General features: G+C 58.7%; 54 protein-coding genes, 1 other RNA gene and 1 riboswitch (1 of these 56 running past the window's edge). Of the genes, 21 read left to right on the top strand and 34 right to left on the bottom strand.

Going from position 1 to position 57,671, the window contains the following annotated elements; translation table 11 throughout:
• The 6 genes from ACR1XY_RS19205 to rplJ all read right to left on the bottom strand — a co-directional run.
• On the bottom strand, positions 1–235 hold the 5' end (the start) of the coding sequence (locus ACR1XY_RS19205) for an NAD(P)-binding domain-containing protein (protein WP_480595527.1). The gene continues 1,565 nt to the left of window position 1, outside the view; only the first 235 of its 1,800 coding nucleotides appear in the window; the start codon lies at positions 233–235; its stop codon lies beyond the left edge, outside the window.
• A gap of 148 nt (positions 236–383) precedes the next feature.
• On the bottom strand, positions 384–2,123 hold the full coding sequence (locus ACR1XY_RS19200) for a sigma-54-dependent Fis family transcriptional regulator (protein ID WP_480595526.1): 1,740 nt from the start codon (positions 2,121–2,123) through the stop codon (positions 384–386).
• 222 nt (positions 2,124–2,345) lie between these two features.
• Entirely contained in the window at positions 2,346–6,587 is a 4,242-nt protein-coding gene (gene rpoC / locus ACR1XY_RS19195; RefSeq protein WP_480595525.1) for a DNA-directed RNA polymerase subunit beta', read from the bottom strand.
• A gap of 81 nt (positions 6,588–6,668) precedes the next feature.
• Positions 6,669–10,805, bottom strand: a complete 4,137-nt coding sequence (gene rpoB, locus ACR1XY_RS19190; protein ID WP_480595524.1) for a DNA-directed RNA polymerase subunit beta — start codon at positions 10,803–10,805, stop codon at positions 6,669–6,671.
• Between the two features lie 250 nt (positions 10,806–11,055).
• A complete protein-coding gene (rplL, locus tag ACR1XY_RS19185; RefSeq protein ID WP_037314964.1) occupies positions 11,056–11,430 on the bottom strand; it encodes a 50S ribosomal protein L7/L12 in 375 nt (124 codons plus the stop codon).
• 80 nt (positions 11,431–11,510) lie between these two features.
• The gene (rplJ, locus tag ACR1XY_RS19180) at positions 11,511–12,029 is read right to left on the bottom strand and encodes a 50S ribosomal protein L10 (protein ID WP_480595523.1); all 519 of its coding nucleotides are present in this window, start codon (positions 12,027–12,029) and stop codon (positions 11,511–11,513) included.
• 404 nt (positions 12,030–12,433) lie between these two features.
• Here rplJ and ACR1XY_RS19175 point away from each other — a divergent pair, with 404 nt between their 5' ends.
• Both ACR1XY_RS19175 and ACR1XY_RS19170 read left to right on the top strand, forming a co-directional pair.
• Positions 12,434–13,399: a phosphotransferase family protein gene (locus tag ACR1XY_RS19175; RefSeq protein WP_480595522.1), complete on the top strand. Its 966-nt coding sequence runs from the start codon at positions 12,434–12,436 to the stop codon at positions 13,397–13,399.
• Positions 13,400–13,630: 231 nt separating this feature from the next.
• Entirely contained in the window at positions 13,631–14,524 is an 894-nt protein-coding gene (locus ACR1XY_RS19170) for a phosphotransferase (protein WP_480595521.1), read from the top strand.
• A gap of 116 nt (positions 14,525–14,640) precedes the next feature.
• Here ACR1XY_RS19170 and rplA read toward each other — a convergent pair whose 3' ends face one another.
• Both rplA and rplK read right to left on the bottom strand, forming a co-directional pair.
• The gene (gene rplA / locus ACR1XY_RS19165; RefSeq protein WP_170407486.1) at positions 14,641–15,339 is read right to left on the bottom strand and encodes a 50S ribosomal protein L1; all 699 of its coding nucleotides are present in this window, start codon (positions 15,337–15,339) and stop codon (positions 14,641–14,643) included.
• A gap of 1 nt (position 15,340) precedes the next feature.
• Positions 15,341–15,790 (bottom strand): 50S ribosomal protein L11, encoded by a 450-nt coding sequence (gene rplK, locus ACR1XY_RS19160; RefSeq protein ID WP_010440985.1) that lies wholly within the window; start codon positions 15,788–15,790, stop codon positions 15,341–15,343.
• A gap of 311 nt (positions 15,791–16,101) precedes the next feature.
• Between rplK and ACR1XY_RS19155 the strand changes: the two genes are divergently transcribed.
• Together ACR1XY_RS19155 and ACR1XY_RS19150 are read left to right on the top strand one after the other, a co-directional pair.
• Positions 16,102–16,962, top strand: coding sequence for a hypothetical protein (locus ACR1XY_RS19155; RefSeq protein ID WP_480595520.1), 861 nt, complete (start codon positions 16,102–16,104; stop codon positions 16,960–16,962).
• The gene (locus ACR1XY_RS19150; protein ID WP_480595519.1) at positions 16,959–17,723 is read left to right on the top strand and encodes a hypothetical protein; all 765 of its coding nucleotides are present in this window, start codon (positions 16,959–16,961) and stop codon (positions 17,721–17,723) included. The genes ACR1XY_RS19155 and ACR1XY_RS19150 overlap by 4 nt, the downstream gene beginning before the upstream one ends.
• 121 nt (positions 17,724–17,844) lie before the next feature.
• On the opposite strand, the gene nusG is transcribed toward ACR1XY_RS19150, so the two are convergent.
• The 11 genes from nusG to ccoN all read right to left on the bottom strand — a co-directional run bounded on the left by nusG (position 17,845) and on the right by ccoN (position 27,837).
• Complete coding sequence (gene nusG / locus ACR1XY_RS19145) at positions 17,845–18,378, bottom strand: transcription termination/antitermination protein NusG (protein ID WP_170328796.1); 534 nt, start codon at positions 18,376–18,378, stop codon at positions 17,845–17,847.
• Between the two features lie 199 nt (positions 18,379–18,577).
• On the bottom strand, positions 18,578–18,775 hold the full coding sequence (secE, locus tag ACR1XY_RS19140) for a preprotein translocase subunit SecE (protein ID WP_170335602.1): 198 nt from the start codon (positions 18,773–18,775) through the stop codon (positions 18,578–18,580).
• Positions 18,776–18,843: 68 nt separating this feature from the next.
• A complete protein-coding gene (gene ccoS, locus ACR1XY_RS19135) occupies positions 18,844–19,002 on the bottom strand; it encodes a cbb3-type cytochrome oxidase assembly protein CcoS (protein ID WP_170335604.1) in 159 nt (52 codons plus the stop codon).
• 5 nt (positions 19,003–19,007) lie between these two features.
• Positions 19,008–21,185, bottom strand: coding sequence for a heavy metal translocating P-type ATPase (locus ACR1XY_RS19130; protein WP_480595518.1), 2,178 nt, complete (start codon positions 21,183–21,185; stop codon positions 19,008–19,010).
• A gap of 4 nt (positions 21,186–21,189) precedes the next feature.
• Positions 21,190–21,648, bottom strand: coding sequence for a FixH family protein (locus ACR1XY_RS19125; RefSeq protein WP_480595517.1), 459 nt, complete (start codon positions 21,646–21,648; stop codon positions 21,190–21,192).
• Position 21,649: 1 nt separating this feature from the next.
• Positions 21,650–23,077, bottom strand: coding sequence for a cytochrome c oxidase accessory protein CcoG (ccoG, locus tag ACR1XY_RS19120; RefSeq protein WP_480595516.1), 1,428 nt, complete (start codon positions 23,075–23,077; stop codon positions 21,650–21,652).
• A 101-nt stretch (positions 23,078–23,178) separates the two neighbouring features.
• Complete coding sequence (locus ACR1XY_RS19115) at positions 23,179–24,054, bottom strand: LysR family transcriptional regulator (RefSeq protein ID WP_480595515.1); 876 nt, start codon at positions 24,052–24,054, stop codon at positions 23,179–23,181.
• 375 nt (positions 24,055–24,429) lie between these two features.
• The gene (ccoP, locus tag ACR1XY_RS19110) at positions 24,430–25,293 is read right to left on the bottom strand and encodes a cytochrome-c oxidase, cbb3-type subunit III (RefSeq protein ID WP_480595514.1); all 864 of its coding nucleotides are present in this window, start codon (positions 25,291–25,293) and stop codon (positions 24,430–24,432) included.
• Positions 25,290–25,475 carry a cbb3-type cytochrome c oxidase subunit 3 gene (locus ACR1XY_RS19105; RefSeq protein WP_170328812.1) on the bottom strand — a complete coding sequence of 62 codons (186 nt, stop codon included), beginning with the start codon at positions 25,473–25,475 and terminating at the stop codon, positions 25,290–25,292. The genes ccoP and ACR1XY_RS19105 overlap by 4 nt, the downstream gene beginning before the upstream one ends.
• Positions 25,476–25,485: 10 nt before the next feature.
• Positions 25,486–26,214, bottom strand: coding sequence for a cytochrome-c oxidase, cbb3-type subunit II (gene ccoO / locus ACR1XY_RS19100; protein WP_480595513.1), 729 nt, complete (start codon positions 26,212–26,214; stop codon positions 25,486–25,488).
• Positions 26,215–26,229: 15 nt separating this feature from the next.
• Positions 26,230–27,837 carry a cytochrome-c oxidase, cbb3-type subunit I gene (gene ccoN, locus ACR1XY_RS19095; RefSeq protein ID WP_480595512.1) on the bottom strand — a complete coding sequence of 536 codons (1,608 nt, stop codon included), beginning with the start codon at positions 27,835–27,837 and terminating at the stop codon, positions 26,230–26,232.
• Positions 27,838–28,031: 194 nt separating this feature from the next.
• Here ccoN and ACR1XY_RS19090 point away from each other — a divergent pair, with 194 nt between their 5' ends.
• Positions 28,032–28,871 (top strand): universal stress protein, encoded by an 840-nt coding sequence (locus tag ACR1XY_RS19090; protein ID WP_480595511.1) that lies wholly within the window; start codon positions 28,032–28,034, stop codon positions 28,869–28,871.
• A gap of 42 nt (positions 28,872–28,913) precedes the next feature.
• Here the strand turns inward: ACR1XY_RS19090 and ACR1XY_RS19085 are convergent, their stop codons facing one another.
• Together ACR1XY_RS19085 and fnrL are read right to left on the bottom strand one after the other, a co-directional pair.
• Positions 28,914–29,165 (bottom strand): GlsB/YeaQ/YmgE family stress response membrane protein, encoded by a 252-nt coding sequence (locus tag ACR1XY_RS19085; protein WP_480595510.1) that lies wholly within the window; start codon positions 29,163–29,165, stop codon positions 28,914–28,916.
• A gap of 74 nt (positions 29,166–29,239) precedes the next feature.
• Positions 29,240–29,983 carry a transcriptional regulator FnrL gene (gene fnrL / locus ACR1XY_RS19080; RefSeq protein ID WP_480595509.1) on the bottom strand — a complete coding sequence of 248 codons (744 nt, stop codon included), beginning with the start codon at positions 29,981–29,983 and terminating at the stop codon, positions 29,240–29,242.
• A 61-nt stretch (positions 29,984–30,044) separates the two neighbouring features.
• On the opposite strand from fnrL, the gene hemN reads away from it, so the two are divergent.
• The 3 genes from hemN to ACR1XY_RS19065 all read left to right on the top strand — a co-directional run bounded on the left by hemN (position 30,045) and on the right by ACR1XY_RS19065 (position 34,048).
• Complete coding sequence (gene hemN / locus ACR1XY_RS19075; protein WP_480595508.1) at positions 30,045–31,400, top strand: oxygen-independent coproporphyrinogen III oxidase; 1,356 nt, start codon at positions 30,045–30,047, stop codon at positions 31,398–31,400.
• A gap of 175 nt (positions 31,401–31,575) precedes the next feature.
• On the top strand, positions 31,576–33,507 hold the full coding sequence (locus tag ACR1XY_RS19070; RefSeq protein WP_480595507.1) for an elongation factor G: 1,932 nt from the start codon (positions 31,576–31,578) through the stop codon (positions 33,505–33,507).
• Positions 33,508–33,661: 154 nt separating this feature from the next.
• The gene (locus ACR1XY_RS19065; RefSeq protein ID WP_480595506.1) at positions 33,662–34,048 is read left to right on the top strand and encodes a DUF995 domain-containing protein; all 387 of its coding nucleotides are present in this window, start codon (positions 33,662–33,664) and stop codon (positions 34,046–34,048) included.
• A 28-nt stretch (positions 34,049–34,076) separates the two neighbouring features.
• Here the strand turns inward: ACR1XY_RS19065 and ACR1XY_RS19060 are convergent, their stop codons facing one another.
• The 5 genes from ACR1XY_RS19060 to ACR1XY_RS19040 all read right to left on the bottom strand — a co-directional run bounded on the left by ACR1XY_RS19060 (position 34,077) and on the right by ACR1XY_RS19040 (position 40,473).
• Positions 34,077–35,654 (bottom strand): ABC transporter ATP-binding protein, encoded by a 1,578-nt coding sequence (locus ACR1XY_RS19060; RefSeq protein WP_480595505.1) that lies wholly within the window; start codon positions 35,652–35,654, stop codon positions 34,077–34,079.
• Complete coding sequence (locus ACR1XY_RS19055; RefSeq protein ID WP_480595504.1) at positions 35,651–36,757, bottom strand: ABC transporter permease; 1,107 nt, start codon at positions 36,755–36,757, stop codon at positions 35,651–35,653. The genes ACR1XY_RS19060 and ACR1XY_RS19055 overlap by 4 nt, the downstream gene beginning before the upstream one ends.
• Entirely contained in the window at positions 36,758–37,843 is a 1,086-nt protein-coding gene (locus ACR1XY_RS19050) for a microcin C ABC transporter permease YejB (protein WP_480595503.1), read from the bottom strand.
• 5 nt (positions 37,844–37,848) lie between these two features.
• On the bottom strand, positions 37,849–39,789 hold the full coding sequence (locus ACR1XY_RS19045; RefSeq protein WP_480595502.1) for an extracellular solute-binding protein: 1,941 nt from the start codon (positions 39,787–39,789) through the stop codon (positions 37,849–37,851).
• A gap of 174 nt (positions 39,790–39,963) precedes the next feature.
• A complete protein-coding gene (locus ACR1XY_RS19040) occupies positions 39,964–40,473 on the bottom strand; it encodes a c-type cytochrome (protein ID WP_480595531.1) in 510 nt (169 codons plus the stop codon).
• Between the two features lie 119 nt (positions 40,474–40,592).
• Here ACR1XY_RS19040 and ACR1XY_RS19035 point away from each other — a divergent pair, with 119 nt between their 5' ends.
• Positions 40,593–41,426 carry a prephenate dehydratase gene (locus ACR1XY_RS19035; RefSeq protein ID WP_480595501.1) on the top strand — a complete coding sequence of 278 codons (834 nt, stop codon included), beginning with the start codon at positions 40,593–40,595 and terminating at the stop codon, positions 41,424–41,426.
• An 11-nt stretch (positions 41,427–41,437) separates the two neighbouring features.
• Here the strand turns inward: ACR1XY_RS19035 and ACR1XY_RS19030 are convergent, their stop codons facing one another.
• The 3 genes from ACR1XY_RS19030 to nudC are packed head-to-tail and all read right to left on the bottom strand — an operon-like array spanning position 41,438 to position 43,405.
• Complete coding sequence (locus tag ACR1XY_RS19030) at positions 41,438–41,905, bottom strand: N-acetyltransferase family protein (protein WP_480595500.1); 468 nt, start codon at positions 41,903–41,905, stop codon at positions 41,438–41,440.
• Between the two features lie 12 nt (positions 41,906–41,917).
• Positions 41,918–42,385: an SRPBCC family protein gene (locus ACR1XY_RS19025; protein WP_480595499.1), complete on the bottom strand. Its 468-nt coding sequence runs from the start codon at positions 42,383–42,385 to the stop codon at positions 41,918–41,920.
• A gap of 39 nt (positions 42,386–42,424) precedes the next feature.
• Positions 42,425–43,405: an NAD(+) diphosphatase gene (gene nudC / locus ACR1XY_RS19020; protein WP_480595498.1), complete on the bottom strand. Its 981-nt coding sequence runs from the start codon at positions 43,403–43,405 to the stop codon at positions 42,425–42,427.
• Positions 43,406–43,580: 175 nt separating this feature from the next.
• Between nudC and ACR1XY_RS19015 the strand changes: the two genes are divergently transcribed.
• Positions 43,581–45,461: a bifunctional 2',3'-cyclic-nucleotide 2'-phosphodiesterase/3'-nucleotidase gene (locus tag ACR1XY_RS19015; protein WP_480595497.1), complete on the top strand. Its 1,881-nt coding sequence runs from the start codon at positions 43,581–43,583 to the stop codon at positions 45,459–45,461.
• A gap of 39 nt (positions 45,462–45,500) precedes the next feature.
• Positions 45,501–45,599, top strand: an RNA gene (ffs, locus tag ACR1XY_RS19010) — signal recognition particle sRNA small type.
• Positions 45,600–45,638: 39 nt separating this feature from the next.
• On the opposite strand, the gene ACR1XY_RS19005 is transcribed toward ffs, so the two are convergent.
• On the bottom strand, positions 45,639–46,496 hold the full coding sequence (locus tag ACR1XY_RS19005; protein ID WP_480595496.1) for an alpha/beta hydrolase family protein: 858 nt from the start codon (positions 46,494–46,496) through the stop codon (positions 45,639–45,641).
• 141 nt (positions 46,497–46,637) lie between these two features.
• Positions 46,638–46,859: riboswitch (cobalamin riboswitch) on the top strand.
• Between the two features lie 81 nt (positions 46,860–46,940).
• On the opposite strand from ACR1XY_RS19005, the gene ACR1XY_RS19000 reads away from it, so the two are divergent.
• Entirely contained in the window at positions 46,941–47,348 is a 408-nt protein-coding gene (locus ACR1XY_RS19000) for a hypothetical protein (protein WP_480595495.1), read from the top strand.
• Position 47,349: 1 nt separating this feature from the next.
• On the opposite strand, the gene ACR1XY_RS18995 is transcribed toward ACR1XY_RS19000, so the two are convergent.
• Positions 47,350–47,853, bottom strand: coding sequence for a protein-tyrosine phosphatase family protein (locus tag ACR1XY_RS18995; RefSeq protein ID WP_480595494.1), 504 nt, complete (start codon positions 47,851–47,853; stop codon positions 47,350–47,352).
• A 133-nt stretch (positions 47,854–47,986) separates the two neighbouring features.
• Here ACR1XY_RS18995 and ACR1XY_RS18990 point away from each other — a divergent pair, with 133 nt between their 5' ends.
• The 6 genes from ACR1XY_RS18990 to ACR1XY_RS18965 all read left to right on the top strand — a co-directional run bounded on the left by ACR1XY_RS18990 (position 47,987) and on the right by ACR1XY_RS18965 (position 52,530).
• A complete protein-coding gene (locus tag ACR1XY_RS18990; RefSeq protein ID WP_480595493.1) occupies positions 47,987–49,738 on the top strand; it encodes a DNA polymerase III subunit gamma/tau in 1,752 nt (583 codons plus the stop codon).
• A gap of 86 nt (positions 49,739–49,824) precedes the next feature.
• Positions 49,825–50,112, top strand: coding sequence for a hypothetical protein (locus ACR1XY_RS18985; RefSeq protein WP_475211595.1), 288 nt, complete (start codon positions 49,825–49,827; stop codon positions 50,110–50,112).
• Between the two features lie 11 nt (positions 50,113–50,123).
• Positions 50,124–50,468, top strand: coding sequence for a YbaB/EbfC family nucleoid-associated protein (locus tag ACR1XY_RS18980; protein ID WP_475211596.1), 345 nt, complete (start codon positions 50,124–50,126; stop codon positions 50,466–50,468).
• A 64-nt stretch (positions 50,469–50,532) separates the two neighbouring features.
• Complete coding sequence (recR, locus tag ACR1XY_RS18975) at positions 50,533–51,126, top strand: recombination mediator RecR (protein ID WP_480595491.1); 594 nt, start codon at positions 50,533–50,535, stop codon at positions 51,124–51,126.
• A 145-nt stretch (positions 51,127–51,271) separates the two neighbouring features.
• Positions 51,272–51,949, top strand: coding sequence for a hypothetical protein (locus ACR1XY_RS18970; protein WP_480595490.1), 678 nt, complete (start codon positions 51,272–51,274; stop codon positions 51,947–51,949).
• Positions 51,950–52,041: 92 nt separating this feature from the next.
• Positions 52,042–52,530 (top strand): hypothetical protein, encoded by a 489-nt coding sequence (locus ACR1XY_RS18965; RefSeq protein WP_480595489.1) that lies wholly within the window; start codon positions 52,042–52,044, stop codon positions 52,528–52,530.
• Here the strand turns inward: ACR1XY_RS18965 and ACR1XY_RS18960 are convergent.
• Entirely contained in the window at positions 52,527–53,156 is a 630-nt protein-coding gene (locus ACR1XY_RS18960; protein ID WP_480595486.1) for a ribonuclease T2 family protein, read from the bottom strand. The genes ACR1XY_RS18965 and ACR1XY_RS18960 overlap by 4 nt on opposite strands.
• Positions 53,157–53,286: 130 nt before the next feature.
• On the opposite strand from ACR1XY_RS18960, the gene ACR1XY_RS18955 reads away from it, so the two are divergent.
• Together ACR1XY_RS18955 and ACR1XY_RS18950 are read left to right on the top strand one after the other, a co-directional pair.
• Complete coding sequence (locus ACR1XY_RS18955; RefSeq protein WP_480595484.1) at positions 53,287–54,048, top strand: DUF1013 domain-containing protein; 762 nt, start codon at positions 53,287–53,289, stop codon at positions 54,046–54,048.
• A 39-nt stretch (positions 54,049–54,087) separates the two neighbouring features.
• A complete protein-coding gene (locus ACR1XY_RS18950; protein ID WP_480595483.1) occupies positions 54,088–54,492 on the top strand; it encodes a hypothetical protein in 405 nt (134 codons plus the stop codon).
• A 38-nt stretch (positions 54,493–54,530) separates the two neighbouring features.
• Here ACR1XY_RS18950 and ACR1XY_RS18945 read toward each other — a convergent pair whose 3' ends face one another.
• Entirely contained in the window at positions 54,531–55,562 is a 1,032-nt protein-coding gene (locus tag ACR1XY_RS18945) for a permease (protein WP_480595482.1), read from the bottom strand.
• The gene (locus tag ACR1XY_RS18940) at positions 55,555–55,863 is read right to left on the bottom strand and encodes an ArsR/SmtB family transcription factor (protein WP_058283064.1); all 309 of its coding nucleotides are present in this window, start codon (positions 55,861–55,863) and stop codon (positions 55,555–55,557) included. The genes ACR1XY_RS18945 and ACR1XY_RS18940 overlap by 8 nt, the downstream gene beginning before the upstream one ends.
• Positions 55,864–55,998: 135 nt before the next feature.
• Here ACR1XY_RS18940 and pdxR point away from each other — a divergent pair, with 135 nt between their 5' ends.
• Positions 55,999–57,459: a MocR-like pyridoxine biosynthesis transcription factor PdxR gene (pdxR, locus tag ACR1XY_RS18935; RefSeq protein WP_480595481.1), complete on the top strand. Its 1,461-nt coding sequence runs from the start codon at positions 55,999–56,001 to the stop codon at positions 57,457–57,459.
• Positions 57,460–57,671 lie beyond the last annotated feature (212 nt).

Raw genomic sequence — 57,671 nt, 5'->3', positions numbered from 1 at the left:
CTTCGGCTATTCTCCAACCGCTTGGCTTGGTCGTGGCCAGCTGGTGCGAGAGCATATCTGCCACCTGCGCCTTGCCTTCGACCGTTTTGATATTCCAGGTAAAGCTGACCAGATCGCGCCAATAGCATTCGTCATGAAACATATCGCAGGCAGCAACGATATCGCCTTTGGACAAAGCCGCCCCGAAAACGTCCAGAAACCCCTGCACCTGATCCGAGAGTGTTGTGTCGAGCATGTTATCCTCCCTATCTCCACGGAGCAGAAGGCTGGCAAATCCGCGACCCGTCGGGCAAGCGGATTTGCAGGGTCAGCACTTTACCCGGACCAAAAATACCTAAGCTTGTTGCGCGCGCAACAAGGCTGCAACACGGGTGCACTTGCGGTTATACGGGCGGTATAAGCCCAGCCTTTCGCGCACGACGAAGGATTGTCGACCGGTTCACGCCAAGCCGCCGCGCAACCTGGGACATGTTCCAATCACAGGCGCGCAGGAGCGCTTCCAGATCATCCACGTCCCGCTCGTGATCAGAGGCCAGCACCGGAGCGGGTAAGTCCGTCAAGTCGATGATGTTGTCCTGACATAAGGCGACAGTACTGAGCAGCAGATGTTCCAGTTCACGAATATTGCCGCGCCAGAGTCGTGACTTCAGATCAGCACGCGCGGCTGTGGACAGGCGGATATCATGGCTGGCAAACCGTCTGAGCAGGCGATCAATCAGCCAATCCAGATCCGCCCGATGTCGTAACGGCGGCAGGGGCAAGGTGGCACCTGCGATCCGGTGCAACAGATCCTCGCGCAGATAACCTTGCAATCCGGCCGGGGCCTCTCGGCAAGAGGCGATGATCCTCAGATCGGCCCGCCGCTCCAGCACCGCCAAAAGAGAGGCCTGCGCAGGTTTGCTAAGATCTTCGACACCGCGCAGGAACAGCGTTCCGGGATCAATGGCGTGGCAGAAATCGAGTGTCTCGGTGTCGCAGCAGATCACGGTGTGAAAATCCTGCGTCGCAGGATCGGCCATGTGGATTGCACGCGCCAGTTTTGTCTTGCCGGTTCCGCTTTCACCGGTCAGCACAAGCGGCAGATTGGTTGGTGCAAGACGCGCAGCTTTGTTCAACAGTTGCTGAAGGTCCGCATCCGGCCCCGCAAAACTGCCAAGGGTCCCGGGCAGAACCTGTTCTCGCTTGCGCAGGGCTGCCGCCATTTGCGGTGTCTGCGGCGCGACGGCATGGCCATAAAGCGCGCGCCCGTCCTTAAGGTGCAATACACGGTCCTCGGACGGCCTGCCGCGCATGAATTCGGGCATGTCGTCAACGCTGATTTCAAGCCAGTCCTGCAACCGAGAACCGATCAGGTGTCCCGTACCGTCCGGGTCCAGCGCGCGGCGGGCTCCCGAGGTCATACCGATGATCTTGCCACCTCCGTCCACTGCAACCGCCGCTTCGGGATCGACCTCCAGAAACTCGGGGCTGGCTGAAAAGCGCAGGACCCAATCGCGCCGGGTCGATGCCATCAGGTTTGCCATCTCGACGCGACGGGCGGAATTCGTCACCAATGTCATGGCCAGATTCTGCGACGCCTTAGGCGAGGGTCCACGCAACAAGGACACATCCAGAACAGCCGCAAGACCACCCTTGGTGTCAAAAATAGGTGCTGCCGTACAAGACAGCGGCGTATGTGTGATCGAAAAATGATCGCCCTGATGGATCGTCACCGGCTGACCTGTAACAATGCACGAACCCACCCCGTTCGTTCCCGCCAACTCTTCCGTCCACTTGAATCCTAGATGAAGACCCGCAGTTCTGAGCTCGTCCTCGAAGTTCCGGTCGCCAAAGAAGTCGACGCAGACTCCATCCGCATCCGCAAGCAGCAGGACGTAGTTCTGCCCTGCCACCTGCGCAAACAGCGATTGCAGCCCCGATCGCGCCGTTGCGATCAGACGTTCGGATTGTTCCAGATGTTCACGGAATTTGGTGTCAGGCAGGATATGCGCGGGTTCCTGCCGTGAGGGATCCATACCATAGGTTTCAACACAGCGCTGCCAGCTATCCGCGACGAGTCGGTCTCGCCCTGTATCGAATCCGCTTAAGACACGGTCAATCTCATTTGTGTGCTGGCGATCCAACAGCTTCCCGTCCTACAAATCCTTCCTAAAAATAGCATGAGGATGGCTTCGCGCCCATGTTCAAGTTTCGTCCGGCAAGCGTTTGGCGCTTCGTCGCGTCAAGCTGAGCTTCGTTGAACGCGCAGCATCGGGCCCTAAAGACTCGAAGCAGTCATTGACTAGTCCACAAAAAGAGGCCCCGCGATAGATATCGCAGGGCCTCTTTTTTGCTTGTGACGAGACTTACTCGCGGCTTTCCGGTGTTTCCACCAGAACGTCCAGCTCGTCGCCGACCATGTCGTCGTCCATCATCGGCGCAGCCAGGGCAGCGGCCGCTTCGGCCTCTTCCCGGCGAGCTTCGATCACGACGTTGTCGCGCGATTGCGCAACCTGACGCACGGCCTGGGTCGCACCACCGGTACCGGCGGGGATCAGGCGGCCAACGATAACGTTCTCTTTCAGGCCGACCAGTTTGTCCTTTTTGCCCTGTACCGACGCTTCGGTCAGAACACGGGTGGTTTCCTGGAACGACGCCGCCGAGATGAACGAACGCGTCTGCAGCGAGGCTTTGGTGATCCCCAAGAGGATCGGCTCGCCCTGAGCCGGACGTCCACCGCGCGAGATGGTCTTCTCGTTGGCCGCGTCGAACTCCTGCTTGTCGACATGTTCGCCTTTCAGCAGGGTGGTGTCGCCTGAATCCAGGATCTCCCACTTCTGCAGCATCTGGCGCACGATGACTTCGATGTGCTTGTCGTTGATCTTCACACCCTGCAGACGATAGACGTCCTGCACCTCGTCGATCATGTAATCCGCCAGCGCTTCGACACCCATGATGGACAGGATGTCATGCGGAGCCGGGTTACCGTCCATCAGGTATTCACCCTTCTGGATGAAGTCCCCTTCGGCGACCGGGATGTGCTTGCCCTTGGGCACCATGTATTCGATGGTCTCCATGGACTCGTCCGCCGGTTCGATGCTGATGCGGCGCTTGTTCTTGTAGTCGCGGCCAAAGCGCACGTAACCATCGGCTTCCGCGATGATCGCGTGATCTTTCGGACGACGGGCTTCGAACAGTTCGGCCACACGCGGCAAACCACCGGTGATGTCCTTGGTCTTGGCGCCTTCACGCGGGATACGCGCGACAACGTCACCGGCTTCAACCTGCTGGCCGTCTTCGACCGACAGGATCGCGTCCACCGACATCGGATAGTGAACCGGGTTGCCCGCATCATTGCGGACCGGCTCGCCATCTTCACCGACCAGAATGATCTCGGGCTTGAGGTCGCTGCCTTTGGGGGCGGCGCGCCAGTCGATCACGATCTTCTGGGTCATACCGGTGGCTTCGTCGGTCTCGTCGCGAACAGCAAGGCCCGAAACAAGGTCGACGTATTTCGCGGTACCGGCTTTCTCGGCGATGATCGGCAGGGTGTAGGGATCCCATTCGAACAGCTTGTCGCCACGGGCGACTTTGGTGCCGTCCTTGACGAACAGCTTCGAGCCGTAGCCCAGCTTGTGGCTGGCACGCTCTTCGCCGTGCTCGTCCTTGATCACCAGCTTCATGTTCCGGCCCATGACCAGGCTTTCGCCTGCAGCATTTACCAAAATCTGCGGGTTTTCGAACGAAACGACACCTTCCTGGCTGGCTTCCTGGAACGACTGCTGACCACCTTGCGCAACACCACCGATGTGGAAGGTCCGCATCGTCAGCTGCGTACCGGGTTCACCAATGGACTGGGCGGCGATGATGCCGACGGCTTCACCCGTGTTCACCATGGTACCGCGCGCAAGGTCACGACCGTAGCAAGTTGCACAGACACCTTCCTCGGACTCACAGGTCAGAGGCGAACGGATGCGGGTCGACTGAACGCCGGCTTCATCAATGGCATCTGCCATACGCTCGTCGATCAGCTGACCAGCCGCAACGATCACCTCATCCGTTCCCGGACGCAGGATGTCGTCAGCCGCCACACGGCCCAGGATACGTTCGGCCAGCGAGGCGACAACCTCACCGTCGTTCACGGCGGCTTCGGCTGTGATTGCACGCTCGGTGCCACAGTCGATCTCACGCACGATGCAGTCCTGCGCCACGTCCACCAGACGACGGGTCAGGTAACCCGAGTTCGCGGTCTTCAGAGCGGTATCCGACAGACCCTTACGGGCACCGTGGGTCGAGTTGAAGTACTCGAGAACGGTCAGACCTTCCTTGAAGTTCGAGATGATCGGCGTCTCGATGATGTCACCGTTCGGCTTGGCCATAAGGCCGCGCATACCGCCCAGCTGTTTCATCTGAGTGACCGAGCCACGCGCACCAGAGTGGGCCATCATGTAGACCGAGTTCGGTTCCTGTTCGGATCCGTCCTCTGCCCGATCCGAGGATGAGATCGTGCTCATCATCGCCTCAGTCACGCGGTCGTTACACTTCGACCAGGCATCGACAACTTTGTTGTACTTTTCGCCCTGAGTGATCAGGCCGTCCATGTACTGTTGTTCAAAGTCCTTCACCTGACCGCGGGTGTCATCGACGATGCCCCACTTGTCGTCCGGAATGACCATGTCGTCCTTACCGAACGAGATGCCCGCCTTGAACGCTTCTTTGAAGCCCATCGACATGATCTGGTCACAGAAGATAACCGACTCTTTCTGCCCGCAGTAACGATAGACGGTGTCGATCACCTGCTGCACTTCTTTCTTCCGCAGCAGACGGTTGACCAGCTCGAACGGCGCCTTGTTGTTCATCGGCAGCAACGCACCAAGGCGCAGACGGCCCGGAGTGGTCTCGAAACGCTTCTGAACTTCGTTGCCTTCGTCGTCGATCTGCGTGATCCGCGCGGTGATTTTCGAGTGCAGATGCACCTCACCCGCGTCCAGCGCGTGCTGAACTTCTTCGATCGAGCCAAAGACCTTGCCTTCGCCCGGCATGCCTTCACGCTCCAGGGTCACATAGTAGAGACCCAGGATCATATCCTGAGAAGGAACGATGATCGGCGCGCCGTTTGCAGGCGACAGAACGTTGTTCGTCGACATCATCAGAACACGGGCTTCCAGCTGGGCCTCAAGGCTCAGCGGGACGTGAACGGCCATCTGGTCCCCGTCGAAGTCGGCGTTGAAGGCCGAACAGACCAGCGGGTGCAGCTGGATCGCTTTACCTTCGATCAGGACCGGCTCGAACGCCTGAATGCCAAGACGGTGCAGTGTTGGCGCACGGTTCAGCATGACAGGGTGTTCGCGGATCACCTCGTCGAGGATATCCCACACTTCGGGACGCTCTTTCTCGACCAGTTTCTTCGCCTGTTTCACGGTCGAAGACAGACCCTTGGCTTCAAGGCGCGAGTAGATGAACGGCTTGAACAGTTCCAACGCCATCTTCTTGGGCAGACCACACTGGTGCAGCTTGAGTTCCGGACCGGTCACGATAACCGAACGGCCCGAGAAGTCGACGCGCTTACCCAGAAGGTTCTGACGGAAGCGGCCCTGCTTACCTTTCAGCATGTCCGACAGCGATTTCAGCGGGCGCTTGTTGGCGCCCGTGATCACGCGGCCACGACGGCCGTTGTCGAACAGAGCATCCACGGATTCCTGCAGCATCCGCTTTTCGTTGCGGACGATGATGTCAGGCGCGCGCAGCTCGATCAGACGCTTCAGACGGTTGTTCCGGTTGATGACACGGCGATACAGATCGTTCAGATCCGAGGTCGCGAAACGGCCGCCATCCAGCGGAACCAGCGGACGCAGTTCCGGCGGAATGACCGGGATCACGGTCATCACCATCCACTCGGGACGGTTGCCCGACTCGAGGAAGGATTCAACAACCTTCAAACGCTTGATGATCTTCTTGGGCTTCAGTTCGCCGGTCGCTTCGGCCAGATCAGCGCGCAGCTGCTCGGCTTCGGCTTCCAGATCGATCTGGGCCAGCATCTCACGGATGGCTTCGGCACCGATATTCGCGGTGAACGCATCCATGCCATAGGCATCCTGCGCGTCCATGTACTCTTCTTCGGTCAGCATCTGGCCATAAGACAGGTCTGTCAGACCGGGCTCGATGACGACGTAGTTTTCAAAGTACAGAACGCGTTCCAGATCGCGCAGCGTCATGTCCAGCATCAGACCGATGCGGGACGGCAGCGACTTCAGGAACCAGATATGTGCGACGGGCGCGGCCAGTTCGATGTGGCCCATACGCTCGCGGCGGACTTTCTGCAGGGTGACTTCCACACCGCATTTCTCGCAGACAACGCCGCGATACTTCATCCGCTTATACTTACCGCACAGACATTCGTAATCTTTGATCGGGCCAAAGATACGCGCGCAGAACAGACCGTCACGCTCCGGCTTGAACGTCCGGTAGTTGATGGTTTCGGGTTTCTTGATCTCGCCATAGGACCAAGACAGAATCCGCTCGGGCGACGCCAGCGAGACCTTGATCTCGTCGAAGACCTTCGGGGGCGTCAGCGGGTTGAACGGGTTGTTGGTGATTTCCTGGTTCATTTGTTACCTCAAATCTTGCGGAAGGGGGGAGAGGTGAGCGGAAACTTCAAAAGTTTCCGCCCAAGAATTTTTTCAAAATTCTTATTCCTCAACCTCCGCATCCAGGAGTTCCATATTCAGGCCGAGGCCACGGACTTCTTTAACCAGAACGTTGAACGATTCCGGTACGCCCGCTTCAAAGTTATCCTCGCCCTTGACGATCGACTCATAGACCTTGGTCCGGCCGGCGACGTCATCCGATTTCACCGTCAGCATCTCCTGCAGGGTGTAGGCGGCGCCGTAAGCTTCCAGAGCCCAGACCTCCATCTCACCAAAGCGCTGACCACCGAACTGCGCCTTACCACCCAGCGGCTGCTGGGTAACCAAGCTGTACGGTCCGGTCGAACGCGCGTGGATTTTGTCATCCACAAGGTGGTGCAGTTTCAGCAGGTACTTGATGCCCACGGTCACCGGACGTGCGAATTGCTCACCGGTACGACCGTCGAACAGGATCGACTGACCGCTTTCCGAGAAGCCCGCACGCACCAGCGCGTCGTTGACGTCAGCCTCTTTGGCACCGTCAAAGACCGGGGTTGCGATCGGAACACCGCGAGTCACGTTGCCCGCAGCCTCGATCAGGCCATCCTCGTCCAGACCGGTGATGCCTTCTTCGTAGACATTCTCGCCATAGGCCAGCTTCATTGCTTCGCGCACCGGGGTCAGGTCGCCGGAGCGGCGGTATTCACCCAGTGCGTCGTCGATGTTCAGACCCAGACCGCGCGCGGCCCAACCCATGTGGGTTTCAAGGATCTGACCAACGTTCATACGCGAAGGCACACCCAGCGGGTTCAGACAGAAGTCAACCGGAGTACCATCGGCCAGGAACGGCATGTCTTCCATCGGAACAACCTTGGAGATCACACCTTTGTTCCCGTGACGACCAGCCATCTTGTCGCCCGGCTGCAGCTTGCGCTTCACGGCGATGAAGACTTTGACCATCTTCATCACACCCGGCGGCAGGTCGTCGCCACGGCGGACCTTCTCGACCTTGTCCTCGAAACGGGCGTCCAGAGCACGCTTTTGCACTTCGTACTGCTCGTTCAGAGCTTCGACGATCTGTGCATCCTGCTCACCTTCCAGCGCCAGCTGCCACCACTGACCACGGGTCAGGGTTTCCAGCAGCTCCTCGGTGATCACCGAGCCCGGCTTGACGCCTTTCGGGCCTTTGACAGCGGTTTTGCCCAGGATCAGGCCCTGCAGACGCGCATAGATGTTGCGGTCAAGGATCGCCAGCTCGTCGTCCCGGTCACGGGCCAGACGTTCGACTTCCTCACGCTCGATCTGCAGCGCACGCTCGTCTTTCTCGACGCCGTGACGGTTGAAGACGCGAACCTCAACGACCGTACCGTAATCGCCCGGCTTCACGCGCAGCGAGGTGTCGCGCACGTCAGATGCTTTTTCACCAAAGATGGCGCGCAGCAGCTTTTCTTCCGGGGTCATCGGGCTTTCGCCCTTTGGGGTGATCTTGCCGACCAGAATATCGCCCGGCTCGACATCCGCACCGATGTAAACGATGCCCGCCTCGTCGAGGTTGCGCAGCGCTTCTTCACCGACGTTCGGGATGTCGCGGGTGATCTCTTCCGGGCCCAACTTGGTGTCACGGGCGGCGACTTCGAATTCCTCGATGTGGACCGAGGTAAAGACGTCGTCACGCGCGATACGTTCCGAGATCAGGATCGAGTCTTCGTAGTTGTAACCGTTCCACGGCATGAACGCGACGACCACGTTCTTGCCCAGCGCCAGTTCACCCATATCGGTCGACGGACCGTCGGCAATGACCTCGCCCTTCTGGACGGTGTCACCCACCTTGATCAGCGGACGCTGGTTAATGCAGGTGTTCTGGTTCGAACGCTGGAATTTGCGCAGACGATAGATGTCAACGCCAGCGTCGCCCAGTTCCAGATCCTCGGTGGCGCGGATAACGATACGCTGGGCATCGACCTGGTCGATGATACCGGCGCGTTTCGCCTGAATCGCAGCACCCGAGTCGATCGCAACCTTTTCCTCGATCCCGGTACCGACCAGCGGTGCCTCGGCCCGCAGCAGCGGAACCGCCTGACGTTGCATGTTCGAGCCCATCAGAGCGCGGTTGGCGTCGTCATTTTCAAGGAACGGGATCAGCGATGCAGCGACTGATACCAGCTGTTTTGGGCTTACGTCGATCAGGTCCACATTCTCGCGCGGGGCAAGCGTGTAGTCACCGGCCTGACGGGTCGACACCAGATCGTTGATGAACTTGCCATCAGCGTCCAGAGTCGCGTTCGCCTGCGCCACTGTGTGACGCATTTCCTCGGTCGCGGACATGTAATGAACCTCATCGGTCACCTCGGCGTCTTTAACAACGCGGTAAGGTGTTTCAATGAAGCCATACTTATTCACGCGGGCAAAGGTGGCCAGCGAGTTGATCAGACCGATGTTCGGACCTTCAGGCGTTTCAATCGGGCACATCCGGCCATAGTGGGTCGGGTGCACGTCGCGAACCTCAAAGCCCGCACGCTCACGCGTCAGACCACCGGGGCCAAGCGCCGAGAGGCGGCGTTTGTGAGTGACTTCCGACAGCGGGTTGGTCTGGTCCATGAACTGCGACAGCTGCGATGAGCCGAAGAATTCACGCACAGCAGCCGCAGCCGGTTTCGCGTTGATCAGATCCTGCGGCATGACAGTGTCGATTTCGACCGACGACATACGCTCTTTGATCGCACGCTCCATACGCAGCAGGCCAACGCGGTACTGGTTTTCCATCAGTTCGCCGACCGAACGGACACGACGGTTGCCGAGGTGGTCGATATCGTCCACGTCGCCTTTGCCGTCACGCAGTTCAACCAGCGCCTTGATGCAAGCCACGATGTCTTCGCGGCGCAGGGTGCGCAGGGTGTCTGGCGCGTCCAGAGCCAGACGCATGTTCATCTTCACGCGGCCAACGGCGGACAGGTCATAGCGCTCGCTGTCGAAGAACAGGGTATCGAACAGGGCCGACGCAGCTTCGACGGTGGGCGGCTCACCCGGACGCATAACGCGGTAGATGTCCATCAGCGCGCTTTCACGGTTCAGGTTCTTATCTTGAGCCATGGTGTTGCGCATGTAGGGGCCAACATTGACGTTGTCGATGTCCAGAACCGGGATGTCGGTGATACCCGCATCGATCAGTTCCTTGACAGTGCCACCGATCAGGTCGCCGTCCTTGTCGTATTCCAGGGTCAGCTCATCACCGGCTTCGACATAGATCGCGCCGTTTTCTTCGTTGATGATGTCCTTTGCGACATACTTGCCGACGATGTGATCGAACGGAACCAGCAGGTCGGTAACGACGCCTTCTTCGATCAGTTTCTTGACCGCGCGCGGGGTGACTTTCTTGCCCGCCTCGGCAATGACTTCACCGGATTTCGCGTCGATCAGATCATAGGTCGGGCGGGTACCGCGAACACGCTCGGGGAAGAACGGCGCGATCCAGCCCTTCTTCTTGTCCAGCTTGTAGGACACGGTGTTGTAATACGCGTCCATGATCGCTTCCTGATCCAGACCCAGCGCATACAGCAGGGTTGTCACAGGCAGTTTACGGCGACGGTCGATACGGGCGAAGACGATGTCCTTGGCGTCGAACTCAAAGTCCAGCCAGCTGCCGCGATACGGGATGATGCGGCAGGCAAATAACAACTTGCCCGAGGAATGGGTCTTGCCCTTGTCGTGGTCAAAGAACACACCGGGCGAACGGTGCATCTGGGACACGATCACACGCTCGGTACCGTTCACGATGAACGTCCCGTTCGGCGTCATCAGGGGCATGTCGCCCATGAACACGTCCTGTTCCTTGATGTCTTTGACCGATTTGGCGCCGGTGTCCTCATCGACATCAAACACGATCAGACGCAGAGTGACCTTCAGCGGCGCGCTGTAGGTCATGTCGCGCTGCATGCATTCTTCGACGTCGTACTTGGGTTTTTCCAGATCGTATTTTACGAACTCCAGAACGGAGGTTTCGTTGAAATCCTTGATCGGGAAAACCGACTGGAACACGCCTTTGATGCCTTCGCCGTCGGTGGGCTGCTCTGCATCGCCTGAGCGCAGGAAAAGATCATAAGAAGATTTCTGGACCTCAATGAGGTTCGGCATCTCCAGCACTTCACGGATTTTGCCGTAATATTTACGAAGACGTTTCTGGCCAAGGAACGTTTGAGCCATGTCAGATGTCACCTTTCGATGTTCTCAGCGGGCAAAGACACCGTCGGGCCCCGGCATCTTGCACATTCGAGACGACACGTCCGGATCAATTCATGGCCACCGTCCCGAAGGCAGCCTCCCGATCCGCGAACCGCGTCTTAGAAAACGCCCCAACCCATGAGGCCCTTTCTAAGACAGGTTCGGCTGGACCCGGATTTCTCCGGACCCAGCCAAATTTTTCGGCGCATCAGCGATGCACCTGTCGGTTGACTTAGGCCAGCTCGACTTCGGCGCCAGCTGCTTCCAGCTTGCCTTTGACTTCTTCGGCTTCGTCTTTCGACACGCCTTCTTTGATCTTGCCGCCAGCTTCGACCAGCTCTTTGGCTTCTTTCAGGCCCAGGCCGGTGATGCCGCGAACTTCTTTGATCACGTTGATTTTCGAAGCGCCGGCGTTCTTCAGAACGACGTCGAATTCGGTTTTTTCTTCCTCAGCTGCGCCACCGGCGTCGCCACCGGCTGCCATGACAACCGCGCCGCCAGCTGCGGGCTCGATGCCATATTCGTCTTTGAGGATGGTTTTCAGTTCTTGTGCTTCCAGCAGGGTCAGACCCACGATGCTTTCTGCGAGTGCTTTCAGATCAGCCATTGTATTAGCTCTTTCCGTTTTACAGTGTGTGTTCCAACGTCAGGGCAAATGCCCCACGCAGATCATTCAGTGCCAACCGCTTACGCAGCTTCCGCCTTCTCTTCGATGGTGGAAAGGATGCTTGCGATGTTGCTTGCAGGTGCGCCAATCGCGCCGGCGATGTTCGAAGCAGGTGCGCCAATGCAGCCAACGATCGAAGCAATAAGCTCATCGCGGGACGGCATTTTCGAAACTGTTTCGACGCCTTTGCGGTCCAGAGCGTTCTCACCCATTGCACCGCCGAGGATTTCAAAATTCTTGTTATCCTTGGCGAAGTCCTCGGCCACCTTGGCTGCTGCCACGGGGTCCTCGGAATAGGTCAGAACGGTCATCCCTGTCAGCAGGTCGGCCATGCTTTCACACGGCTTACCCTCAAGGGCGATTTTGGCGAGCCTGTTCTTGGCAACACGCACGGAGCCTCCGGCTTCGCGCGCACGCGAACGCAGGTCCTGCATCTCGGCAACTGTCAGACCGGCGTAGTGCGAAACCACTACGACGCCAGAGCTTTCGAAGATTTGGCCGAGTTCCTCGACCACTTTCTCTTTCTGGGCTCTATCCACAGTTCTCTCCAAGTTTGGGATGATATCTCACCCCGGCTCATATTTGCCGCGGCTTGCGCCCCGGCGTTCAGGTCCGTTGTTACGGGATTGGCCAAAACTCGCCCGAGGATCGTGACCCTCAGAATTCTTTGGTCTTACCCGTCTCAGGCAGGGAATTAAGGGACCGAATGGACCCACCCACCGTCTTGGACGAAACGAAATAAAGCGCACGACGAATCGCACGCTTTACTACGCAGCTCTCTTTAGGGCAGATGGCCGGGGTTTCCAAGGGGTAAATTGCCCGCTCCGGTAGTTTGGCAAGACCAAGCCACCGCACTCCGGCGCAAGTCAGCGATTGACATGGCTTGCGCGCTGGGGTCCTGTCAACCAACCCCTTTGTTTCACGACCGACTTTTGCCTATCCTATGCTAATCCTCACCGAAGATGAACACAGGCGCGCAACTGAGTTTGTCGAGGAGTTTTCGCGCCATGCCGGGCTGCGCGGGAAGCTACAATTCGATTGCGTATACCGGTCGCACGGCTTTCCCGACACCCGCCTGGTTTTGCGAGTTCAGGGGCCTGCGAATGACTATGCGGTGAAGATTGACACCGCCTCGCCCAAATCCGGCCGGCTGAAGAAAGAGTTCGATATTCTGACCCGGTTGGCGCGGTATTTTGACGGACACGAGACGTCACGGGTGGTTCGCCCCTATTACGTGTCGCCCGGAAATATGTTCTTCGTCTCCGAGTTCATCGACCGACCCACCGCCGTGGACGTGATCCACAACAGCGGGGATAACGATCAGGTTGCCCAGGTCTATCGCCGCGCCGGGGCGTGGCTGCACGACCTTCATGGCTTTCAACCCGCCGCGGAATACGAATTTCGCCCGCGCTGGATGACTCTCAGCATCAAAGATCTGCTGAACTCCGTGCCGCCGCATATCAAAGAAGAAAGTCAGCCGATGGTGGAGAGCTTGAAAACCGCAGCCCGGCATCTGAAGGGCATCCCGGATACACGGGTGTTTTCACACGGAGACTTCCACGGACAGAACCTGATAGTGGGCAAGGGTGAGATGATCGGTCTGGATTTCACCGAGGCGCGGGAGAAACTGGCCGTCTATGACATCGTCGATTTTCTCAAGTCGGATGTTTTCCGCGATACCAGCCCATCCGATGTAGACCGCAGCGGTATCTTAAAACCAAACAAGGACATGTTTTTTCGCCGCTACCGCCACCCGATCCATATGGGGATACTGGATTTCTGCATCCGCGGACGCCTGCTGAAAGACTGGCTTGTGTCGTGGCACATCGACCATAGCTGCAGCCCCTACGAGGAAGACAGGCGGCGGCGCTTGGGGGACCGGCTGAAGATCGCGTTTCAACACCGCTGAAACCACCCAACTCACGCTTCAGACCAGCAGGAAAACCGAAGCCAATTTGAACCGGTTTGCGTTCTGGTACCAAAGTGAACATGATCGCCGCAACCGGGTGTCTTGGTTAAAACTCAAAATACGGCTTTCTGTATGTGGTTGAACTTCAGAGACACGGACCTTGACCAAGCCGCGTTGAAAGCATGGCCGATGATAGCGGCCGAAGCCAGACTGCCCCGAAGGGGGTGGAAGATGACCCGGCTGTATCGCCGGGACGAAGCTGACACGTCTTGTATAGTTCTGCTATTGCAGCACCCGTCCGGAAAGAACCTTGCCTACAAGTACCAAATGAGGCCAGAGGGACAGGGCGGTTTCGTTGCCCAATTCGAACGCCAGCAAAAGTTTTTCAATGTATTTGGTCATCATGACAACCTGGCCATGCCCGAGCCGATCCATGTATCCAAAAAACGTCAGGCCAGCCTGATGGAGTATGTTCCGGGGCGCACGATCGGAAAGCTCGTTCGGCTGGCAGAGGGCAACACGATAAGGCAGCTGGAGCTGTTGTCACACGCTGGTGCGTGGCTGGATGCTTTTCATCGCACCCTAAACCAAGAGCAAAGGGTGTTTCAGCCAAAACACACTCTGGAGTATTATCACGACCTGAGAACCCGGATCTTGGCCGGGGAAACCCGAGTGGCCGCCAAACAGATGTTTCTAAACGGAATTGCCCGCCTTTCCGAGCTTGCGCCGCATTTCGAAGGGCGGGAAACCATCGCGGCCGCCCATCACGGCGATTTTCACATGGGCAACCTCGTTTTCGATGGAACAAAGACTTATGGGCTCGATATCTCAAGTGATCGTGTTGAGCCCGTTGGGTATGACATCGCCAAAGTCCTGTTGGATTTTGCGGCCATCGCTCAAAATCTGCGGACTGTCCCACCCGGCAAGATCGTATCAAGCGACGTAATGCGCGCCTTCTTTGACGGCTACACTCTTGTCGGACCCGACGACCCCAGCGTCAGTTTTCTGATCTACCCGCGTTTGCTGGCAACCCTGACTCGCGTTCCGCAAAAAAAAGAGTGCTCGGAGTATTGCCCAACAACGCACTTTGAGAACGCTGAGACCTTTTGCAAAAAACGCCTTTGAACACCGGCCAGACTGACACACCGGGACCTGGCAAATCAAAAACCCAAAGGCTCAAAAGAAAATCCCGGGCAGTTCGCACCACCCAGGACCAATTCTTCGCAACTTTGCGTAAAAGCTTATTCGCCCGCCGCAGCTGCCACATCCAGAGTCACGCCTGGGCCCATGGTCGAGCTCAGTGCGATTTTCTTCATGTAGGTGCCTTTGGCGCCCGACGGCTTGGCCTTGGCCACAGCCGAAACGAAAGCACGGACGTTTTCAGCCAGCTTGGCTTCGTCGAAGGACGCTTTGCCAACGCCTGCGTGCACAACGCCGCCTTTTTCCGCCTTGAACTGAACTTCACCGCCCTTGGCTGCTTCCACGGCCGCTTTCACGTCCATGGTCACAGTGCCGACCTTGGGGTTCGGCATCAGGTTGCGTGGGCCCAAAACTTTACCCAGACGGCCAACGATTGGCATCATGTCAGGGGTTGCAATGCAGCGATCGAATTCGATGGTGCCGCCCTGAATGGTTTCCATCAGGTCTTCTGCGCCAACGATATCCGCGCCTGCTTCTTTCGCTTCGTCAGCCTTCGGGCCACGAGCGAAAACAGCAACACGCATCGCTTTGCCGGTGCCGTTTGGCAAGCCGACGACGCCGCGAACCATCTGGTCCGCGTGACGGGTGTCAACACCCAGGTTCAGAGCGATTTCGATGGTCTCGTCGAATTTCGAGGTTGCGTTGGCTTTGACCAGGGCAACTGCTTCTTCGACCGACAGGTTTTCCTTGCCGGCGACAGCTTCGCGCGCAGCGCGGGTACGTTTACCGAGTTTTGCCATCTTACTTCACCTCGATGCCCATGGAGCGGGCCGAGCCCAGGATGATCTGCATTGCGCCTTCGACGTCGTTGGCGTTCAGATCTTTCATTTTGGCTTCGGCGATTTCGCGAACCTGCTTCGAGGTCACGGTGGCCACGGTCTCACGACCGGGGTTTTCCGCACCACGGGGGCGGTTACGCTTGCCGACCGGCTTCAGACCAGCTGCTTTTTTCAGGTAGTAAGACGCGGGCGGCGTCTTGATGTCCATGGTGAAGGACTTGTCCTGATAGTAGGTGATCACGGTCGGGCACGGAGCGCCGGGCTCCATGTCTGCGGTCTTGGCGTTGAACGCTTTGCAGAATTCCATGATGTTGATGCCGCGCTGACCCAGCGCCGGACCAACTGGCGGCGACGGGTTCGCCTGACCTGCAGGAACCTGCAGTTTCATTGTACCAGCAAGCTTCTTGGCCATTTGGTTTTCCTTTCAACGTGAATGGGACGCGTCCCACCCGGTATATGTTGCGTGGTCCGATCCGGGATCGCGATCCCAGCAACCTCCCACGAGAGAATCTCGCCCGAAGACGATAGAGGCGGCGTTTACAGGGGAATGTGGGGGTTGGCAAGTGGCTGGCTCATAATCCCAAGGGACCTATTTGCACCGCAATCGGCCCACAGTCAAATATGGGAACTGAGCAACAGAACAGATTACTTGAATACATAAGTTGCCAAAGAGACGCAGGTGGGTATCTTTGCACAGCTTGATTACAAAAGAGGTGGTCAGGGATGGCATCATCTCGGCTGAACAAGGGACTGCTGATCTGCATTCTGATTGCGATGCTGCCGGGGTGCGGCAGTAAGGCGCAAGATCAGAGCGCTGGCTCCGAAACGGCCACCCAAACCGACGGCGGCAACGGAACTTCTTTGCCCTCAACAACAGGGATTGACCCCGCCACTTATGCAGGCCGGTTCCAGATCAAGCTAACCAAAGAAGTTCCCCTGCGTGACATTCCCGTCCCTTTCACCGTCTATAGCGGACTGGAAGAATCCAGCCCGACCCGTTTGCGATTGAGAGCGTTCATGGATTTGCGTGGATTGCAGGAAAAAGCGCCCCGTATACTGACAGGCCCACTTGAAGAAAGCTGCAAACGCCAGATTTACCTCGAAATCCGGGACGTCACCGCCATAGGCGACACCGTAAAGGTCGAGGGTTCAGCCCGTGCCCAGTTCACGCGGTGTAACAGACGAGAAGAACCGGGTATTCGTTATTTTGGGGCGACCGTAGATGCAATTGCTGTCGCTAAGGCAGAAGTGAAAGGCCAATGCCTCACATTCAGTATCGAAAAGGTTAACCTTAGCCCGCGTGGGTTCATCGGAGCCGTCAGCAATCTCTTTGGCCTGACCAACCGGATCAACGAAGCCGTGTTCGAAAAGGGCGGCGAGTTTTTGGCAGCGCATCCGGTTTGCCCACCCTTGCCCGAAGAATTCGCTGTTCTCGACCCGATTTACGAGTCCGGCGGCACACGTGAAATTGCTCCTGGCGGGCTGGGAGCAGCTGTTGTCGGATCGGCTGATGTCAGCGCAGAGACAATAGTCAAAGTCCTTGGGGGATTGAAGGAGCTTGGTGTTTTGGAGTTCGCTGAATGAGACTTTGGTTAGTATTCCCGGTCTTAATGGCAGCTTTTCTGGACGCCCGGGCCCCAAGCGCACAACAGGTGAACTTCGTTATCGATGCGTCACTGCCCTTTCGCGACACGGAATTGCCGTACACGCTTGACCTGAACCTCACGGCAGTAGCCCCCACTCGGATCGGGGTGGGCGCACTTTTGGATTTGCGTGAAATACAAAAAACCGTACCTGAGCGTTTGGCTGATAATGCAATTGTCGACAATTGCGGCCTGCAAATCAGGCTTGATGGTATGAGTTTTCATGCCAAGGACGATGTGATCGATCTGGACGGGGAAGTAACAGTCACGAACTTTGAATGCAGCCGCACCAGTGAACGTGACTTTCAGCGGGGCGAACAAAAAAGAGCTATCTTGGCCAACATGTCCACCGAAGCAACCGTCGATCTGCGTGACAACTGTGCCTATTTTAAACTCATAGACCTTACATTAACGGCTCCCGAAGCTCAGCGAGAGCAACTGCTGGAAGACGATACACTGGAATCCGTAAAAGACTTGATGTTGGCTGCTGTGGATCTTGTGCTCAATGAAACCCCATTGTGCCCGGAGTTGCCGGCGGAGCTCGCTTCCCTTGATCCAGTGTATGATAAAGGCGGCCCGCGCGAAATCGGAGAGGGTGGCCTAGGTGTTTTTCTTGACGGATCCGTTGATGTAAGCCCGTCAACAATTCTCGACATACTGACAGTTCTTCAGCAAAAAGAACTGATTCCAGGGCGGCCATAACGAAAGCTTTTCACAGCGTAGGCGCCATCCTTCACCTGCAGGCTTTAGATTTGGCTCGCCAATACAAAAACGCCGCGTTGCTGATCGCAACACGGCGTCGAAAAACCAGTGGGCGAGCCCTTTAGCTCTGCTTCGTGACTTGAGTGAAGTCCAGCTCGACCGGGGTTTCACGGCCAAAGATCGAAACCGAAACCTTCAGCTTCTGGTTCTCGTCATCCACGCCTTCCACCATGCCGTCGAAATCCTCGAACGGGCCGTCGTTGACCTTGACCTTCTCGCCAACCTCGAAGGTGATCATCAGTTTGGGCGCTTCTTCGCCTTCCTGAACGCGGTTGAGGATCTGGTTCACTTCGGCATCACGCATCGGCATTGGGCGGCCTTGCGGGCCCAGGAAGCCAGTGACGCGGTTGATCGAGTTCACCAGGTGATAGCCCTGATCCGACATTTCCATGTGAACCAGCACGTAGCCGGGCATGAAACGGCGTTCGGTCGTGACCTTTTTACCCCGGCGCACTTCGATCACCTCTTCGGTGGGCACCAGAACCTCGTCGATGTCATCCTCAAGGCCCTGCTCGGCCACGGACGTGCGGATCTGCTCTGCGATCTTCTTTTCGAAATTCGAAAGAACGCTGACCGAGTACCACCGTTTCGCCATGAACCTGTCGTCCTTGTTTTTCTTCGGTGCGCACGGATGGCCGCAAGCACCGTCATTGAAATTCTATCGCATCACCCGGAATAAAAAGCGGCGCGCAGCCCGAATCGCCGCACGCCCATTCCGAATAGTACCGCGTCACCTACTCTGACATCGCGCGCGGTGCAAGGGGGCAGTGGTGTTTCCGCCCGCCCGAGCCGGTTTAGCTGAACGCGCCCAGGATCGCCTGAAGCCCGCCGCGAATGGCTAGGTCGACCAGTGCGAAGAACACGGCCGTCAGAGCCGCCATGATGAACACCATGACCGTGGTCAACAGAACTTCACGCCGGGTCGGCCAGACGACCTTTGCAACTTCGGCGCGGACTTGCTGAATGAACTGGATCGGATTCATAGTTGCCATTTGGCTTGGTTCTCTCTGCTAGCGGATGGGCCGGACATAACCGGGCATTGCGGCAATTTCAAGGGCCGTCAGGGCTTGGGCTTGTCGTCCCATTCATCGCTGAGGATACGGCGCGCATCGCCTTCGGGATCATCATACTGGTTCGACCGCACCGTATAAATGAACGCAACAAGGCCAACCCCGCCCAAAAGCAGGGAAATCGGTATCAGATAGGCCAGAACTTCCAATTCAACTACCTCAGGCGCAGGGCATTCAGAGACACGGTGATGGACGAGGTCGACATCGCCAGCGCCGCGATCAGCGGTGTGGCCAAGCCAACGACAGCCAACGGGACCGCGATGATATTATACACGGTTGCGATGCGGAAGTTTTCACGAATCCGTTTCGTCGCTTTCACGGCCGTATCGCAGGCATCTGCGATTGGGGCAAGATCATTACCCAATAGTACGATATCCGACGCCACCCGCGCCGCATCCAGCGCCGAGGCCGGAGAGATCGACACATGCGCCGCTGCCAGCGCGGCAGTATCATTCAGGCCATCGCCGACCATAAGGACGTGGCGGCCCTGCTCGCTCAATTCCTGCACGCGGGCCGCCTTGTCCTGCGGCAGGGCCTGCGCGACCCAGTTGTCGATCCCCAGTTTTGCAGCCAGTACCTGAACCGCGCCCTGCGTGTCGCCGGATATCAGGACAACGTCCTTACCCGCATCCCGAAGGGCCTGAACCGCCTCGGCCGCACCGGGGCGCAGTCTGTCCGAGAACAGGAAGGTTGCGGGGGCTTGTCCGCCAACCGACAGCCAGGCCGCTGTCTGGTTGCCCTCTTCCGCGCCGGTCCAGGCAGCGCGGCCAAGGCGCACGCGCTGACCATGCCAACTGCCCTCGGTGCCATAGCCCGGAACTTCGGTTAGATCCTTAAGGGTGGCCGGCTTAATCCCGGCGTCGCGCGCAGCCTTGGTCAGGGCGACGGACAACGGATGCGAGGACGCCTCGGCCAGTGCCAGAGCGACCTCAAGGTCCACACGGGAATGATCACCCAGATTAGTCAGCTCGGGCGTGCCCGAGGTCAGCGTACCGGTCTTGTCGAAGACGACCGTATCGACCTCGGCCAGACGCTCCAGCGCGGTGGCATGTTTAATCAGCATCCCCTTGCGGAACAGCCGCCCCGAGGCCGCCGTGGTCACCGCAGGCACGGCCAGACCCAGCGCGCAGGGGCAGGTGATGATCAGAACGGCGGCGGCAATGTTCAGCGCAGTGCGGATATCACCGGAATAGATGTACCAGCCCAGAAAGCTGAGCGCCGACAGGATGTGTACACCTGGCGCATAAAGTTTGGCCGCCTTGTCCGCCAGCGAAGTATAGCGCGACCGGCCCGATTCAGCGATGGCGACCAGATCAGCCATGCGATGCAGTGAGGTATCCTCGCCCACCGCCGTTGCCTGGATGGTCAGGGGGCCGGTCAGATTGACCTCACCGGCACTTACGGTCAGGCCAGCCTCGGCGAAGACCGGCAGGGTCTCCCCGGTCAGCAGAGACCGGTCGAGTTCCGATTGGCCAGAGACGATTTCGCCATCCACCGGCATTCGGCCCCCGGGCCGGACAAGGATCAAGTCACCGACGGTCAGAGTGGCCACAGCAACCTCTTCTTCTGACCCATCGACCAGCTTTACGGCACGGGGCACTTCAAGCGCCGTCAGTTCCTCGGCCGCAGACCGGGCCGCGGCACGGGTGCGGTAGTCCAGATACCGTCCGGCCAGCAGGAAGAAGGTCAGCGTCAGCGCTGCATCGAAATAGGCATGTTCACCGCTGAGTACGGTTTCCCAAAGCGACGTCACCAGCGCCAGCACGATGGCCAGTACAATCGGTACGTCCATATTCAGACGGCGTACGCGCAGGGCGCTCCAGGCGTTGGCAAAGAAGGGCTGCCCGGAAAAAGCAATCGCCGGCAGCGCAATGGCTGCCGATATCCAGTGGAACATGTCGCGGGTGGCATCCGATGCTCCCGACCAGACAGACACCGACAACAGCATCACGTTCATCGAGGCAAACCCGGCCACCGCCAGCCGCATCAGCAGATCGCGGCCCGCCTTGTCCGCCTGCGTGGCCGACAAGGCGCCGGGGTCCAGCTCATGGGCCTCGAACCCCGCCCGTTCCAGCACCGGGATCAGGTCGGTAGCCCGCAGGTCTGGCGCCGCTTTGACCATCGCGCGTTTCAGGGTCAAGTTCACCCGCGCGTCCTCCACGCCGGGGTGGGCGTTCAGCTCTCGCTCGACCGTCGCGATACAGGCCGAACAGTGAATGCCCGGCAGCGACAGCGCGATCTGCACATCCTGCGGAATGGGCCGCGCCGGTTCCGCCGGGCCGGCAATGCATCCCGGACAGGCCGCCGTGCCGGATGTCAGTTGCGCCGCCATCCGTTCACCCCTTCACATACAGCGGCACACGCTGCGCGAACTCGGCGCCCGAGCTGTCCTTGGCCACCAGTCGGATGTTCCAGTTGCCCTTGCCCAAAACCGCCGGGGTCGCATAGGCCTGACCATCAAAGGTGAAATCGGGCGCGAAGTCGTCTTTCACATGGGTTGCGCGGCCAACTACGGCCTGCAGTTCCGACACTTCGACCGGGGCACCGGTCTTGTCGGTAATATGCAGGATCAACAGCCCACCGGACACCTCGGCACGGATGTTCCAACCCAGCGCCTGCTGTTCCTGCAGGCGCTCATTGAACTCCTGGCTGGCGACGTAGGAGTTCTTCACCTCGAGCCCCGGAAAGGTTTTGACCGCGCTATATGCCAAGACGAGGTTGACGGCGATGATCACGCCGAAGGCGACGATAAACACCGCCAGGGCGTGCTTTCCGGTAAACTGACGCTCGGCCATCTTAGTTTCCTCGTCCGTTGAACGTGGTGTCCTTATAGGCGCGCTCACCACTTTCCACATCTTCGACCCAGATACGCACCGGCGTGGAAGCCGCGGCCGCAGGTCCGGTACCTTGTTCTGAAATGATGTAGACGCGTGTCAATTGTGCCGTATCTGCGGTGACATTAACAGTGCTGCCCTCGATCCCTTCGATTTGCAGCTGCAGCGCCGGATCACCGGCCAGTGTCAGTTCGAACGGCCGATCCTCTCCATGTTTGTTGCGCAGACGCACATCATAGGTGTTTCGGATGGTACCGTCGGACAGGGTCACGAAGGTCGGGTTGCGCACCGGCGCCACCGTCAGATCGATGTCAGAACGGATAAACAGCGCAAACAGCAGGCCAAAACCAACCAGAGACCACAGGGACGTATACATGATCGTCCGAGGCCGCAGGATGTGCTTCCAGACATTTTTGGGTGCATGCCCCGCGCGTTCTCGGGTCTCATCGCTGAGAGCCATATAGTCGATCAGGCCGCGTGGCTTGCCGATCTTGGCCATCATGTCGTCGCAGGCATCGATGCACAGGGCGCAGGTGATGCACTCCAACTGCTGACCGTCGCGAATGTCGATACCCACGGGGCAGACATTCACACAGGCCATGCAGTCGATGCAGTCGCCCAACTCGGAATCCGCTGTCCGCTTGCCCTTACCGCGTGGCTCACCCCGCCATTCGCGGTAGCCAACGACCAGAGTATCCTCGTCCATCATCGCAGCCTGAATACGCGGCCACGGGCAGGCATAGATACAAATCTGCTCGCGGGCGAAGCCACCGAACAGAAAGGTCGTGCCGGTCAGAATCAAAATGGTGGTGTAAGCAATCGGATGGGCGTTGCCGGTGACCAGATCGCGCAGCAATGTCGGCGCATCGGCAAAATAAAACACCCAGGCGCCGCCAGTAGCCACGCCGATCAACAACCACACGGTCCACTTGGTCAGACGCAGCCGAGCCTTGCGGAAATCCAGTTTCTCCTGCCGATGCAGACGCAGGCGGGCATTTCGATCTCCCTCGATCCAGCGTTCAACCAGAATGTAGAGGTCCGTCCACACGGTCTGCGGACAGGCATAGCCGCACCACACGCGCCCCAGCGCCGAAGTGAACAGGAATAACCCAAGACCGGCCATGATCAGTAGACCCGCCACGAAATAGAACTCGTGCGGCCAAATCTCGATCCAGAAGAAATAGAACCGCCGGTTCGCCAGATCCAGCAGTACCGCCTGATCCGGCAGACTGGGACCGCGGTCCCACCTGATCCATGGCGTCAGATAGTAAATCCCCAATGTGACCGCGAGGATGATCCATTTCAGGTTTCTAAAAGGACCGGACACGCGCCGGGGAAAAATGGGCTCCCTAGCAGCATAAAGGCTGGGGGCGGGGTCGGAATCGCTCACGAGCTGGCTCCAGATGTGGCTGTTTTTTAGGCGTCTTGTCCCAAATCACAACGTGTCCCACTTTGACATGGGTCAAAAGCGCATCGCACAGACACCTTTTGTCACATGCGACCAGATTGCCGCCTGAGCCAAGCCACAAAAACCTTGACGGCAGGCCGCAGCGGTGCATCGCCGGTTACAATATGATAGCCTCGTTCGCCCGGTTCGCAAAACAGTTCGACAAGGCGACCCGCTTTTATGTCGGGTTCAACGAAATGCCGCGCCGTGACGGTCACCCCCTGCCCGGCCCGCAGCCCTTCAAGCACCAGATTGCCCGGCAACACGATACGACCGGCGCGGGGGCCATGTTCCACCCCTTGTCGGTTAAGCCACGAGGTCGCCTCGGTGGTTCCAAGCTCTTCAAGCCAGGGCAACTGGCTTAGTTCGTCCGGGGTCATCGACGCCCTGCCCTGCAGCAGCGAGGGCGCAGCGACGATCACGATCGGGCTTTGCAGCAACAGTTCCGATGTCATACCGGACCAGTTCCCATCCCCGTACCGGATCGCAACATCCACCCCGCCCGGGCGCAGGCTAACCAATTCCGGGGAGGGGTCCAGCACCAGAGGAATATCGGGATGGTCGAGCTGAAAGGCAGGCAGGCGCGGCATCAGCCACGAGGCCGCAAAAGACGCGGTCAGCGAGATGTGAACCGGACGATCTTCGGCCAGATGCATCAGGTCGGCCACCGCATCACCGATGGCACCAAATCCCAGATGCAGGGCACGGGCCAGTTTCTCGCCCTCGGGGGTCAGGGTCATGGATTTTCCGCTTCGGTCCAGCAACGCGGCACCCAGATGCTTTTCCAACGCGCGCAATTGCTGGCTGATGGCAGCGTGGCTGACATTCAGCTTTGTACCCGCCTGCACCACATTTCTCGTCTCCGCGAAGGCATTGAAGGCCTTCAGCGACGCAAGCGGTGGCATCTTCAACCAATCCATATGTAAGTCCACCTTACATTTTCACACATCAATTGAGTCGCATTTCCGCGCCCGCAGATCAATCTTGAATCCAGTTGGACCCACATTCAGGAGAGATCAGATGCTGTCTATTCTTGCCAGAACTTTCATGGTCGCCACCCAAACCGAGCCGCGCGACGAACCGCCAAAGCCAAAGTGGCTTTCTGATGATCACAGGTGGAAGAAAAGCTTGCGCGTCACAGGTTCGTGCTCCAAGTAATAGGTGCACTGGACCGGTACATTTTGGATTACTGGTCTGGAAATGTAGCACCGGCTGTTCAGGAAACGCGCGAACAGATGGAACAGCCGGTGCCTCAACCTTCGGGCGGCGAACCGTCCGAAGGTATTCTTTAAACCTTACTGACCACCACCAAGCTGGTGGACGTAAGCCGAGACAGCGCGAATCTGCGCGTCGGTCAGACGGTTTTCCCAAGCAGGCATCACACCAAAACGGCTGTAGGTGACCGTTTCGGTCAGAGCCTCTTCACTGCCGCCATAGAGCCAGATCGCGTCGGTCAGGTTCGGCGCGCCCTGGAAGACATCTCCTTTGCCGTCTTCGCCGTGGCAAGCCGCACAGTTGTCTTCGAAGACAACCTTGCCCGCCTGCGCCGCCGCATCGTCGGTCTGCGCATTGGTCAGCGACATGACATACTGAACCACCTGAGTGATTTCGTCTTGTTCAAGCATTTCGCCAAAGGCCGGCATCTCGGAATAGCGCGCATCATCGCTTTCCTCGTTCCGAATACCGTGGGCAATGGTGAACTCGATGTCCTCGAGCGTACCGCCCCACAGCCAGGCATCGTCCAGCAGGTTCGGGAAGCCAGTGGCACCCTGTGCCCCCGAGCCGTGGCACTGCGCACACCAGGTGCGGAACACAGCACCACCCGAGTTCACCGCGTATTGCTGCAACTCAGCGTCGGCCGAGATCTGCTCTAACGGCGTTTCGACCAGCTTGGCATTCCACGGTGCGTTGGCCTCTTCGAACGCCACCATATCCTCTTGCACGATTTCACGTGTGGACCAGCCCAGAACACCTGCAGTCGCCGAATGGACCAACGGCCAAGCCGGATACATGATCGTGTAGATCACGCCCCAGATGATGGTGGCGTAGAAGGTCCACAGCCACCATCGCGGCATTGGATTGTCGAATTCTTCGATGCCGTCCCAGGTATGTCCGGTTGTATTTGGATCGCCCGGCAGTTTTTCAGATGGTTTGCTCATTGCCGCGCCTCCTCGGATGTGGCCGGTTTGTCTTGATGCCGGAACGGGATGTTGGCGGTGTCCTTGTATTCCTTGCTGGCGCCAGGGCGGAAAACCCAGATGACGATGCCAACAAAGAAGGCAAACAAAAGCAACAGCATCCAGCTATCCGCGAATTGCCGTAAGAGAGTATATTCTTCCATCACACCCTCCTTAGCGGCTCGCGTCTGGGGTAAAGGTCGAAAAGTCGACCAGCGTACCCAGCATCTGCAGGTAAGCGACCAGCGCATCCGCTTCGGTCAGTTCGGGCTGACCGTCGAAGTTGCGAACGCTGACCTTGTCGCCATAGCGTTCCAGCAGCCCGTCATAGTCGCTGTCCGGATCAGCCTGCGCACGGAAGTCCGCCTGGGCGTTGGCCAGCATCTCTTCGGTATAGGGCGTGCCCACTACGGCGTTCGCCGCCATTACATCACCGATATACTTGCCGTCGATCTTGCGGTGCTCGAGGAAGCCGTATTTCGGCATCACCGATTCCGGCACAACCGACTGCGGATCACGCAGGTGGTCCACATGCCACTGGTCCGAATAACGGCCACCCACGCGTGCCAGATCAGGCCCGGTACGTTTGGAGCCCCACTGGAACGGGTGGTCGTACATCGACTCGGCCGCCAGCGAGTAGTGACCATAGCGTTCGACCTCGTCCCGCATCGGGCGGATCATCTGGCTGTGGCAGACATAGCAGCCTTCACGGATGTAGATCTCACGGCCCGCCATTTCGAGAGGGGTGTAAGGGCGCATGCCCTCCACCTTCTCGATGGTGTTCTCAAGATAGAAAAGCGGGGTGATCTGCACCAGGCCACCGATGGTCACGACCAGAAAGCTGAAGATCAGCAGGAGGGTCGCGTTGGTCTCGAGGATCTTATGTTTGTCGAGAATTGCCATAGCTACCGGCCCTCCTTATTCAGCCGGGACCGCGACGGTCAGGCTGGCCTCTTTGGCCGGCGCTTTCCGCACAGTCATCCACAGGTTGTAGCACATGATCACAGCACCAGCGACGAACAGGACGCCACCCAGAGCACGCACCACATACATCGGGAACTTGGCCGCCACGGTGTCGGCGAACGAGTTCACCAGGAAGCCGTTGGCATCCACTTCGCGCCACATCAGGCCTTCCATGATACCGGTCACCCACATCGACGCGGCGTAGAGCACGATGCCGATGGTGGCGAGCCAAAAGTGCCAGCTGACCATCTGCAGCGAATACAGACGTTCACGCTTCCACAGGACGGGCACGAGGAAGTACAGCGCACCAAAGGTGATCATTCCGTTCCAGCCAAGCGCGCCCGAGTGCACGTGGCCAATGGTCCAGTCGGTGTAGTGGCTGAGCGAGTTCACAGCGCGGATCGACATCATCGGACCTTCAAAGGTGGACATGCCGTAGAAGCCGACCGAGATCACCATCATCCGGATCACCGGGTCCGTGCGCAGCTTGTCCCAGGCGCCCGACAGGGTCATCAGACCGTTGATCATACCACCCCAGGACGGCATCCACAGCACAATCGAGAACACCATACCCAGCGTCGAAGCCCAGTCAGGCAGCGCGGTATAGTGCAGGTGGTGCGGACCAGCCCAGATATACAGGAAGATCAGCGCCCAGAAGTGGATGATCGACAGCTTGTACGAGAACACCGGACGTTCGGCCTGTTTCGGGATGAAATAGTACATCATGCCCAGAAAGCCTGCAGTCAGGAAGAAGCCCACAGCGTTGTGGCCGTACCACCACTGGATCATGGCGTCCTGTACGCCCGACCAGACGATGACCGATTTCGAACCCCAGATGCTGACCGGGATGGTCATGTTGTTGACCAGGTGCAGCATCGCTACGGTGACGATGAAGGCCAGGTAGAACCAGTTGGCCACGTAGATGTGCGGCTCTTTCCGCTTGACCACGGTGCCAAGGAAAACGGCCAGGTAGGCAACCCAGACGATGGTCAGCCACAGGTCAACATACCATTCAGGCTCAGCGTATTCTTTCGATTGGGTACCGCCCAGCACATAGCCCGTTGCGGCCAGCACGATGAACAGCTGGTAGCCCCAGAACACAAACCACGCCAGATTACCGCCCCACAGGCGCGCGGCACTGGTGCGCTGCACGACATAGAACGAAGTCGCGATCAGCGCGTTGCCGCCAAATGCGAAAATAACCGCCGAGGTGTGCAGCGGGCGAAGACGCCCAAAGTTCAGATAGCCCTGGGCCCATTCGAAGTTGAGCACCGGAAAGGCCAGCTGGAACGCAATAAAGGTTCCCGCCAGGAACCCGACTACGCCCCAGAAGGCGGTTGCGATCACGCCGTAGCGGACGACTCCATCCATGTATTCGCCCGAGCGATCCACGAGAATATCTGGCTCATCGGTATTTCTGAGCGTCCAGATGAACAAACCAACGGCGATCACCATCACCAGAATTGCGTGCACCTGATACGCCAAATCGCGTGCATAATTGGTTCCGATCGCAGCGAATATCGCGATCAGACCAAGCACGATCAGCTTGATGTAATTTGACATATTGCGTCCCTTTGCCATGCCCCGCGCGATTCTATCTGTGTCGCAGGGCTTATTTGACTGGCTGCTGTTTTGTCCGACAGAGGCCAGAACTGCTTTGATCTGTGTCAAGACAATAGCCTGATTTCTGTGACAATCGTATTCTGGCGGCTGGGTCATCAGGACGCAGTCAGACGCTTTGCAGGCACGAGGTCAAAATGGCTTACAAATCTCTTCTCACCGTCATGACGGACACAAGCCAAAGCGATCCGGCTCTGGCCCAAATGGCGGCGCTGGCATCCGCACAGGACGCGCATATCGAAGCGCTCTGCCTCGGTGTCGACCGCAGCCAGACCGGTTATTACTACGCCGGTGCTAACGCCTTGATTCTTCAGGAAACGCTAAATCGTGCCAATGCCGAAGCCGAGGAAATCCTGTCCTACGCCAAAACCTATCTGGGCAAGACCGACACCCGCTGGTCCGCCGAAAGCGGTGTAGCGCAGATATCGGACATCGGCCGCCATGTCGCCCATCGTGCGCGATTCTCCGACCTCGTCATCCTGCCACAACCTTATGGAGAGGATCGCGGCGCCGAGGCCGAACCCATCGTCGAAGCCGCAATGTTCGAGGGTCACGCGCCGGTTTTGATCGCACCGCAGGGCGCCACGCCCTTTGCACGACCCGGCACGATCCTGATCGGGTGGAACGAAAGCGTCGAGGCCATGCGTGCCATTCGCCGCGCCCTGCCGTTCCTGGTCGCAGCCGATCTGGTGCGCATCGTCGTCATCGATCCGCCACGCCACGGCCCCGACCGGTCTGACCCTGGCGGTTTGCTGTCACAGATGCTGGCCCGCCATGGCGTGAAATGCGAGATTGACGTGCTAAGCAAGACCATGACCCGCGTGTCGGATATCCTGAACCGGCACGCCGCGGACACCGAAGCGGACATGATCGTCATGGGCGCTTACGGCCACTCTCGGTTCCGTGAAGCCATTCTGGGTGGTGCGACCCGGAACATGCTGGAACAATCCTCGGTGCCGGTTTTCCTGGCCCATTGAGGTAAAGGTGATCACAATAGCCGTCCCTCGGGGGCGGTTTTCCTATCGCTTCACCAGCCCGATCAGGAACAGCAGGATCACTGCCCCGACCGTGGCGAAGAAGATCGATGAGAACACTCCACCGCCCACGGCAAAGCCGAGCGCCGGGAAGATCAATCCTGCAAGAAACGCGCCGACGATGCCAACAATGATGTTGCCGATCAAACCAAAGCCACGGCCTTCCATGATCTTGCCCGACAGCCACCCGGCGATTGCGCCGATGAACAGCATCGCCAGAATGCTACTGAATCCCATGGTTCACTCCTGAAGATCGCTTCACCCGGACCCAGTAAAGCACGGTGTGCAGCCTCAGTCACGCCGCAAGCGTGTCAGACCAGAAACCCACCATCCGAGTCGTCTCCCGCCTCTTCCATCAGGCGCCCCATATCCGGGATCGTGACATGGCGCTTGCCTTCCAGCAGAATGACCTGTTCCTTTTTCAGGGCCGAGATCTGACGGCTGACTGTTTCCAGCGTCAGGCCTAGATAATCCGCCATCGCCTCGCGGGTCAGGGGCAGGTCGAACACGATCGGGCCGGCATTGCCCTTCTGGTGGATCGAGGCGTCGCGGCGGGCGATGATCGAAAGCAGGCTGGCGATCTTTTCGCGCGCGGTCTTGCGCCCCAGCACCAGCATCCATTCGCGCGCCGCGTCCAGTTCGTCGAGCGTCATCTGCAACAGACGATGCGCGATATGCGGCGTTTTGCTCATCAGGTCTTCGAACGGCTTTTTGCGAAAGCAGCACATGACCAGATCAGTTGTCGCCAGCACGTCATAGGGCGCAGAATCACGCCCCGGCCGACCGACGAAGTCGCTGGGCAGCAATAGGCCGACCATTTGCGTGCGCCCGTCTTCCATTGTCTGTGTCAACGATGCGATACCCGACACGACAGAGCCGACAAAGTTCATCTGATCCCCGGACCAAATAATCGTCTGCCCCGCTTCAAAACTGCGGTAATACTTAATACCTTCAAGCTCTTCCAGCTCATTCGCATCGCAGTGCGCGCACACTGCGCGATGCCGGATAGGGCAGTCTCCACAGTTCGTATGGTCGATCTTGAATATCGGTGTCATGCGCGTTTCCACTTGATCTCGGTCAAAGCATCTGGCCGGGTCGTCCCTTAAACGTATCGCCATGATAGTGAAACCACAATTGGCAAAGCTTGGACTATTTGACGCGAAAGTCCCGCGTTACACAAGCTACCCCACTGCTCCCCATTTCAGCAATGATGTGGGGGCAAGTCTTTATGGTGACTGGATTTCCGGCCTCAAGCCCGGCAGTTCCGTATCGCTGTATATCCACGTCCCATTCTGCCGCAGGCTGTGCTGGTTCTGCGCCTGCCGCACGCAGGGCACGCAGACAGACAACCCGGTCATCGCTTACGTGGATGTACTGAAGGCCGAGCTGGACCTGCTGGCCGAGCGCCTGCCCGAAGGTGTCACCCTGTCGCGCCTGCATTGGGGCGGTGGTACGCCGACCCTGCTGAACCCGGATCTGATGCGCGATCTGGCAGCGCGGATTCTGGAGGTTGTGCCGCTGGGGCCGAACGCCGAATTCTCGGTTGAGATCGATCCGAACGAGATCGACGAAGGCCGTCTGGACGCGCTGGCCGAGGCTGGCATGAACCGCGCCTCGATCGGGGTTCAGGATTTCGACGATGAGATTCAAAAGACCATCGGGCGTATACAAAGCTATGACACCACCCGCGAAGCCGTGGACATGATCCGCGCGCGCGGGATCAACAGCCTTAATGCCGACATCCTGTATGGCCTGCCGCATCAGACCAAGAACCGGATGACGGAAAGCGTGCAGAAACTGCTGTCGCTCAGCCCGGATCGGGTGGCGCTGTACGGTTACGCCCACGTACCGTGGATGGCCAAGCGGCAACAGCTGATCCCGTCCGATGCCCTGCCCACCCCCGAAGAGCGGCTGGACCTGTTCGACACCGCCCGCCGCCTGTTCATGTGGGACAACTACGCAGAGATTGGCATCGACCACTTTGCCACGCAGGACGATGGTCTGACCCATGCGCTGAAAGCCGGGCGGCTCAAGCGGAACTTCCAGGGCTATACCGACGACCAGGCCGAAGTTCTGATCGGTGTCGGCGCCAGCTCGATCTCGCGTTTCCCGCAAGGCTATGCGCAGAACGCTCCCGCGACCTCCGCCCATACCAAGGCAATCCGCGAGGGGCGCTTTTCAACTTCGCGCGGGCACCTGTTCAAAGGGCAGGACATCCTGCGTGCCCGGTTGATCGAAGCGTTGATGTGCGATTTCCAGATCGACAGCGCCGAGATTCTTCGCGACCACAATATCTCCGCTGCCGAACTGCAAAGCATGTATCAAGACGCCAACAGCGCCTTTGACGGGTTGTTGCGCATCACCGAGCACGGGTTGTTCATCCCGCCCGAGGCGCGTCCGCTGACCCGCATGATCGCGCGCAGTTTCGACGCCTATGATCTAAGTAAAGCCGGCCACAGCTCAGCAATCTGACCCGCCAAGAGGTCAGGGCTTGACGCGACGGGTCGGTTTTTCACACACTTGCAGGGCGGGCGACATCTCGCCCGCACCTGAGGCAGGCCGAGTAACAGACAATAGCGCCGACGCATTCGCGTAAGGCTTTCCTTTTCGTGCAGTTGATCTGCAATTTGAAAGAGGGACAGCACCTATGCGCGTTTTCACCGTCCTCGGCCCCAGCCAATCGGGCAAAACCACCCTGGTCGAGGCTATAAGCCGCCTCGACGACCGGCCCACCACATTCGACGTATCCGGAACCGTGCATTTGCACGGTTTTTCTTACTTGAACGAGCCCTGGTGCGCCATCGACGTAGATGGCGGCGGCGACAATCTGGCCTATGTCGGCCCGGCCATGGCAATCTCGGACGCCGCCGTAGTGGTCGTACCGCCCGACCCGAACGCCGCCGTCCTATGCGCCCCGTACCTGCGGCTCGTTGAAGAGGCGGGAATCCCCTGTTTCCTGTTCATCAACCGCATGGACAATCCAAATGGACGCATCCGCGACATCATTGCGGCGCTTCAGACCTATTGTACCCAGCACATCGCCCTGCGACAGGTGCCGATACGCGAAGGCGACACGATCATCGGCGCGGTCGACCTGATCTCGGAACGGGCTTGGAAGTACCAGGAAGGGCAACCCTCGGCCCTGATCGAACTGCCGCAATCGGTCGAAGACCGCGAGCAGGAGGCCCGCACCGAGTTGCTGGAAACCCTGTCAGATTTCGATGACCACCTGTTGGAGCAACTGATCGAGGACAAGCAACCCCCCAGCGCCGAGGTCTATGACCTGGCCGCGCAGGTGCTGCAAAACCATCAACTGATCCCGGCCTGCCTGGGCGCGGCCAGCCATGGTAACGGCCTGACCCGCCTGATGAAGGCGCTGCGGCATGAGGCACCCGAATTCGATATCGCTGCCGACCGTGACGAAGCAGCCGAGAATGCCCGCGCCATTGCCGGATTTGCTGATGTCAAGAAGCATATCGGCAAGATCGTCGTGCTGCGCGGGCTGGGCGATGGCGTAAAAGCGCATGAGAATCTGGGCGGTGAGACCGTGGGGAACCTGACCACGCTTGACGCCAAAACCCAGATATCCGATCTGCCCGCCGGGCAAATCGGGCTGGCGGTAAAATCCGACCACCTGAACCCCGGCAATCTCTATGACAGTACCGAGGCGACGCCTTTACCGGAATGGGCGTCGTCCCATCCCGTCGCCTTCCGTCAAATCGTGTCCCCCGCGCATGAACGCGATGACGTGAGACTGTCGAACGCATTGAACCGTCTGGTCGAGATCGACCCGGGCCTGCATCTGGATCAGGATGAACTAAGCGGCCATGCAGTTTTGGGCTCGCAGGGTCCGCAGCACATGCGGCGCGTCACCGCCAAGCTGGCCGAGGATTTCGGTATCGAGATCGCGGCCGATCAGGTTGAAACCGCCTATCGCGAAACCATCCGCGCGCCCGTCGAACATCGCCACCGCCATCGCAAGCAATCCGGTGGCGCGGGGCAGTTTGCCGACGTGGTGATCTCGGTCGCTCCGATGCCGCGGGGTGCGGGCTTCCAGTTCGAGGAGATCGTCAAGGGCGGCGCGGTGCCCAAGAACTATATCCCCTCGGTCGAGCACGGCGCCAAGGACGCGCTGGCACAAGGCCCCGAGGGTTTCCCGGTGGTCGATGTGAAAGTCACGCTCAGCGACGGCAAGCACCACAATGTGGACAGTTCGGATTATGCCTTCCGCACAGCTGGCAAAAACGCCGTTCGTGAGGCCCTGCCGCAAGCCAAACCGGTGGTCCTGCAACCGATCCTAAACGCCGAAATTCACCTACCCTCGGATTTCGTCGGCGATCTGGTTCCGACCATCAGTTCGCTGCAGGGTCAGGTTCTGGGATTTGAAGGCAACCCCAACGCCTCGGGCTGGGAGATTTTCAACGCTCAACTGCCCGCCGTGGCCGAGGATGAACTGCACCGCACTCTCGCCAGCGCCACACGCGGCACTGGCTGGGTCAAGCTGAGCTTTGATCACTACGAGGAGTTGCGTGGACCAGTGCCGAAATCTGCATCGCGCGAAACGGCAAACGCACACTGACATTTCCAGAATTCCTCTGATCGGCACACCGGTCAGAGGGCCTCCGGGACCACGTCCCTTTTTTTAAGAACGAGTTAGAAAGGAGTCTTTGTTATGGGGTATGCAAAATCCGTCCTGAGCACAGCTGCCGTAGTTTCCTTGGTACTACTTGCCGGTGTCGGCAACTGATCCCCAGCAAATTGCACAGTTGTTTTCCGGCAAAACGTCAAACTGGAGCCGTGGCAGCAAGTTTTATTGGGCTCCCAACGGTGTCATGCACGGCGTCGGCAAGAGTGGAAACTCCATCGGTATCGGTAAATGGTACGTCACCAACAAAGGAAAACTGTGCAACGAAACGACTTGGTATTGGCCTGAGAACGGTCAAACAAAGTCAGAATTGTACAATCAGTGCTGGGAGTTCGTGACAGCGCCAGACGGAACCATTTGGGAACGTTACCTTCCTGAGAAATCCGATTGGTACCGGCACAAGTACGAAAAGCAGGTCAAAGGCGACACCCAAAAGAGCAAATTCAACAAGATCAAAAAAGATCTGGGGCTTTGATCTCTGGCCGGGCGGGTCACTACCCGCCCTACCCCGCCGCTGCGATCAGTTCGCGGGTATAATCTGTCTGGGCGTTTTCGAACAAATCCTCGGCCGTGCCCATTTCGATCACATCACCGTTCCGCATGACGATCACACTGTGGGACATGGCGCGGACAACCTTCAGGTCATGGCTGATGAACAGATAGGCCAGACCGTATTTCCGCTGAAGGTCGCGCAGCAGGTCAACAATCTGCACCTGCACCGTCATGTCCAGCGCGCTGGTCGGTTCGTCCAACACCAGCAATTTGGGCCGCAGCACCATGGCCCGCGCGATGGCGATGCGCTGGCGTTGCCCACCCGAGAACTCATGCGGGTAGCGGTCCATCGCCGCTGGGTCGAGCCCCACTTCTGTCATCACCTCAGTGACCAACTCACGCGGGGCACGGTGCGGGTCGACTTTGTGGATCGCCAACCCTTCGGCAATGATCTGCTGGCAGGTCATCCGCGGACTGAGGCTGCCGAACGGGTCCTGAAACACGATCTGCATGTCCTTGCGCAGCCGCCGCAGCTGACGCGTGGACCAGCGGCGCACGTCCTGGTCCCGGAAGGTAATCCCGCCCTCGGATGCGATCAGCCGCATGATGGCCAACGCCAGCGTTGTCTTGCCCGAGCCGCTTTCACCGACAATCCCAAGCGTTTCACCTGCACGAACGCTCAGCGTCGCATCGTTGACAGCTTTCACGTATCCGACCGTGCGCTTCAGAAATCCGCGCTGAATCGGAAACCAGACCTTCAGGTGGTCAGTCCGCGCAACTTCTTCTGCCTCTGGCGCGACCGGGTCCGGATGGCCCGAGGGTTCGGCCCCCAGCAGCTTGCGCGTATAGGGATGTTGCGGGTTGTCGAAAATCTCGGCAGTAGCGCCGGTTTCTACGATCTTGCCGTCCTTCATCACGCAGACCCGGTCAGCGATGCGCCGCACGATACCAAGGTCATGGGTGATGAACAGCATCCCCATGTTCTCGGATTTCTGGAGCTCGGCCAGCAGTTCGAGGATCTGCGCCTGAATGGTCACATCCAGCGCGGTTGTGGGTTCATCCGCGATCAGAATGTCGGGCTTGTTGGCCAAGGCCATGGCAATCATGACCCGTTGCCGCTGCCCACCCGACAGCTGATGCGGATAACTGTCCAGCCGCTCGCGCGGATCACGTATACCGACCTTGGTCAGCAGTTCCACAATTCGCTCGCGCGCCGCGTCACCGGTCAAACCCTGGTGCAGAGCCAGCGACTCGGCCATTTGCTTCTGGATCGTGTGCAGCGGGTTGAGCGAGGTCATCGGTTCCTGAAAGATAAAACTGATGTCGTTGCCGCGCACGTCCATCAGCTTGTCTTGCGAGGCACCGATCATCTCGTCGCCATCGTATTTCACTGATCCCTCGACAATGGCGCTGTCGCCCAGCAACGAGACGGTGGACAGGGCGGTGACGGATTTGCCCGAGCCGGATTCGCCCACCAGAGCCACTGTCTCCCCCCGATCAACGGTGAAGGACACACCCTTGACCGCCGCGCTGATTTGTCCGTCCTGCCGGAACGAGACCTTGAGGTTGTTCACTTCCAGCAGGCTCATGAGAAGGTCTTTCTGGGATCAAACGCATCGCGGACGCCTTCGAAAATGAAGACCAGAAGCGACAGCATGATGGCAAAGGTGAAAAAGGCGGTGAAGGCCAGCCACGGCGCCTGCAGGTTCTGTTTCGCCTGAAGCGTCAGTTCCCCTAGCGACGGGGCCGAAGATGGCAGGCCGAAGCCCAGAAAATCCAGCGAGGCCAGGCCGCCAATGGTACCCGTTACGATAAACGGCATAAAGGTCAGTGTGGCCACCATCGCATTGGGCAGCATGTGCCGGAACATGATCGTCATGTTGCCCACGCCCAGCGCCCGCGCGGCGCGCACGTATTCCAGGTTCCGCGCCCGCAGGAACTCGGCCCGCACCACACCCACCAGACCGGTCCAGCCAAACAGGATCATCAGCGCCACCAACAGCCAGAAACTGCGCCCCAGAATGGCGAACATGATGATGATCACGTAAAGCGATGGTGTGGCCGACCAGATTTCGATGATCCGCTGGAACACTAGATCCAGCCAGCCGCCAAAGAACCCCTGGATGGCGCCCGCGAAGATGCCGATCATACTGGCCACACCCGTGACGACGAGGGTGAACAAAATGGACAGACGGAAGCCGTAGATCACCCGCGCCAGCACGTCCCGCTTGGTGTCATCCGTGCCCAGCAGATTCTGCCCATTGGGTGGCAGAGGCGCAGCACCGGGGCGATCCACGCTCGTGCTGTAGGAATAGGGGATCAGAGGCCAGATGGACCAGCCACGTTCGAATCCATCCGCCTGGAATGTGCCTGCCTTGATGTCATCGATGATCCCTTCGGGATCGTCGAAACACGATTCCAGCCCGCCGCTGTCGATCAGGCATTGTACCTCGGGGTCGCGATAGATCGCTTCCGTCTGGAAATCACCGCCGAACTCGGTCTCGGGGTAGAAGTTGAAGATCGGCGTATAGAACTCACCCCGGTATTTGACCAGGATCGGTTTGTCATTGGCGATAAACTCGGCAAACAGCGACAAGCCGAATAGCACCGAAAAGATGATCAACGACCAGAACGCCCGACCATTGCGCCGGAAATTGCGCCAGCGGCGCTGGTTGAGGGGGGACAATGCCATTTACCCCTCCCGCTTTTCGAAATCGATACGCGGGTCGACCAGCACATACATCAGGTCGCTGATTATGCCGACAACAAGGCTCATCAGGCCAAAGATGAACAGCGTTCCGAAGATCACCGGATAATCCCGCGCAACGGCGGCTTCAAAACCCAGACGACCCAGACCGTCCAGCGAAAAAATGGTCTCGATGATGATCGAGCCACTGAAGAACACACCGATAAACACCGCCGGAAAGCCCGCAATCACGATCAGCATGGCATTGCGGAAAACATGGCCGTACAGCACCTTGCCCTCGCTCAGGCCCTTGGCGCGGGCGGTCATGACGTATTGTTTCTTGATCTCGTCCAAAAACGAGTTCTTGGTCAGCAGGGTCAGCGTCGCAAAAGCAGAGATTGTCAGGGCAATCACCGGCAGGGTGATGTGCCAGAAATAGTCGGCAATTTTGCCAAACAGACTGAGGTTGTCCCAATTGTCCGAGGTCAGCCCCCGCAGCGGGAAAATCTGCCAGTAAGAGCCGCCGGCGAACAGCACCAGCAGCAGAATGGCAAACAGGAAGCCGGGGATCGCATAGGCCACGATGATGGTGCCACTGGTCCAGGTGTCAAAGCGTGACCCGTCCTTGACCGCCTTACGGATACCCAGCGGAATCGACACCAGATAAGCGATTAGCGTCGACCACAACCCCAGCGAAATCGACACCGGCATCTTTTCCAGCACCAGATCAATCACGCTGATCGAGCGGAAATAGCTCTGCCCAAAATCCAGCGTCATATAGTTGCCCATCATTGTGAGAAACCGCTCGACCGGAGGTTTGTCGAAGCCAAATTCCTTTTCCAGTTCTTCGATGAATTCCTTCGGCAAACCACGGGCGCCGATATATTCGCTGTCCGAACCAAAGGTCTCTTCGGCCGGCGCACCCTCGCCTCCGGCGAAACCTGCGAACACGTCACCTTCGCCCTGCATCTGAGCCAATATCTGCTCGATCGGGCCGCCCGGCACAAATTGCACCAGGGTGAAGTTCACAATCATGATTCCAAGTAGCGTCGGTATGACCAGCAAAAGCCGGCGAAGAATATACGCGCCCAAATCGGTTACCTCACCGCGCCAGCAGCTTTCAGTTTCTGGTACTTCTCTTCGTTAAACCACCAGAAGTCAAACTGCCCGACTGCCAGCGGCGGCAGGACTTCGGGATGTTCGAACATGTCGTAGTAAGCGACCCACGTATCCGAGACATATCCGGTTGGGACTTGAATTCGGAGATACCGCAAAACACGGTCCAGAGATTTCAACGCAGCGATCTCTTCCTCACGGGATTTCGTGTCCAGGGATGCATCTATGATGGCGTCTACAAGCGGTTCCTGCAGGGATTGAGGGTTATAGGAAGAAACAACTGCGGTCTCAGACCCATAGGCTTGCTTTAACCCGGTGCCCGCTTCCAGAAACGGCTGGTTTCGGAAAAAGATCATGTCGAAATCTTTGTCGTAGTACCGCTGAATCCACTGTGCGCTGTCGATTTTTTCGACTGTCACCGCTACGCCAAAGCTTTCCAGACTTGCTGCGTAAGTCGTCACAATGGCCTCGGCCGTGTCTGACGACGAGGCGTTGAGCATAATAGTGATCTTAAGCGGATTGCCGTGCGCGTCCTGCAGTTTACCGCTACTCGACACCGACCAACCGGCCCCTTCGAACAGCTTCAGGGCCTTTCGCTTGTTGCGGCGGTCCACCGTACGATCCGCATTCGAGGTATGGGCAAGCACCGCCTCTTGCGTGAAAAGCTCTTCGGGAACGATATCACCCAAAGACCGCAAGAAAGCTGTTTCCATCTCGTCGGGCAAACCATCTGCCGCGACTTCCGAGTTTTCGGCGAATGAATGGCGTGGTTCCGTCAGCCCAAACTGAAGGGATTCGGACGTCCATTCAAAGTTGAACGCCAGCCCAAGCGCCTCGCGGACCTTGATGTTGTCAAACGGGGCACGTTGCATGTTGAAGATGAAACCCGATGGTGAAGGAGGCGTCATAACGGGAATGCTCTCACGCTTTACATAACCGTTCTGCACCGCCGGAAAATCGTACCCGGTGGCCCATTTCTTGGTGCTGCCTTCTTCGCGGAATGTGTAGATGCCAGCTTTGAACGCTTCGAACTCGGCGGAATCATCGGCAAAGTATTCGACCCGCACGGTTTCAAAGTTGTGCCGACCAACGTTGATCGGCAGGCGCCAACCCCAATAGTCGGGGTTTCGGCGATAAACGATGTAGCGGTTTATTTCATAATCATCAAGCACATAAGGTCCGCTTCCCATCGGTGTCACGAGGCTTTGCTTATCCAAGCGCTCGCCGGTTTTTTCGTACCAGGCTTTCGAGAATACGGGCGTTCCGCCAACCTGAGAGATAAGTGATCGGCGCGAGATACCGTCAACGAAATTATACTTGATCGTGTGATCATCAATGATCTCGTACCCTTCGATGCGCTGCTTAACGGCCCGCGCATAGCTGCGAATGCCCTGATCGAGGAACAGGTCATGGGTGAACGCTGCATCATGCGCTGTCAGCGGTGTACCATCGGCAAAACGAGCCTCGGGCCGCATATAGAAGATGCACCATTCCTTGCTGCTGGGGTATTCGACGGCTTCTGCCAGCAGACCATAGGCTTCTGTAATTGAGTCTGCAGGCGAGGCCGATCCAAATGGGCTGTCACCAAACATACTTTCCGCGATCAATCCGGAGTAGAGACCCGCTTTGCCCTGCCAGTTGAAGCGGTTCATGCCATCGAAGGTTCCTCGCGAAGCAACCGAAATCTCGCCTCCGATCGGAGCGTTCGGGTTCACGTAATCGAAATGCTTGAAGTCCGGCGGGTATTTGAGGTCGCCAAAGAACGAATACCCATGCGCGCGAATGATTTCAGGTTCCGCCGCACCTGCTGCGAACCCCGGCACTGGCGCAAGCGTTGACGTCAGGAGGCCGCCGCCCAGCATCTGCAACGTGGTTCTGCGGTCGATCTGGAACCCCGCGCCCGAAACACTTTTTTTCGCCATGGCTGCCTCTCCTGATTATCCGGTCAGTTTATATCTTGCGCGCGCCAGCTAAATGACCAGCACTGTCAGGTTCAAGTTTAGAATGCGTGAACGCTTTGTGAAGATGTCGTTAGGCAAAAATAAAGCCGCTGCGCGGGGCAGCGGCTTTGAAACTCGGTGCGGTCGATCAAAGGATCAGTTGCCGATGGTCTGCAGATAAGCAATCAGGTCGGCGCGCTCCTGCGGCTTTTTCAGGCCGGCAAAGCTCATGGAAGTGCCCGAGATATAGCTTTTCGGGTTGGCCAGGAATGCGTCCAAAGCTTCGGGTGTCCAGTTGCCGCCATGAGCCTGCATCCCGGGCGAATAACCGCCGAAGCCGTTCGCCGACGCGACCGGACGATCCACAACGCCGTACAGATACGGGCCGGTGCCGTTGGCACCATCTTCAAGCTTGTGGCAAGCCGAGCATTTGCGGAAGACTTTTGCGCCCTTGTCCGGATCGGCAGCGGCCAGCATGTCTTCGAATACCACCTCTTCGCCGTCGGCGCTTTCACCCGCGCTTTCGGTTTCGATGATATATGAGGCCGTCTCGCCATGCCCATCGGCATGGTACAGCGCCTCGGCGCCCCATTTTGCCAGAAGCAGCACCAGGAAGGTGCCAAACAGGCCTGCGGCGGCCTTGGTAACTGTCATCGTGTCGAACATTGATCGCGAGTCCATTTCAGCTGTCTGCGGGGTGTCTAAGGCTTCCCCTCGCAAGAGGCAAGGTATAGACACCGCGACTAAACGCCCAATTCTGGAACTTGTTGCACGGAATCGATCAAATGACCAATCGTATCGCATTTCAGGGGGAACCCGGTGCCTATAGCCACGAGGCCTGCCGCAATGCGCGCCCCGATATGGAGGCCCTGCCCTGCCGTACGTTCGAAGATGTGATCGAATCGGTGCGCGCGGGCGAGGCGGATCTGGCGATGCTGCCGGTCGAAAACACGACCTATGGCCGGGTGGCCGATATTCACCGCCTGTTGCCGCACAGCGGGTTGCATATCATTGATGAGGCCTTCGTGCGTGTGCACATCAACCTGCTGGCGGTGCCCGGTGCTACGCTGACCGACATCACCGAGGCGCATTCGCATCTGGTCCTGCTGCCGCAATGCGCCGGGTTTCTTAAGAAACACAAAATCCGCGGCCGGGTCAGCCCCGACAACGCCCGCGCCGCGCGTGAGGTGTCAGAGCAGGGTGAACTGCACTCGGCGGCGCTGGCCAGCGAACTGGCCGGCGAAATCTATGGCTTGAACGTGCTGGCTCGTCACATCGAGGATCAGGACAACAACACTACCCGCTTTCTGGTCATGTCCCGGCAGGCGGACCTGTCCCAGCGTGGCCCCTATGGCATGATCACCAGCTTTGTCTTTCAGGTGCGCAACATTCCGGCGGCGCTGTACAAGGCGATGGGAGGCTTTGCCACAAACGGGATTAACATGACCAAGCTGGAAAGCTACATGGTCGATGGATCGTTCACTGCTACGCAGTTCTATGCCGATATCGTCGGTCATCCAGACGACCACAATGTGCAACTGGCCATGGACGAGCTGGAGCACTTCACAACCAATGTTGAAGTGCTGGGCGTTTATCCCGCGGCGCATCCGCGCGGATAAGTCTTGAAATATCAACGGATACTGTAGGTCTTGCAGACAGAGTCGTCGTGCGACCTGTAGTCGATGAAACCCATGGCCGCATAATAGGCCAGACCTTCTAAATTTGTTGCGGCAATGGTCGCGTCAATCGCAGGAAGTCCTATTGCTCTTGCCACTTCCAGTGTCGCTTCAAACAAACACCGCCCAATGCCTTGGCGCGCGGCAGAGGGGCGAATATGCGTTCCGATGACACCGCAATCGACAGGTGCACCGTAAGGGTTGTTATCCACCGCTCGCTTCAACGATTGAAACCCCAGAATGCGCGCGCCTGAAAGTGCCACGTGGCATTTTATCTGTTCCGGGTGGGCCACATAATGCGCTTTAGCGAATTCCGGATCGCAGGGTTTACTGCGCTTTCCAGCGGCTGCAATCTCCCGCAAAACCTCTGAGATACCCTCGGCGTCATCCACAGCCGCCTGCCTGACAATCAGGTTTTCCATCGCCTTGCTCCGTCAGGTGCCATGCAAATGGCGCTCTTCCATCTCACGGGCGAACTCGCTGAGCCGTAACTGAAACTGCCGCCGGAACCGCGCTTGTCCCAACCGCAACGATTGCAGCAACAGCCGCGCAGGCAGGGATCTGGCCGCAAGCGACATGTCGACACTCAGACGGGTGCGGCGCTGCGACAGGGCCAGTAATTCGATGATCGTCACCCCGTTCATGCCCTTACTCACCGCGTCGAATCGCAACAGGGACGGTGGGTCGCATTCGGCCATCTCAATCGCGATTTGGCGGGGTTTGCCGCGCAGCTTGAACTCGGTTTGCCACTGCGTACCCGGCACCACCCCCATATGGCCCGACAGGCGCCGCACTTCGATTCCGCGACGCATGGCCAAACGCTCGAACCGCTCAAAATCGGCGACCATTTCGAACACAGCATTGATCGGAGCTTCGATGTCTTCGCGCGCGGTAAACTGCATAACGGTTCGTGGTTCTCTTTGCTTCCAGCCTAGTATCTGTCAGTCAAGAGTATCTGCAAGCCAGTTTTGCAACAGGAAATGCGCAATGGCGCCCTTGCGGGCTGGCAGCAGCTTCGGATGCTCTCCTGCAAAGGCCTGCATCATCTCGGGCTTGCTTACCCACATCGCATCTTCGATTTCCACCGGATCAATGGTGATCTCGCGCGACAGCGCCTCACCCGCGCAGCCAAACATCAATGAGGCCGGAAACGGCCAGGGCTGGCTGGACAGATAACTGACCGCACCGACGGGCACGCCTACCTCTTCCATCACTTCGCGCCGGACCGCCGCCTCCAGTGTTTCTCCGGGTTCGACGAAGCCCGCCAGCAGTGAGTACATTCCCTCGGGCCAGCCTGGAGATCGCCCAATCAGCACCGAATCTCCGTGCGTGATCAACATGATGACTACCGGGTCGGTGCGCGGGAAATGTTGCCCGCCGCAGGACGGACAACTGCGCTGCCACCCCGCTTGTGATATTTCGCTCGCGGCACCGCAGCGTGCACAGAACCGGTGGGTTTCATGCCATCCGATCACCGCCTTGGCCGCTGCGGCCAGTTCCGCGTCCCGGGCGGACAGGCGCGTCATGATCCGGCGCAGTTCGGCAAAGACATGGCCTCGGGGCAGGTCGGGATGTTGCTGCTCTGTCCGATCAACAAATGCTCCCAACTGCGACATGTCCAGCCCCTCGGGGGACCAGTTCGAGATATCGAGGGCAAAAACAGGCGACCCGTCCGAGAGACCCAGAAACACGGGTTTCTCCACTCTGCCGCCCGGTCCGTTCTGCACCAATCCGTGCGTCATGGGGATCAGACCCAGCTGATCCAGCGCCTCGCCCCGAACCAGTGGCTTTCCTCGCCACAGCAGCATGCAGGACGCCTGCGGATGGGCGCGCATCCGCGCAAGCTGGTCCGCATCCCCCCGGATATGCGCCGCACGATCCAGGCCCGAGCCGCCAAACGTCACAAGTTCCGCATGTTTCATGAATGTTCCTTTGGGTCGTCGGCACAGGGCTGCCACGGCTGCAGCCGCGTTGCAATGGCAATTCCAAACAGCCGGAAACCTGCGGTCGTCAAATGATCGCAGTCACACCTTAAATGTTGCGCCTAATATACTTTTTGGGGAAAATGCTTAACATATAACTGCCAAAAGTAGAAATTTGTCACACCCCATTCATCTGCCGCGCCCTGTCTTGAAGATACGGATATTGGCAACCTCCGATCTGCATATGAATCTGAGCGGCTTCGACTACTACTCTGACGCCCCGGAACCCACGATTGGGTTTACGCGCACCGCCAGTCTGATCCGGGCTGCGCGGAACGAGGCGGTGGCGGCTGGCGCGCTGGTTCTGCTGTTCGACAACGGAGATTCGCTGCAAGGCACACCAATCGGGGAATGGGCTGCGGAACCGGCCAATGCGCCGCATATTCTGATGCAGGCCTTTGGTGATCTGGACTATGACGCCATCGGGCTGGGCAACCATGATTTCGGCTTTGGACTAGAGGTTCTGGATCGAGTTCTGGCCGACGCTCCCTGCGCGGTGGTGTGCAGCAATGTGCAAAGAAGGAATGCCGATCCTCTCTGGCACAGCCATGCAATCCTGACGCGTACAGTCCCGTACCAGGACCAGCAGGTTACGCTGAAAATCGGAGTGCTTTCAGTGCTTCCCCCTCAGACCGCCAAATGGGAGGCGCACCGGTTGCAGGACCGGGTCACCGTTGGCGATATCCTGACCTGCGCCCGCAACAAGGTGCGGGACTTGCACGCAGAGGGCTGTGATCTGATCCTTGCGCTGGCGCATACGGGGTTGGGATCGCCCTTTGCGGAACCCGATTTGGAAAACGCGATCATCCCGATGGCTGCCATCGACGGCATCGACGTCCTGATCGCCGGGCATTCCCACCTGACTCTGCCCGGTCCCGTGCATGAGGGGCTGAACAATGTCGATGCAGCCCGGGGGCGGGTACACGGGAAACCGGTGGTCATGCCGGGCCCGGCCGGATCGAATCTGGGGGTGATTGACCTGAACCTCCGCAAGGCGGATGACAGTACGTGGACGATAAAAGACCACAGCACCGAATTGCGCTCGGTTTGCCCGACCCGGTCTGGCGGAGAGGCCCATCCGGTTGCGGAAGACCCTGAATTGCTGCGGCTTTTCGCCAAAGGCCATTTGGAAACGCGCCGTCACACGGCTCAACCGGTGGGCCGAACCGATCAGCACCTGCACAGCTATTTCAGCTTTTGCGTTGAGGATAGAGGGCTTGCTTTGGCCGCAGCGGCGCAGGCGGCGGCTCTGCGCCCGTATCTGCAGGGATCGCCCGTTGCGGAGTTGCCCGTTCTGTCCGCGATGGCGCCTTCAAAATTCGGAGGACGCGCCGGGCCGCGGTTTTATGCGGATGTGCCACCTGGACAGGTATTCCTGCGTCATATCAACGACCTGTATGTTTTTCCCAACGAATTGCAGGCCGTTGTCGTTAATGGCGCGCAGATCGGCGATTGGCTGGAAATGTCGGCAAGCGTGTTCAACCAGATCAAACCGGGGTTCGAAACTGACCTGGTCGACCCCAGCCGGGCCGGGCATAATTTCGATGTTCTGCAAGGGTTGAGCTATCAGATCGACCTCTCGCAACCTCCACGCTTTGACTCCTCAGGTCATCTGAGCGCCTCTGCACATCGCCGTGTTCACGACATCCGATTAGAGGGCCGCCCGGTAACACCCGACAAGCGCTTTGTCGTTGCGGTGAGCAATTACCGAGCCAGCGGGGGCGGCTATTTCCCTTTTGTCGACCAGGCCGAGCCGATCCGGCTGCCTGCACGACCCGTTCAGCACATATTGCGAGACTACATCTCGGGTGCCCTGCCACGGGACCCGCTGGAAAAAGCGCCCCGCGCCTTTCAGTTTGCTCCATTTCCCGGCGCGACAACCCTGCTCAGAACCGGTCCGAAGGCCCGCGATCACATTGCTGAACTAGAGGAATACACCCCACAGCTGATCGGCGCAGACGATGACGGCTTTCTGCTGATCCGTTTGACGCTCTGACGGGTTGTCATTTCCGCGTCTGTTGCCTATATCGTGCGTTGAGAGGTTGGCGCGGGCGAGCGCCTCGCCAACCTGGTCAGGTCCGGAAGGAAGCAGCCACAACGAGCCCCGCTTGGGTCGATGTCCAACCTCTCACTTCCTCCCTGTAGCAAACGTAAAGCGCCAGAACCGGCGAAGTCATGCAATCAGCCGTGGCCAAAGGACTGCGTTGCGGCGGGCAAAAGCGCCGATGTGCCCAACTTCCGACAAGCCAAATTCACCGGGTGACAACAGGTGACGGCGCGCATCTGGGCCGTACAGATCGGCCAATCGCCACACCGCATTGGGCGGCACCACATCATCATCCTCGAAGGTAAACAGGTCCACGGGTGTCCCTGACTGCGCCCAGCGCGCATCAGGCAAGGAGATCCCGATCTCGGGCAGGTAGTTGCGCGGTGCGGTGCACCACCGCCGCCACTGCCAATATACCGATGCCGGCAGGTCCGCCCCGAACCCCAGCGCCTTGCCAGGAAGGTACCCCAGGGCTTTCACCGCCAAGGGAGCGTGACCATACCAGAACAGCAAAGCCAGCGCCCGATACGGCCAGGGGTGATCCGATACCGTTACAGGGCCAGAACAGACGCAGATCATGCGGTCGATCTGATCGACGTCGGGCTGAATCGGCCCCAGCATCCCGCCGACTGAATGTCCGATGCTCCACTGCTGCGCATCGGGGAACCTGCGCCGCATTTCAGCCCGGGCCGCGGGCATGTCGACCAAGGCCCAGTCGGCCATCTTGACCCGTGATGCTTTCAGCGATCCGTTCAGAGAATGGCCGAAATCGCTGTAGTCGTAAGTCAGACAGGCCATCCCCCGTTCGGCAGCCAGCCAGCGGGCAAAATGCTGGTAATAATCTCTCGGTACGCCGGTAGCACCGTGAATGACCACGGCCACCCGGGGCGCGGACGCTGGCAGATAAAGGCGTGCCGACAAGGAGCCCGTGCCGGACGGAAACTGAAAGTCCTCGGTCGAATCGGTTTGTGCAGTGTCCAGCATGGTTCGGTCTCCGGATTTTGAACCGATTGGTTCACTTTCTCCAGTCCGCAGTGTTTCCCGTCACAAGTCAACAGTGACCGTACATGACCACACGTCCGCTTGGCCGTGCAAATTGCCCGCTTGACTCGGGTCGCCCGTACCCGCTAGCGATGGTGTGATGGTTCTCGACCCCGATCGCTGGGCGAGATGAAAAGGGAACACGGTGCGGTTCTGCCCCGGTTATACCGGAACGAACCAAGGCCGCGACTGCCCCCGCAACTGTAAGCGGTGAGCAATGCCGAAATACCACTGGCCGAAAGGCTGGGAAGGTCGGCAACGCGATGACCCGCAAGTCAGGAGACCTGCCATCGAACCAAAACCGAAACTCGGGCGGGGTGTCCGGGCAGGTCGTCAGCATGCTGTCACACCTGATCTACGCCCCTTCCTACGCGCGGAGGGCGCACAATGATCTGGAAGACAAAGACCCACGAATACTCGGCCACCGTATGCCAGCGAACCGGCAAGACCTGCCCAGCTTTGGCACGGGTCGCGCGTGTCATTACACAGGCGATAGAGACCGCCGCACCCGCAACAACCCCCGATTTTCAGGTCGAAGGCAGCAGTGAACTGACCCATTGCCCCGAAGGTTGCACCGCCCGATTTTGCGCACGGCCTGATCAGATTCGGATCTTTTGCGGCACGGAGTCCGACGTTTCCACCGATTCACTTGATAGGTATGCCGACATGATGTTCGCGGATGTGTTCATCTCTCTGCCCGCCGATGTTATGGCCAGCCCGCCCTGCGCGATGCTCGAGGTTTTATTGCTGGCCGCAAGTCCGGTTGCGCAACCGGAGCAGCACGCGGCGCTCTAAGCTAGCTGCCCTTTCGGGCGCTGGCCGCCTGCGCCGCCCATTGCAACTGGCCGTCGGTTTCAACGGCGCAGGCCCGTACGGCGCGCAGACGTTTCAGCGCTGCCTCGGGCTGTTCGCCCTGTTCGACCATAAGGCGCAAAGCGACCATGCCAGACCGGCCACAGCCACCCCGGCAATGCACCAACACCCGCCCTCCTCGGGACAGGACTTGTGCCGCCGCTGCGCTGATCTCGGCCCATGCGGCCCGAACCTCTGGCGGTGGCGCGCCAAAATCCGGGACTGGCAGATGCGCCCACCCGATGGCGGCGACGCGAAGATCGTCACCGAATCCGGCGGCACCTTCCTCCAGCATCTCAACCTCAGTGGTCATGGAAACCACCAGATCCGGCTGCCAGTCCCGGATGGTACGAAGATCCTGCAGGTAGTTGCCGCCGCGCCCCGGGATTGGTGAAAGGGCAACCGTGCCATTTCCCACCTGCACAGCATGAATCGCAAAGAGTCTCAAAAGGTGGCCCTCCTGCGAACGTTTCTACGATGCGTAAACTGTCCTGCAAACCGAATTTCGACTACAGCGGCGGTGGACGCGGGCGGCAGGGGTCTCTACGCTGCATTCCTGAACCGAATCCGACAGAGCAGACATGAACGACACGCCAAGCCCCGCCTATCAGGTTCTTGCCCGCAAATACCGCCCCGAAACCTTTGCCGATCTCGTCGGTCAGGATGCGATGGTCCGCACGCTGAAAAACGCGTTCGAGGCCGACCGGATCGCACAGGCCTTCATCATGACCGGCATTCGCGGCACGGGTAAGACCACCACGGCGCGGATCATCGCCAAGGGCATGAACTGCATCGGCCCCGATGGTCAGGGCAAGCCGACCACGGAACCCTGCGGCCAGTGTGAACATTGCGTGGCCATCATGGAAGGCCGACATGTCGACGTGATGGAGATGGACGCCGCCAGCCGCACAGGCGTCAACGACATCCGCGAGATCATCGACAGCGTTCGTTACCGCGCCGCCAGCGCGCGCTATAAGATTTACATCATTGACGAGGTCCACATGCTGTCGACCAGCGCCTTTAACGCGCTGCTCAAGACGCTTGAAGAACCGCCTGAACATGTGAAATTCATCTTCGCCACAACCGAGATCCGCAAAGTGCCGGTAACGGTGCTATCCCGTTGTCAACGCTTCGACCTGCGCCGGATCGAACCTGAGGACATGATCGGCCTGCTTGGCAAGATCGCCGCGGCTGAGAATGCCCAGATCGCGGAAGACGCGCTGGCCTTGATCACGCGCGCGGCCGAAGGGTCGGCCCGGGATGCAACCTCGCTGCTGGATCAGGCGATCTCGCACGGGGCCGGGGAAACCAGCGCCGATCAAGTGCGTGCGATGTTGGGACTGGCCGACCGCGGGCGGGTGCTGGACCTGATGGACATGATCCTGCGCGGAGATGCCGCTGGCGCCCTGACCGAACTGAGCGCACAATACGCCGAAGGCGCAGATCCGCTGGCGGTGCTGCGCGATCTGGCCGAGATCACCCACTGGGTATCAGTGGTCAAGATCACCCCGGATGCAGCCGAGGACCCGACCGTTTCACCGGATGAGCGCGCCCGCGGTCAACAGATGGCTGAGGCCCTGCCTATGCGCGTGCTGACCCGGATGTGGCAAATGCTGCTGAAAGCGCTCGAAGAAGTCTCGGCGGCTCCGAATGCCATGATGGCTGCCGAGATGGCCGTGATCCGCCTGACCCACGTGGCCGACCTGCCGAGCCCGGAAGAACTGATCAAACGGCTGCAAGACGCACCGTCGCCCCCGCCGAACGGAGGCCCCGGTGGCGGCATGGCCGTACCGTCTCATGCGCCTGCACAGCCAGCTCCTGCTTCGTATACCACAACAGCGCGTGGCCCTGCTGGCGCACCCACCGCCGCGCTGGCCCAAGACACCCAAGCAGCCCTTGCGCGCTATCCTAGCTTTGACCATGTCGTGGAACTAATCCGCACAAACCGCGACGTGAAACTGTTGGTCGAAGTTGAAAATGGCGTCCGCCTCGTATCCTACCAACCCGGCCGGATCGAGTTCACACCGACGGATAACGCCCCCACCGATCTGGCCGCCCGGATCGGTTCGGCACTACAGCGGTGGACCGGAAACCGCTGGGCGGTGTCCATCGTCGCCGATGGGGAAGCGGCAACCATCGCCGAGGTCCGTGACGCAGCTGATCTGGCATTGAAGGCGCAGGCCGAGCAGCACCCTTTGGTGCAGGCCGTCCTGATGCAGTTTCCCAAAGCGCGCATTAAACGGATTGAGACACCGGAAGAACGCGCTGCCAAGGTCGAAACCGAAGCCCTGCCCGAGGTGGAAGACGAATGGGATCCCTTCGAGGAGGATTGATCCTCTCTTTTGCAGCTTCAAGTGCGATGGCCGAGGTATGCGATAAAGAAAGACCGCTGTGGGACCCGACGTCAGGACCTGCGTCCATGCTTGACGAGTTCGTGGCACTGGCCCTCAACCCGTTGATCGTAGTTCTTGTGAGTCTCAGCCTGATCGCGATCACAGGAAATCGACGTGTTATCAAGTGGGTGATCGCCGCGCTGTGGTTCCTTGCTGCCATTGTGGTTAGCGGGGATTATTATGGCCCCGTATTGGACGATGTCAGATGGGAAGCAATGCGCGAAGGTTGCATTGGATCTCCCCTCTTGTTCCTTGGGCTGGCAATTGCGATATGTGCCACACTCATTCACGGCGCTCTGCGCCCCCGCAATTAGGAGAAAGAACAATGCTCAAAGGACTCGGCGGTCTGGGCGATATGGCCAAGATGATGAAATCAGCGCAGGATTTGCAGGCCAAGATGACGGATATGCAGGAAGAGCTAAACAACCTGATGGTTGTCGGCGAATCCGGCGCAGGTCTGGTCAAGGCGACCGCCACTGCCAAGGGTGAGCTCAAAGGTCTGGACATCGACCCGTCGATCTTCAATGGCGACGACAAGGAAGTGGTCGAAGACCTGATCCTGGCCGCCATCAAAGACGCGCAGACCAAAGCGGCCGAGCGTTCTCAGGCCGAGATGGCAAAACTGACCGAAAGCATGGGTCTGCCCGCAGACATCAAACTGCCGTTCTGATAGACACTCCTGACGGAAAACCGGCCGGGCACCCCTGCCCGGCCCTTTTGCAGGAGCATTCGCGGTGAGCTCGAACAGCGATATCGACAATCTGATCGACCTGATGGCCAAGCTGCCGGGCCTCGGGCCCCGCTCGGCCCGTCGCGCCGTGCTGCACCTGATCCGCAAACGCGCCCTATTGCTGACACCGCTATCTGACGCGATGCAGCAGGTTGCCGTCACCGCCCGAGAATGCCTGAACTGCGGCAACGTGGGCACCACCGACATCTGTGACATCTGCGACAGCGAGGCCCGCGCGACCGGAGAACTGTGCGTGGTCGAGGACGTCGCCGACCTCTGGGCGATGGAGCGCGCCGGGGTCTTCAAAGGCCGCTATCACGTTCTAGGCGGCACATTGTCGGCACTGGACGGTGTCGGCCCGGACGAGTTGCGCATCCCCCGCCTCAAAGACCGCGTGACAGCCGAAGGGATCACCGAGATTATCCTCGCCCTGAACGCCACCGTCGACGGCCAGACCACCGCCCACTACATCGCCGATCAGTTGGAGGGACAGGTCCGTTTAACCTCACTAGCGCAAGGCGTGCCAATTGGCGGAGAGCTGGATTATCTGGATGACGGGACGATTACGGCGGCGCTACGGGCGCGGAAGGAATTGTAGTTCAAATCTGAAACAGGCTACTGATAAATAATCATATTACAATCCTGATCTCCCAACTATCAAAAATGAGAAACACCCACTGTACAAACTAGCCTTCCACTTTTTTCGCATTTATTGGCTGCCCGCCTTGTTGGCGTCTGTAGCCTTGTTTCTTTTGGACATTTGGGGGCATGGTAGTTTCGGGAGCGGCCTCGTTCCACAGCTTATTTTCTATGGTTTTATGGCCTTCGTGTTTCACTTTACGTTGCTCACAAAAACCCGGGTTTCGATGTTCGGAAGTGCCGCAGGGACCCCGTCCCCTGGTTGGAGCTTCTGGATCGCAGTAAACCTGCCGATATTGGCCCTAATTGTGTTGATTATCGTTTCTTACGTATTCTTTAGAACCTTTTTTCCAACCGACGTGATGACTGAAGCCGCCGCGAAGGGCTTCGCGATTATTTTGTCACTCATTTGCATGGGTGTTTTGCTGGCTTTGGTCGGGACAATGATCCCAGCTGCTGCAATCAGAACGTCCATGGGTATCAAACTGGCCTTGAGACGAGCCCGCAAAAGCTTTTGGTTTGTACTTTGGAGGCTAGTTGCCGGCCCCACCATCTACTCAGTGCTTTTGCTTGGTCTATTCATTTTTATGGGCCAGTATGGATTTACACCTGCCCAACCTGTGACATTCACCGACATCTCAGTCACCAATGCCGCCTACTACACGATCACTGAGTTTCTGGGGCTTTTTAACACCGCGCTTGCGGCTTCCATCCTCTCGATGGCCTACGTGCGTGCAGAAGAGGGCCGGAAACTTAATATGCGCGAAAACTACAACGCCTAATCTTAAAGACATATACTTAGAATAGGGAATCTTCTGTTCGTTTTGCTCGGTTTTCTCCCATCCAGTAAATAAACATTTTGGAATGCATGCTTGTGACCCGCCTTCTCGCCCTCACCTTCGCCGCTTTCACCGCAACCGCTGCCCTGTCGCAAGAACTCATCGACAAAGGCTTCGTCGAAGGCTGGAACATCATGATGGACCCCGCTCTTGGCAACGGGTGTCTGATCCAGACGATGTATCAGGACCTCTCGGTGGTGCGCATCGGTTATGACGCTTTGGACAATCGCGGGTATTTCGCCGTCTACAACAAGGCCTGGGGCGACATCGAGCAAGGCAAAAGCTATCCGATCCGGTTCGAGCTGGACGGAAAGAGCTTTGACGCCACCGCCATCGGCTTCAATCAGCGCGACGTACCGGGCGCGACGGTGTTTTTCACTGACCAGAACTTCGTTAACGCCATCGCTCAGAACAAGACGATGACCGTCTACAACCCGGCAGGCGAAGTAGTGATGGCGATCGATCTCAATGGCACCGCCAAAGCGCTGGACTATGCGCGGGATTGCCAGAACAAAAAGCTCTAACGAATCGGATCGAACAGCGCGTCCTTGGCCGTGCAGTCGCGGATCACGTCCCGTCCGCAAGGCACCGGTTCAAGGTCGCGGGACAAGCACAGGCGAACTTCTTCAATGTAGCCCTGTTTGCAGGTGATGGTGATCATGTCCCGCTCCAGCACGGGATTGGCTTTCAGAAACGCATCCTCCACGACCGATGCGGGCAATTTGACCGTGGCGTCCAACTTGCGGAACACCTGCGGACGCGTGACACCTTCGTAAGCCCGCCGTGACAGCGCAAAGTAGTCAGGTGCGCTGAGCCCGGAACAGGTGCCGTGTTTCTTCCACTGGTGCCATGCAAGGCCCGGCGATCCCTGAATGTCTGCCATATCGCGGGTCATGGCGCGCGACGGCGGTGCCTTGGGTGTACGACAGTAGGCAGGCCAGCCCTGATGGTATTGCGGCCAAAGCCCGTGCAATACCCACCCGTGGTCATGGCGCGCATCACATTGGTCCGATCCACGCACATCACCTTCCCGCGCGCACCAGTTGGGCGACCAGCTCAGAGACAGAACATAATAGTCGAACTCTCCCGCCTTTTCGCCATCAGCCAGCGCTGCCACAGCGCTGAACACCCACAAAATTACCCAGCGCATTCGCCTCTTCCCTTCTTGCCTTTGCGCGACTATATAGGCCCCAAGTTCCCCGACAACGGAAACCTGCCCCAAGACCAAGGGGCCGCCGAATTCCGGCGACGGGATAGATGTATTTATAGGAGACGGGCTGATGGCAAAACCGCTTATGGCCAAGGCAACAGCCGTATGGCTGGTGGACAACACCACGATCAGCTTCAAGCAGATCGCGGATTTCGTAGGCATGCACGAACTTGAGGTGCAGGGCATCGCAGACGGCGACGTCGCGGCAGGTGTGAAAGGCTTTGACCCCATCGCCAACAACCAGCTGACGCAAGACGAGATCGATACCGCGCAGAACAACCCGCTGCACAAGCTGAAGCTCAAGTTCAACCCGGCTGCGTCGGGCGAAGAAAAGCGCCGTGGACCACGTTACACTCCGCTATCCAAGCGACAGGATCGTCCGAACTCGATCCTGTGGCTGGTCAAGTTCCATCCGGAACTCAGCGACGGTCAGATAGCCAAGCTGGTGGGCACCACCAAACCGACCATTCAGTCGATCCGTGAACGCACCCATTGGAACATCTCGAACATGCAGCCGATCGACCCGGTTGCGCTGGGCCTTTGCAAACAGTCGGAACTGGACGCGATCGTTCAGAAGGCCGCTGCCAAGAAGGCCGCAGAAGGTGGCGTGATGTCTGACGACGAGCGCCGCAAGCTGGTTTCCACCGAGCAGTCGCTCGAAATGGACGCTGCACCCAAGATTCCGACCGCCATCGAAGGTCTGGAAACTTTCTCGCTGTCTGACGACCCGGCAGAAGAGGCCGAGGAAGAACCGATCATCGACGCCGACAGCTTCTTCAACCTGCCCAAGGGCGGGGCCGAGGATGAAGACGAAGACGATCTGCGCCCCTAACGCTCAGATGGCCCCGGCAGAACAGGCCGGGGTCTTTTTTTGCAGAAAACCATGCTGTCCATCCTGTCCAAAATCTTCGGCCCGCACCGTGCCGTATCGATCTACGCTTTCCTGAAAACCTGGGGTTTGCTGGTGGTCGCAATCGTTGGCACCATCATGGTGGCGACAGCATTGCTGGTACTCAATGACGATGGCACGCACGAGCATGACTCGTTCATCACCGTTGCGGTCCTATCGGCAACGCCGATCAACGGCGACCTTAAAAACGGTGTCATCGCCTCGGTCCGTTTGCCGGATGGGTCGGCCACTTCCATCAATGAACCCAAAGAGCATGTCGCCCGAACCGTCGGCACCACAGCCTGTGTGGAAAAACGCGTCTACGTCGAAAGCGGAGAGGCACGGTACCGATTCAAACTGCCGAGCCTCTGCGAGGCTGACAAATAAGCAAAACCGCCCGGTGGTCACACCGGGCGGTTTTTCCTTCAGATCACCTGAAAGATGATCCCCGCGATTATGGCACCTGTGATCCCCAACCCCAGATAAATTGCAAAAACATGGGGTTTGACCAGCGACCAGACCGCCGCCATCGCCGGGATCGAACTGACCGCGCCGGCGATCATGAACGACATCGCCGCCCCCGCGCTCATCCCCTGTTCCATCAGCCCCGCCAACAGTGGCGGCGCGACGTAAGAGTTCAGATAGGCCGGCATCCCGACCAACGCAGCGATCACGATTGGAACGATGCCTTCACCACCGACCACGCGTGCAATCAGATCGGCCGGAACATAGCTGACCAGCAGTGCCTCGAGCACGTAGGCCAGAGCCAGCCATTTCAGCAGGAACAACCCATTGTGAACAAACTCGGACCGGAACCGCTGACGACGTTCGGGCTCGTGCCAGAACAACCAGACCGGTTTGTCATCCTGCTTCGGACCACATCCACAGCACCCAGCCGGTTTGTATTCACGCAGAGGTTGGGCGAATGCCCCCGAACGCATGAGACCACGCACGATGAAGCCTCCGAACAGACCCAGCGCGACAGCCGCAACGGCTTTTCCCATGGCAAACGGCCACCCCAATGCGCCCGCAGTGATCAGCAAGGTCGGTGGATCGATCAACGGAGAGCTGAGCCAGAAGGCCATCACAGCAGACAGAGGCGCGCCGAGCGCCAACAGCCCTGCGATGAACGGAATAACCTCGCAGGAACAGAACGGGGCCAACCCGCCGAACACTGCGGCAAGGAAGATCATCCGCGTTTCGCGCCCTTCAAAAGCGCGGGCAACCATGACTTCGGCCCCGGTCGCCTTGAGATAGGACAGCAACAGGACTGCGAACAGGATGTACTGACCGGTATGCGCCAGCGCCTTTCCCGCAAAGGTTACGACGTCACCCCAGTTGCCCGGGTCCAGAACGACCACGGCGGCAAGGATTGCTACGATCAAAGCCCAAGGCGTTTTGATCAGATCCAGGGCGGCCTTGGCCGAAACCTTCGGGTTTTGTGTCAACTCAGCCATCGTTCGCGGCCTTTCCCACTTCGTCAGCGCAGCACTCGGCAAGGATGAACTGCGCGAGATTTCTCAACTCGTCATAGCAGGCGCGATTGATTGTGCTGCGCCCGACTTTCTCTTGCTCAACCACGCCGCCAGCAGCCAGAAACCGCAGGTGATGCGCCAGGGTCGACGGGGCGATCCCCGTCCGCTCCTGTATCTCGCCAACCGTCAGTCCGGCCTGCCCGGCCCGTACCAACGTCCTCAGAACCTTCAGCCGGGCCTCGGACCCCATGGCCGAAAATCCTGCTGCAGCGGTCTCCCACATCGCAATTACTCCATTACACTAGATTTTTGGTTATTTAATCAAATCCAACCATAGGGTCAACTACCTGCATCACGAATTCTCGGTAAATTCGTAAGTCCAGATTGCTCACCCCATAAGTCCAACCTATAAGACCCTATGGCAATATCGGTCGAAACCTTCTTTCTTGAGCTGAACGGGCAAGGCACACTGCAGGCGCAGATCCAGCAGATGATTGCCGAGGGCATCCTGTCCGGCAGGTTCCATGTCGGGGAAAAGCTGCCCTCGTCCCGCAAACTGGCAGCCCATCTGGGCGTCAGCAGGATCACGGTGACGCTGGCCTATACCGAGTTGCTGGCCAATGACTACCTGACAGCCAAAGGCCGGTCGGGGTATTACGTTTCGCAAAACGCGCCGGTGCCGCCGAAATACACTCCCGTCCAGCGGGGCACTGAAACTGTGGATTGGGATGGGGCGCTGGCCCGGCGGTTCTCAGGGGGCGATGTGCTGTCGAAACCGGCCGACTGGCGCAACTACCGTTATCCGTTCATCTACGGGCAAGCCGACCAGACCCTGTTTGACCACGCCAATTGGCGCCTCTGCGCCGTGCGGGCGCTGGGCCATAAGGATTTCGAGTCCCTGACCGCAGATTACGTCGATCAGGATGATCCGCTGCTGGTCGAGTTCATCGCCCGCCACACTCTGCCCCGCCGCGGTATCGCCGCCCGCCCCGAAGAGATTCTGATCACCATGGGTGCGCAGAACGCGCTGTGGCTGGCCTCGCGCATCTTGCTGACTCACAACCGAACAGCCGTGATCGAAGACCCCTGCTACTACGCCCTGCGCAACCTGTTGGAGCACTGGGATTGCGACGTAACCCCACTGCCGGTTGATCGCGACGGGCTGCCGCCGGATGCGCTGCCCGAGGACACCGACGTCATCTTCACAACACCCAGCCATCAAAGCCCGACGACCTCTACCATGCCTGTCAGCCGTCGACACAGATTGCTGGAGCGCGCACGGGAACTGGACGCGATGGTGGTCGAGGATGACTATGAATTCGAATTGGCCTTTCTGGGCGCGCCCTCCCCGGCGTTGAAGTCGATGGACCGGGACGGGCGAGTGATCTATGTGGGCAGCTTTTCGAAATCATTGTTCCCGGGATTGCGGCTTGGCTACATGGTCGGGTCCGAGCCGTTTATCCGCGAGGCGCGCGCGCTGCGGTCGCTGGTGCTGCGTCATCCGCCGGGACATATCCAGCGCACGGCGGCCTATTTCCTGTCGCTGGGCCATTACGATGCGCAGATCAGGCGCATGTCCAAGGTTCTGGCACGACGGCGCGAAGCTCTGGACAACGCGGTCGAAGAACACGGGCTGACCGTGGCCGGGCGCGGCATTCTGGGCGGGTCCTCGCTGTGGATGTCGGCCCCCGACCATATCGACACAACCCGGCTGGCACTCACCTTGCAGGACCAGAGCGTTCATATCGAGCCCGGCGTGCCGTTCTTCTCTGGACCGGATCGCCCGCAGAATTTCTACCGCCTCGGCTACTCTTCGATCCGGCAGGACCGTATCGAGCCGGGTGTGAAGCTGATCGCCGAAGCCATTCGCGAAAGCTGACACGCCTCTGGACCTATTCCGCCGCAAATTCTGGCCCTAACGCCGCCCGGTCCCTTGCGCCTAAACCATATCTAACGCTGGGCTGGTGGCTCAGCTCCACTTAGCTTTGCGCGGAGAACACACAGATGAAAATGACGACGGAAGAGGCCTTTGTTAAGGTTCTGCAGCTTCACGGTATTGAACACGCGTTTGGTATCATTGGTTCGGCGATG

The organism is Ruegeria sp. AD11(2025) (assembly GCF_056542405.1).
Note: the sequence above shows the minus strand (reverse complement) of the source record. Positions and strands in the feature narration are given on the sequence as shown.

Coding starts and splice junctions, on each gene's coding strand:
- rpoC (WP_480595525.1), bottom strand. CDS start 6,587: ATGAACCAGGAAATCACCAACAACCCGTTCAACCCGCTGACGCCCCCG.
- rpoB (WP_480595524.1), bottom strand. CDS start 10,805: ATGGCTCAAACGTTCCTTGGCCAGAAACGTCTTCGTAAATATTACGGC.
- rplL (WP_037314964.1), bottom strand. CDS start 11,430: ATGGCTGATCTGAAAGCACTCGCAGAAAGCATCGTGGGTCTGACCCTG.
- ACR1XY_RS19175 (WP_480595522.1), top strand. CDS start 12,434: ATGCTAATCCTCACCGAAGATGAACACAGGCGCGCAACTGAGTTTGTC.
- ACR1XY_RS19170 (WP_480595521.1), top strand. CDS start 13,631: ATGACCCGGCTGTATCGCCGGGACGAAGCTGACACGTCTTGTATAGTT.
- rplA (WP_170407486.1), bottom strand. CDS start 15,339: ATGGCAAAACTCGGTAAACGTACCCGCGCTGCGCGCGAAGCTGTCGCC.
- rplK (WP_010440985.1), bottom strand. CDS start 15,790: ATGGCCAAGAAGCTTGCTGGTACAATGAAACTGCAGGTTCCTGCAGGT.
- ACR1XY_RS19155 (WP_480595520.1), top strand. CDS start 16,102: ATGGCATCATCTCGGCTGAACAAGGGACTGCTGATCTGCATTCTGATT.
- ACR1XY_RS19150 (WP_480595519.1), top strand. CDS start 16,959: ATGAGACTTTGGTTAGTATTCCCGGTCTTAATGGCAGCTTTTCTGGAC.
- nusG (WP_170328796.1), bottom strand. CDS start 18,378: ATGGCGAAACGGTGGTACTCGGTCAGCGTTCTTTCGAATTTCGAAAAG.
- secE (WP_170335602.1), bottom strand. CDS start 18,775: ATGGCAACTATGAATCCGATCCAGTTCATTCAGCAAGTCCGCGCCGAA.
- ACR1XY_RS19130 (WP_480595518.1), bottom strand. CDS start 21,185: ATGGCGGCGCAACTGACATCCGGCACGGCGGCCTGTCCGGGATGCATT.
- ACR1XY_RS19125 (WP_480595517.1), bottom strand. CDS start 21,648: ATGGCCGAGCGTCAGTTTACCGGAAAGCACGCCCTGGCGGTGTTTATC.
- ACR1XY_RS19115 (WP_480595515.1), bottom strand. CDS start 24,054: ATGGATTGGTTGAAGATGCCACCGCTTGCGTCGCTGAAGGCCTTCAAT.
- ccoP (WP_480595514.1), bottom strand. CDS start 25,293: ATGAGCAAACCATCTGAAAAACTGCCGGGCGATCCAAATACAACCGGA.
- ACR1XY_RS19105 (WP_170328812.1), bottom strand. CDS start 25,475: ATGGAAGAATATACTCTCTTACGGCAATTCGCGGATAGCTGGATGCTG.
- ccoO (WP_480595513.1), bottom strand. CDS start 26,214: ATGGCAATTCTCGACAAACATAAGATCCTCGAGACCAACGCGACCCTC.
- ccoN (WP_480595512.1), bottom strand. CDS start 27,837: ATGTCAAATTACATCAAGCTGATCGTGCTTGGTCTGATCGCGATATTC.
- ACR1XY_RS19090 (WP_480595511.1), top strand. CDS start 28,032: ATGGCTTACAAATCTCTTCTCACCGTCATGACGGACACAAGCCAAAGC.
- ACR1XY_RS19085 (WP_480595510.1), bottom strand. CDS start 29,165: ATGGGATTCAGTAGCATTCTGGCGATGCTGTTCATCGGCGCAATCGCC.
- fnrL (WP_480595509.1), bottom strand. CDS start 29,983: ATGACACCGATATTCAAGATCGACCATACGAACTGTGGAGACTGCCCT.
- hemN (WP_480595508.1), top strand. CDS start 30,045: ATGATAGTGAAACCACAATTGGCAAAGCTTGGACTATTTGACGCGAAA.
- ACR1XY_RS19070 (WP_480595507.1), top strand. CDS start 31,576: ATGCGCGTTTTCACCGTCCTCGGCCCCAGCCAATCGGGCAAAACCACC.
- ACR1XY_RS19060 (WP_480595505.1), bottom strand. CDS start 35,654: ATGAGCCTGCTGGAAGTGAACAACCTCAAGGTCTCGTTCCGGCAGGAC.
- ACR1XY_RS19055 (WP_480595504.1), bottom strand. CDS start 36,757: ATGGCATTGTCCCCCCTCAACCAGCGCCGCTGGCGCAATTTCCGGCGC.
- ACR1XY_RS19045 (WP_480595502.1), bottom strand. CDS start 39,789: ATGGCGAAAAAAAGTGTTTCGGGCGCGGGGTTCCAGATCGACCGCAGA.
- ACR1XY_RS19040 (WP_480595531.1), bottom strand. CDS start 40,473: ATGTTCGACACGATGACAGTTACCAAGGCCGCCGCAGGCCTGTTTGGC.
- ACR1XY_RS19035 (WP_480595501.1), top strand. CDS start 40,593: ATGACCAATCGTATCGCATTTCAGGGGGAACCCGGTGCCTATAGCCAC.
- ACR1XY_RS19030 (WP_480595500.1), bottom strand. CDS start 41,905: ATGGAAAACCTGATTGTCAGGCAGGCGGCTGTGGATGACGCCGAGGGT.
- ACR1XY_RS19025 (WP_480595499.1), bottom strand. CDS start 42,385: ATGCAGTTTACCGCGCGCGAAGACATCGAAGCTCCGATCAATGCTGTG.
- nudC (WP_480595498.1), bottom strand. CDS start 43,405: ATGAAACATGCGGAACTTGTGACGTTTGGCGGCTCGGGCCTGGATCGT.
- ACR1XY_RS19005 (WP_480595496.1), bottom strand. CDS start 46,496: ATGCTGGACACTGCACAAACCGATTCGACCGAGGACTTTCAGTTTCCG.
- ACR1XY_RS19000 (WP_480595495.1), top strand. CDS start 46,941: ATGATCTGGAAGACAAAGACCCACGAATACTCGGCCACCGTATGCCAG.
- ACR1XY_RS18990 (WP_480595493.1), top strand. CDS start 47,987: ATGAACGACACGCCAAGCCCCGCCTATCAGGTTCTTGCCCGCAAATAC.
- ACR1XY_RS18985 (WP_475211595.1), top strand. CDS start 49,825: ATGCTTGACGAGTTCGTGGCACTGGCCCTCAACCCGTTGATCGTAGTT.
- ACR1XY_RS18980 (WP_475211596.1), top strand. CDS start 50,124: ATGCTCAAAGGACTCGGCGGTCTGGGCGATATGGCCAAGATGATGAAA.
- ACR1XY_RS18960 (WP_480595486.1), bottom strand. CDS start 53,156: ATGCGCTGGGTAATTTTGTGGGTGTTCAGCGCTGTGGCAGCGCTGGCT.
- ACR1XY_RS18955 (WP_480595484.1), top strand. CDS start 53,287: ATGGCAAAACCGCTTATGGCCAAGGCAACAGCCGTATGGCTGGTGGAC.
- ACR1XY_RS18945 (WP_480595482.1), bottom strand. CDS start 55,562: ATGGCTGAGTTGACACAAAACCCGAAGGTTTCGGCCAAGGCCGCCCTG.
- ACR1XY_RS18940 (WP_058283064.1), bottom strand. CDS start 55,863: ATGTGGGAGACCGCTGCAGCAGGATTTTCGGCCATGGGGTCCGAGGCC.
- pdxR (WP_480595481.1), top strand. CDS start 55,999: ATGGCAATATCGGTCGAAACCTTCTTTCTTGAGCTGAACGGGCAAGGC.